Below are 57671 nucleotides of genomic sequence, written 5' to 3'. Positions count from 1 at the left end.
GCGTTCTCGTTGTTGCAGCCCTCAATGGACTCATCGGCTACGTCCAGCACGCGACGAATCTTCCCGAGCCGCTCGTCCTCGCCCACATGTTCGGAGCGGCACTTCTTGTCGCGTCGGTTGCGTATGCGGCAAGTGCCCTCTATCCCCGCACGCGGGCCAGTAGCGGCCCTGCCGTCACTCCGACAACGGCAGCTGCGCGTCGGTAAACTTAACTCCGGGATTCAAGGATTCGGTCAGCCCCGGGCGAGGATGTCAAGGATGATGACGACATCATCTGTGCCCTGTGCCTGACCAGCGGGTACCTGAATGAGGAGACGGGAGCCGACCGTGGATTCTGCGGCGCCCGTGCGCAGTCCCTCGAAGGCTCCGCTCAAACTCAAAAGGATCGGCCCTGATTGCCACGTGCTGTCGAGAAGCTCTCCATCCCGTGCCGTGTAAAGCGAATAGTGGACGTAGATGTCGTCACCGGTGCTGACCTGCGGACCGTCCCCGCGGATAACGGCCTGGCTTGAGAGGCGACTGATCTCCCCCGTGCCGTCAAGAGTTGGCACGCCGCTCCCGTCGACTCCGACAGTGAACGGCCCGCTCACCTCGCGCTGTTCCCCCCTCGCACGAGTGTGGAGAATGTCGACGACAAGGATCTCCGCTCCCGTCGTCTGCGGATTGATGGAAACGAGCCGCGACCCCTCCGTGTGGCCGGTCACGTCAAGCGGTGCCTCGGTTGCTGCAGTGAGAACAGGCGCCTCGGACCCGGCGAGAGTGCGGCCCCGATCGTCGTAGGACATAGCCGTGTACAGCGCCATGGCGTCTGCTGTCAGCTCCTCGCCCGTCCCCTCAATTTCGACCCGGATCTTCCCCTCCGTGGGCGGATCACCGTCGACGTCCATGAGTGTCGGCGCGCCAAGCGGCCCCGCAACCTCGACGATGAGCGGCTCCGGTTCAGCAGGGGGCTGCGAACAGGCCCCCAAAAGGAGCGCGAGCGCGAGGAGGGCGCGTCTCATATGTGAGCCAGGAGCGCGTCCACCCGATCATCGACCGGAGAGAACGGATCTTTGAGGATGACGGACCGTGCACCATCCGCCTCGAGGAGGCGGAGATTCATCCAGTCGACCATGTAGTCCCGCCGTGCCTGCGAGGCGGCCCTGACGAACCTGCCACGCAGGGCGGCGCGAGTCGTCGCGGGCGGGTGTGCCACCGCATGTGCAATCTGCTCGTCGGTCACGACGCGGTCGAGGAGCCCCTGGGCGACCATGCCCTCATAGAGACCCGCGGTTGGCGACAGATCGTGGTAGGCGAACTCGAGTCGGCTCAGCCTGTGATCATCCCAGCCAAGGCCGGAGCGGACGCGGTAACGCTCGAGAAGCTTGAGCTTCGCGATCCAGTCGAGCTTCCCCGCGAGAGGGTCAAGGTCGCCTTCCTCGAGGTGCTCTATCGCGTCGAGCCACAGCTGGGCCAACCTCTGTCGGGTTGGATCCAGTTCGGTGAGATAACCGCGCGAGTCGTAGTGGCGGTGGGCGGCCTCCGCGTACTCCCGCTGGATCTGAAGGGCAGTCAGCCTCCTGCCGTCCGCGATCTCGACGGTGGTTGTAAGGTCGAGATCCCGAGAGATGTCACGAATCGCCCGCATGGGATCGATGAGAGCGAGCTGGGGCAGGATGACGCCGTCATCGAGGAGGACGAGCATCATCTCCGTCATCGCGAACTTCAGCCCCGTCGAAATCTCGGACATGTTCGTGTCGCCGACGATGACGTGGAGGCGCCGATACTTCTCAATGTCGCCGTGCGGCTCGTCACGGGTGTTGACGATGGGGCGGGACCTTGTCGATGCGGAGGAGACGGCGTCCCACATCTGGTCAGCGCGCTGGGAGATCTCATACCCGGATACGCCCGGTTGGCGGCGGATATGACCCGCACCGGTGAGGACCTGACGGGAGATGAAGAAGGGAACGAGGGAGTCAACGCGTGCTCTGAAGTCGCGGCGGCGCCTGATGAGGTAGTTCTCGTGGCAGCCGTATGAGTTGCCTGCCGAGTCGACGTTGTTCTTGATGAGGTGGATTCGCTCCGGAAGCCCCTCCTCCTCCAGCCGCTCGTTCGCGCCGCCTGCCATCGACTCGAAGATCCGGTCCCCCGCCTTATCGGTCGCGACAAGATCATCGATCGAATCGCACTCGGCTGACGCATATTCTGGGTGTGCGCCGACATCCAGGTAGAGCCGTGAGCCGTTCTCGAGGAAGGTGTTCGTTGAGCGCCCCCATTCGACGACGCGGCGGAACAGTCGTTGCGCGGCATCTTCGGGTGTGAGCGTCGATGGCTCGCCGGTCACCGTTGCGGTTGTCAGGCCATACTCGGTCTCAACTCCCATGACCCGCTTCGGGATCACTGGCCGCCCTTTTGGACGAAGCCCTGAACAAAGGCCTCCGCGTTCGTCTCGAGGACAGTGTCGATCTCGTCGAGCAGGGAGTCGATTCCCTCGTGCTGAATCTGCTTCGCGACGGTCTCCTGGGCGGCTTTGACTGCCCGCTGGGACTGCTTCTCAATACGTTCCTGCATATCTAGCCTCTCAATCGTTCAAGGAAGGTCGTGATGTCGGCCGCCTCAAGAGCATCTCCCACACGCTCCCGCGTTCCCGCGTGCGGGTTGAGGAGCGGGATGCGCAGGAGCGACTCTTCGCCGTTGTCGATCGTGATCGAATCCCATGCCGCGGCGTGAACAGCGCCGGGATAGCGGGAGATGAGGGAACCGCGAATGAAGGCGCGAGTGTCCTGCGGCGGAACCGTCGCTGCCCCCGCGACTTCCGCGGGCGAGAACAGGCGGTCAATCCGACCCGCTGCATCCAGTCGGTCGACAATCGACCGTCCGGGGCGTAGGTCATGCCACTGCAAGTCGAAGGCGATGAGCTTCGGGTCATCCCATGCCATGGTGCCGCGCTCGCGCAACCCGTCGAGCAATTGGAGCTTGGCAACCCATTCGACCTTCGCGGCCATCGAGTAGACGTCAGCCCGCAGGCCGGCGATCACCTCATCCCACGTATCCAGAAGGAAGGCCGTTTCATCATCCAACGGCCCGGCCTGCTCCATCGCGCGCCTGCACATCCCCGCGTAGGCCGCCTGGATGTCGAGGGCGGTCATGGACGAACCGTCGCGCAGAGACAGTTCGTGCGTGAGCGTCGTGTCGTAGGAGACTTCTTGGCTCTCCCAGACGGGATCTTCGAGGGCAAGAGCATCACACTCGAGGCCCGCTCCCCCGTTCTCAAGGACCCACAGGACCGCCGCCGTCGTTCCGACCCGGAGGAAGGTGGAGAAATCGAACAGGTTCGCATCCCCTCCGATGACATGGAGGCGACGCCACGTCGGCAGAGCATGCGGCTCGTCACGCGTGTTGATGATCGGGCGATTGAAGGTCGTCTCCAAACCGACGTCGTTCTCGACATAGTCTGCACGCTGGGAGATTTGGAAACCAGGCCGCTCGCTTCGTTGCCCAAGCCCCACTCGTCCCGCGCCACACAGGACTGGCCTCGTGACAAAGAAGGGGATGAGAGCGGTGACGATGTCATCGAAATCGACCGAGCGGTCCACAAGGTAGTTTTCGTGCGCCCCGTACGTTGCACCCTTACCGTCGACGTTGTTCTTGTACGCGATGTACTCGACCTCGGGCCGGTTCGCGAGCGCCATCGCGTCGCGTGCTATGTGTTCGCCGGCCCGGTCGTAGAGAACGGCCGCAAGCGGACCGAGAGCTTCGGGCGCTGAGTATTCGGGGTGGGCGTGGTCGACGTAGAAGCGGGCACCGTTCGACAGGACGGTGTTCGATGCTCGGGGTAACTCCAACTCGATGTCGCTCGGGCGCCGGACGGCTGTCGGACCCGACGGTGCTGCCGCGGCCGGATCGTCCGTCAGCTGGGAGGGGTCAGCAGCCGCCCGCTCGAGGCGGAAGCCACGAGCATCATTGAGCGGGTCCTCCCCGCGGTAGTCCCAGCGGATGGGGCCCTGCGGACTGGCCGCTCCGCGCGCGGCGTAGGCGTCGACGAGATCCGCAGAGAGGCGGATGGGATTGATGGGAGCGGTCGACAGGATGCCGAATTCTGTCTCCGTGCCGATGATCCTCGAAACCGTCACAGCCGCCCCCCAAAGTCCGATCCTGCAAATGTGTTTCTCGGCGTCACCGCGGGTGGACTGGATGTGTCATCGTCGCGTTGTGCCCCCGCGAGCGAGCGGACGAAGGTGACTCTCTTGTTCGTCGACTGACCGTTGATGCGGGCCCAATCGTCGGCGTTTGTTACACCCGCGATGTCGTCGTTTTGACGGATCTCCTGGTCGAGAGCCTCGAGCAGGTGGTCGGTGGTCAGGCCCCGCACGCCTGTCGCAATGAGGTCCTTGATCGCGTACGTCTTCGCCCGGTCGACAAGCCCCGCAATCATGGCGCCCGAAGCGAAGTCGGACAGGTAGAGGATTTCCCGGCCGCCGCCAGCGTACGTGAGTTCGACATACTGGGTGCGCTCATCTTTCGTGAACATCGCGTCGACTGTCACCCTTGCCATCTCGTCAACCGCGGCCGCGACGCTACCGTGGGCGACAACCTCGTCGGCATGGATGGGGAGCGCCGGGGTGAGATACTTCCGAATGATGTCGAGAGCGCCATCCTTGTCGGGGCGTTCGATGCGGATCTTGACGTCGAGCCGGCCCGGTCGAAGAATCGCCGGATCAATCATGTCCTCACGGTTGGAGGCACCGATAACAATAACGTTGTCGAGGGTTTCAACGCCGTCGATCTCGGCGAGCAGCTGCGGGACGATCGTTGTCTCCGCATCGGACGAGACGCCGGAACCGCGGGTTCGGAAGAGGGCCTCCATTTCATCGAAGAAAACGACAACGGGATGGCCGCTCGCGGCACGATCGCGGGCGCGCTCGAAGATCTCCCTGATCTGACGCTCTGTCTCGCCAACATACTTGTTGAGTAGCTCAGGTCCTTTGACGTTGAGGAAGAACGCTCGTTCGTCCCCGCTCGTCTCAGCAAGCGAGGTGGCGACTGCTTTCGCGATAAGGGTTTTGCCGCATCCTGGCGGGCCGTAAAGAAGGACCCCCTTCGGCGGTTTCAGCCCGTGATCGCGGTACAGTCCGGGATGCTGGAACGGTAGCTCGAGCGAGTCCTTGATCTGATCGATCTGGGAACCGAGACCACCAATGTCGCCGTACGACACATCGGGAATCTCTTCGAGGAGGAGCTCCTCAACGTCCGGTCGCTCAAGTAATTCGTAGGCGAAGCCATAGGCTGGTTCAGCCCGCAGGGAGTCTCCCGGACGTACCCCTGACGCAAGGAGAGGGTCGGCAATGCGGACAACTTGTTCGGCCTGGTTCGAGGTGACGAGTACCCGGTCGGTGCCGATGACGAGCTTCGCCGTCACGACCTCTCCGGTCGTGGGAAAGCCGAGGCCTTCGAGGACAACAAGCTGTTCGGACAGGCGGAGGATCTGCCCGGGGCGAAGCGCTCCCGCACCGCGATCGACGGTGACGTTCATGTGCCGCCCTGACAGGAGGATGTCGGCGCTACGGTCCGGGCCCGGCTGGATATAGATGCCGTAGGGGCTCGGCGGGGACGCGAGCTCCGCAAGGCGCTCATCCATCTTTTCCAACTGTTCGCGTGCGCGGACGAGCGCGGCCGACAGCTTTTCATTCTGCCGACTGAGCAAAGCCACCTGGTCGGACAGACTCATTTCAGAGCTCATTGACTTCCTCTCCATCTCCCCCAGTATCTCGCAGGCCTGGGCGCGTGTCGAAGTACCGCCCGCCACATTCAATGACCGCCGCTCGGGGCCGCGAACCTAGCTCGGTCGGCACACGAACGTGTCGGGGCCGACCGATTGAATTCGCACACCCCGGGGTGTCACGACGGATTGTCGTGCTTGTCGACCTGCTCGTCTCCTTCGGACCCATGAGCGGACCCGGTTTGTTCGATGCGGGTACGCTGGCGCACATCGCGCAGGACCTTTCGCAGGCGCTTAGCCGACATCTCCTGCTCACTAATTGGAGCGAGGCTCGGGTCGTCCCAGGGAAATGTGTCGGAATAGGCGAGCTTGGCTGGGCGGCGCTTCTCGAGGAGCGGTTCGCTCATGGGCGCAAGCCGCCGGGCTGTGAGGAGGAATCCCGTGTGCCCGACCATGCGGTGGTCAGGGCGCACGGCGAGGCCTTCGAGGTGCCAGGTACGAACGACGGTTTCAGATGCTTCAACCTCGGTGAAGGAGAACGTGCGGCGAATCTCTTCGGCAGCGCGGGACAGCTGTGTCGTTGTCGCAACGTAGGCGAGAAGGACCCCGCCGGGGCGCAGAATCCGCATCGCACCATCGAGGTTCTCCCATGGGGCGAGCATGTCGAGAAGGACGTGGTCGACGCTGCCGTCCGGCATGTCATCCATGACATCCGTCAGGTCGCCGAGGTGGACTGTCCACGGCGGGATGACGTCTCCGTACCAACTCTCGACGTTCGCGATAGCGATCTCGGCGAAGTCTTCCCTCCGCTCGACCGATGTCACATGTCCTTCATCGCCAACGGCAGCGAGCAGGGACAGTGTGAGCGCACCCGAGCCGAGACCGGCCTCGATCACTCGGGCACCGGGAAAGACGTCGGCGATCGAGATGATGCGGGCCGCATCCTTCGGGTAAATCGGTGTTGCACCACGGGGCATAGACAGGACATAGTCGGTCATGAGGGGACGTAGCGCCAGGAGCCGGTGACCGTCGTCCGTGTCGATGACGGACCCCTCGTGACGCCCGATGATGTCGGTGTGCCGCAATCTGCCGCGGGAGGACTGGAAGTAGCCCTCCGTTGTCAGCATGGTCGTGTACTTGCGGCCTTTCACATCGGTGAGCTGAACGCGTTCACCGGCACGAAACGGTCCGCGGCGCCGATCTGGTCCTGAAGGGTGGATAGTCACAGTCCACTATCCTAGCCGCTGGGCGTGCCCATGCCGTTCGGTAGGGTTGTGGCATGCTCTACCAGCCCGCCCTTTCAGTCTCACGGCTCAACGACTTCACGCAGTGCCCCCTGAAGTTCCGCTACCGGGTCATCGACAGGATCCCCGAACCGCCGTCCTCCGCGGCCGCGAAGGGTACGCTGGTCCACTCCGTCCTCGAGCACCTGTACGACCTCCCTCCCCAGGAACGCACCGCTGGCGCAGCGAGCGACCTTGTCGAGCCCCGCTGGGCGGCGATGCTCGACCGCGACCCGGGATTACAGAGACTCTTCGACGATGAACCGTTCGAGCAGTGGCTGGAATCGGCACGCGGCCTTGTCGGCACATACTTCCGACGCGAGAACCCGACCATGCTCAATCCGACGCGGAGCAACCGAGAGCGGATGATCACTGTCGAGCTGGATTCGGGGATCAGGTTTAGGGGCGTCATCGACCGGATCGACGTGTCCCCGAAGGGCGACTTGCGCGTTGTCGACTACAAGACCGGCAAGATGCCGAACCCGAACTACCAGCACGAAGCGCTCTTCCAGGTCCGAGCCTACGGTCTGCTCCTCACCAAAGCCGACGGCAGGCTCCCCCGCCAGTCCCAGCTCATCTACCTCGGCTCCGACTCGACGCTGACGTACTGGTCTGATGATGCCGATAACGGGATCGTCGAAGAATCGATCATGTCCATCTGGTCACGGATCCTTGAGGCACTCGACACCGGGCGGTTCGAACCGCGTCGCTCACGCCTGTGCGACTGGTGTGCCTTTAAGTCCCTCTGCCCCGCGTTCGACGGCCAACCGCCGGCGATAAACGACGAGGGCGTCGCCAAACTGCGGGCTGTCCAGCTCTAGCCTCTCGCTACCCGTCGCCTGACCTAACGTGTAGACGAGCAAGTTTCTTCACACGGGTGATACGCGCGCAAAACGTCAGCGTTGGGGCGTGCGCCACGTAAGCGCTTCGGCCACCCCGGCACCTGCAACAACGATAAGCGCGGGCCACTGCGTGGCGGAGAGCTCCCATAAACCGCCGCTGTCGAGACTGAGCACGGCAAGCAGAAACAGGCTCATGTTCCGGGTGATCGTCGCTGGGCCTATGGTGTGCGGAGTTCTGCTTAGGCAACGGCACATATGGCCGCGCGACCGCCACACGACGACAAGGTAGGTGCTCGCCAGCAGAAGGAGCCCACTCGTGAAGATCCACGAGTATGGGCGGGGTGCAAGGACGAGTCCAAGAGCGAGGATGACTTGGATGAGCAGATGCGCCCAGGCGACGAACGGCCGCATAAGGGGTGCTGGAAGGTTGAGGTCCCGCATGGCACGGAGCATCGACCCCGGCATACGAGCACCGTTCAACGATGCCGACACACCGAGGATTGCCGCCCACGCCAGCGCGGCAAGACTCACTACAGGTACAGCCCGAGGAGCGTCTTACACATGTCGTTGAACAGCGCTGCGCCGTCGCGGTCGTCATTGTGCTCGTTGACTTCAGCCCACTCGTCAATCGCAGCCAGAGCTCCCGGGGTGTCGAGACTGTCCGCAAGCCGTTGACGGACCGTGGTCAGGAGTTCGTGAGCTCCTGCGCCACCGGTGTGGCGCACCCTGCGCCAGCGAGTGACCCGCCGCTCCGCGAGGTTGAGCTGCTCATCGGTGTACTCCCAGTCGTCATTCCAGCGATGGTTGAGAAGGAGCAGGCGCACCGCCATCGGCTCGAAGCCGCGCTCGATGAGTTTGGAAACAAGGACGAGGTTGCCGAGCGACTTGCTCATCTTCTCGCCCTCGAAGGCGACAAGGCCCGTATTCATCTGACCGAGTGCTTCAACCTGCGGGTTAAAGTCCCGGTGATGGATGCTCGTCATCTCCTGGTGCGGGAACACGAGATCGGCTCCCCCGCCCTGGATGCTGATCGTCGTGCCGAGGTAGTCGTGGCCGATGAGTGCACACTCAAGGTGCCAGCCCGGGCGCCACGCGCCCGGCTTATCCCCTTCGGCCCGAAAATCGTCGCCTTCGACGCCCTTCCAGATCATGGGGTCAAGCGGGTTCTTCTTCCCGGGTCGATCAGGGTCGCCGCCATTTTCGCGGAACACGTCGATGAGATTGATGCCAGCGAGGTGTTCTCCGGAGTAGTCGGCATCGCTCGTTGCCCGGTAATAGTCGGTACGACCGCTGTCGTCAGTCAGACCGTAGGCGCGTCCGTCGGCAATTAACCTCCGAGCATTCTCCTCGAGCTCGTCGAGCATGTCGGAGACGGCAACCCAGCTCGTCGGCGGAACAACCTTGAGCGCATCCATATCGAGCCGGAATAGGTCGATCTGTGCGTCGGCGAGCTCGCGCCACGGCACGCCGATCGCCTCGGCTCTATCGAACAGTGGATCGTCGATGTCCGTGATGTTCTGAACGTAGTTCACATCCATTCCCGCGTCGCGTAGCGCGCGAACAAGAACGTCGAACGTCACATAGGTGAAGGCGTGGCCGAGGTGAGTCGCGTCGTAGGGGGTGATGCCGCAGACATAGAGATTGGCTTGCCCGCCTGGTAGGGCGATGAGCTGGCCGGATCGCGAATCGGCCACACGGGGTCTGGAACCCGTGCCCGGTAGCTCTGGGAGCTGCGGCATCGGCCAAGAACGCATAGAGACCTCTCTGTATGTCACTGCGGAGCCAGGATGCCTGCGGTGAGCAGGGTGACGATCACTGCGGCGAGCAGGAGACGATAGGTAACAAACGGGAGATAAGACTTCGTTGAGATCAGCTTAAGGAACCAAACGATCACTATGTAACCGACAATGAAGGACACCACAGTCGCGACCGTCGTAGCGACAGCGCCCGCTTGAGGTCCAGTTCCATCATCCGTGAACAGCCGATAGAAGCCCGAGCCAAGCACGGCCGGGATCGCAAGCAGGAACGAAACACGCGCGGCTGCTTCCCGCGTGTAGCCGAGCATGAGGCCGACCGTGATCGTCCCGCCAGATCGGGAAACCCCCGGAACTAAAGCCATTGACTGGGCAAAACCCAAGATCAGGCCGTCGCGAAGCGACAGATCGGACACGGACTTCACGTGTGTCGAGAACCGGTCGGCGAGACCAAGAAACACCGCAAACAGGGCGAGCGTGAGCGCCGTCAGATAGAGATTGCGGAAGACAGATTCGATCGCTCCCTCGAGGAATAATCCGAGAACGACAATGGGGATTGTGCCGATTATCACGATCCATCCAAGGCGAGCATCCTGGGGATCCTCAGGGCTGCGATCCTTCCACGGTCCAAACGGTAGCCCGTTGAACCATGCCCTGATGATTCGAATGATGTCGTCGCGGAAATACAGCACGACGGCGAGTTCCGTTCCGATCTGGACGACCGCTGTGAATGTCACGCCCGGGTCTCCGAGAGCAGGAAACAGCTCACCGACGATTCGCAGGTGAGCTGATGATGAGACCGGGAGGAACTCCGTCAATCCTTGGACGAGGCCGAGGATGACCGCTTCAAAAATTCCCATGGGGTCAACCATAGGGGCACCATCTGCGCCATGCAGTAGGCTCACTGTGTGAGAAAACGCAAGCTTGGAACGGCAGGGCCCGCCGTGTCCAACGTTGGACTGGGAACGCTGACGTGGGGTCGTGACACCCCCGCCGATGAAGCGCAGAAGCAACTCGACCTCTTCCTTGACGCTGGTGGCGTCGTCATCGACACCTCCCCTTACTTCGCTGGCGGCACCGCGGAAATGGTCCTCGGCGAGCTTCTCGGCTCGGCCGTCGACAGGTCCTCAGTCCATCTCATCTCACGGGCCGGGCTCAGCGAGGACGGCATCGACGCCTCACGCTCCTCACTCGAGCGGAGTATCCGATCGTCCCTTCTTCAGCTCGGCACCGACTGGATCGATACGCTTATCCTCGCCGCACCAGATCCCGCTACCAATGTCGAAGAAACAGCCGATGCTCTCGGCGCGCTTGCTCAGCGCGGCCTCATTCACTCAGTCGGCCTCGGCAACTGCCCCGGCTGGTACGCGGGTCTCATGAGCGAGCTCCTGCGCGAACGCGGCGTCAAGCTCGCCGCTTTGCATATGGAATACAGCCTGCTCGAGCGCGGCATCGAACGCGAGATCGTTCCCTTCGCCGAATTCGCGGGGGCCGGAGTCATCGCCTGGTCCGCGCTTGGCCGCGGCGTGCTCGCCGGCCGCTACCGGCATTCGATCCCGCCCGACTCCAGGGCAGCCTCCCCTCACTTCGCGAACTTCGTTGAGCCCTACCTCGCGACACCATCCAGGCAGGTCGTCGAGGCGATCGCGACGGCGGCCGACGGACTCGGGGTTGACATCGCGACGGTCTCGCTCGCCTGGCTCCTCTCCCGCCCCACCGTGTCATGCGCGCTGATCGGGCCGCGCACGTCGGCCCAGCTTGCCGCCATCCTCACTGGCCTCGATGAGGAGATTCCAGACGCTGTCCTCGACGCGTTGACCGAGGTAACAGCACCGACCTGGGGTTATCCCGAGCGGTTCTAGCGACTCAGCACGGCGCTGGCGAGGGCGCTGCCTCGCTCGGCACACCCAGCGCTGAGCATTGTGCCCGACATATGAGACGGAACCCTGGCGATCTGTCCGTTTTGCACAGATTCGGCAGGGAACATTCTGCATTCTTCTGCGAATGACCACATGACGGGCTACAGTCCCATGAATCCATACTTGATGAACTGCGTCACAATGTCGTGCGCAGAGTTGAGGAGAATACATGAGCACTCCAGAAATCACGCGCGTCAGCGTCGAACCACCGGGCGAGCAGGAGTCACCGCCATCACCAAAAATCCGAAACATTCGCCGTATCGGGATGGTCAGTGGCCTTCTCGGCGCCATCCTTATCTACTTTCTGTTTCCCGCCGAACTGTCCGCCAGCTTCCAGGAGACGCTCGCCGCAGCGGACATTGAAACCAACAGGGACACGATCGCCACCGTCGCTGCCGTGGCCGTCGTCATGGGCATCTGGTGGATGACAGAGGCCATTCCGCTTGCTGCCACCGCCCTCGTTCCTCTCGTCGCATTCCCCGTCATGGACATCGCACCCATGGCGACGGTGGGCGGCTCATACGGTTCGCCAACAATCTTTCTCTTTCTCGGAGGTTTCCTCCTCGCGCTGACGATGCAGCGATGGAACCTCCACGTTCGCATCGCCCTACGCACCGTGCTCGTTGTCGGGACAAAGCCAAAACGCCTCATTCTTGGCTTCATGGTCGCGACCGGGTTCCTCTCCATGTGGATCTCAAACACGGCAACGGCAGTCATGATGCTCCCCATCGGACTTTCCGTCCTCGCACTTGTCGGCACAATCGACAGGCGTGTCAACCGGGAATCGAAGTTCGGCGCCGCACTCATGCTCGGCATCGCGTACGCAGCGTCGATTGCTTCTCTATCAACCCTGATTGGCACACCGCCGAATGCGCTTCTGCGCGGCTACCTCCAAGACAACCACGACATCACCCTGAACTTCGGCCAGTGGATGCTCTTCGGTGTTCCGCTCGCGTGGAGTTTTCTCCTCATTGCCTGGTGGATACTCACGCGGGTCTACAAGCCTGAGATTGATGACATCCCGGGCGGACGAGAGCTTATCGCTGAGCACCATCGAGAACTCGGCCCCATGTCGCCGCAGGAAAAGCTGACGGCCGTTGTTTTCGTCACCGCCGCGCTGTCCTGGATCTTCATCCCCAGCCTCTTCCCCGATTCCGGCATCACTGACGAGGTGATCGCGATGGTCCTCGCCCTCGTCCTCTTTCTCCTACCTGCAAAGCCGAAGGACGGTATTGGTCTTCTCAACTGGGAGACGGCGAAGGGTGTGCCGTGGGACGTGCTTCTCCTCTTCGGTGGAGGTCTCGCACTCTCTGCCGCGTTTGGCTACTCGGGCTTGTCGCAGTGGATCGGCGAGCAGGCCAGTGGTTTAGCTGGTCTGCCGATCGTTCTCATCGTCCTCGCTGTCACACTTATCGTGCTCGCGCTGACAGAGATGACCTCCAACACGGCCACCGCCGCCGCCTTCCTCCCGATCATGGGCGGCGTCGCCATCGGCATGGGAGTCGATGTCCAGCTTCTCGTCATCCCGGTTGCTCTCGCCGCAACAACGGCATTCATGCTCCCCGTTGCGACACCACCAAATGCCATCGCCTACGGATCCGGGTACATCACGATTGGCCAGATGCTGAAAGCGGGCGTGTGGCTCAACGTCGTCGCTATCATTCTCATCGTGACGTTCACTGTGCTCGTCGGCCCCACGGTCATCGGATATTCGCTCGGCTGAGATTGCAACCTGCCGCCGCTACACCGCAGAGCATCTCCAGTCGCTAGCCGTTTCCGCTACGCTCACGTTCCAGCGATCGAGCGTCTTACGACTCGTGTAGGGACTGCCGTAACTCTGCGGGCGGACGCGAGTTGCGCCGGAGGGTCAACGCCACAGCCATACGGCGTCAGACACACGTGAGGCCGGGCACCTGCCCGGCCTCACCCATGTCAGTCGTCGAGATACTCGATGTCGTCGCCATCATCGTCACTGTCGTCGCCATCGTCACTGTCGTCATCGCTGTCGTCGTCATCATCGTCGACGTAGACGATGTCATCGTCATCATCGTCATCGTCATCGTCATCGCCATAGACGTCGAGGGGCAGCTCGACACCGAAAGATGTGAAGACGGCATCGTCATAAATTGTGTAGGCGTCTGCCAGGTGATCGGTCGCTTCGAGCACTGAATCAGCTTCGGGATCACGAGTGAGTGCCGCCGTATCATGGAATGCTTCAAGGGCACCGATGAGGCGGTCAAGCGCTGTGCGAGGATCGATTTCCATACAGAGAGCCTACCGCGAATCAGGCGCCGAGGCACACCTCGTGGTCACGGCTATAGACCCGGCGGCAGGAGCAGAAAGAGACCCGTCACCGGCCCTCGTGAGCGCGTTATGTAACCTCCCACACCAATGCAGTCGGCGCGGGACTCACCGCCCGATCCGTCCCCAACATGGAATTGCCCACCATTGTCCCCGCACCGTGATCTACACTGTTCACATCTGGATCGACTAGATAGGCCGCGTTGCTGATGGCTCGCCACGCAGCTGACATCGTCCAGATTCCCGGAAGGGAAACTGCGTCGAGCGGGTAAGGTGTGGCCCCTCGTCCTGCTCGTCGCAGTCCCTCTAATGGAGGAGCTGACCCCCGCTCACATCGACGGTCGCGCCCGTCATGTAGGAATTGCGGTCAGAGACCATGAACGCCGCAACCGACGCGATCTGCTCTGCCGATGCAACGTAGCCGATGGGGATGCGGGTCTCATAGAACTCCCGCCTCTTCTCCAGAGCGTCAGCGATCATCGGCGATTCCATCGTTCCGATCGCAAGACAGTTGACGGTTATCCCGTTCGGGCCCATCTCTCGAGCGAGCGAACGCGTCATCGTCACCATGCCGCCTTTCGCCGTCGCGTAGGGCACGTGTCCGGTCGATGAGCCGCGGAATGCCGCCTGAGATGTGATGTTGAGGATCCTGCCCGGCCTGCCGTCTCCCGTGCAGTGCTTGATGAGTTCCTGGGAGAGGAACATAGGAGCCGCGAGGTTTACTTCGATTGACCGGTTCCACACGTCGTCCGTGATCTCGCCGACCTCGGTTGTGAGCCACAGGCCCGCGTTGTTCACGAGAATGTCGAGCCCGCCAAGTGCCTCCACCGATTCTTGAAACAGTCGCTTCGTTTGCTCGCGGTCGGCCAGGTCGGCGTGGATGGGATAAACGTCGCCTCCTGTGGATTCGGCGAGCGCGTTCGCCTCGTCGGCGCGGCTCCGGTAATTGAGGGCCACACGGGCACCCTCGTCGACAAGGATCCGCACAAGAGCCGCACCCATGCCGGATGCTCCTCCTGTGACAAGAACTCGTCGACCGGTGAGGTTGAGATCCACTGTCTCTCCTTTATCTCTCTGTGAGGTGAGCGAGGAGCCGCTCACTCAGCATTCTCGGGGTCTTGACGAACGCGTCGCGCGTCGACCCTGCGAGGTGGGACGTGATGGTGACATTATCGAGCGTCAGCCACTCGGAGTCGGCAGGCAACGGCTCAATATCAAACGTGTCGATCGCCGCGCCGGCGATCTTTCTCTCCCGGAGAGCCTCGAGTAGTGCCTCTTCGTCGACGAGGCCTGAGCGGGCCGTGTTGACGAGCACCGCATGGGGCTGCATGAGAGCCAGCATATCCCGGCTCACAACAAGATGGTTGTCGGGCGTGAGCCGGGAGTGGATCGTGATGATGTCAGACGTCGACATGAGTTCTTCAAGGCTGTCGACCTTGTCGCCGTACTCGCTCGTGTCCTGGTAGGGATCATAGAACCTGCATCGGGCGTCCATCCCCGCCAAGAACTTCATGACGAGCTGGCCAATGGCGCCAGCGCCGACAAGCCCGATTGTGCGGCCCTCCAGCTCCGGAATGGCATCTCCGTTCGGGAAGTCCTTGAGCCACACGTGCTCCCTCATCGCCGCATGGGTGCGTGCGATATTGCGCGTCTCGGCGAGGATGAGCCCGACCGTGAACTCGGCAACCGCTCGTGCGTTGCGGCCAGCAGTATTGAGAACTGTGATGCCAGCCCTCTGCGTAGCCGCGGAGTCCACGTTCTCGGTACCACCGCGAAGCACGCCAATGACCTTGAGGTTCGGGCTCGACTCGATGAGGGCGGCACCGATCGGTGCGAACTGGGTGATGACAATATCGGACTCCCGCACCTTCTCCGCGACCGAGTCGGGTAGTTCGAGGCCGTTGGGTCCCTTCTGTTCGACGAGAAGGTTGACTTCTTGAAGCTTTTCGATCGATTCCGTCTCCCATTCGACATAGGTGACGTCGTGGCCCGCGTCGACAAGGGCTCCCGTGCCATCTCGGAGCATGTCGAGCGGGATGTAGGCATCGGCAATGGCAAGTACTTTCATGTCTCTCTTTCAGTGTCAGCCGCGAAGCGTGTCAACGTGGTTCATGAACCGGGCGAACCGCTCACGGAATAGCGCCGAGAACTCGGGATTGGGGGCGACGGTTGCCCGCGGCGGGGACGTCATCTTCCGCACTGCCGTCGACACGTCCGGGTGAAGACCGGCCGCCACGGCCGAGCAGATCGCGGTACCGAGAGTGCCGGACTCCGCGGCGTCAACAATGTCGAGCGGCATACCGATCCCGTCGGCGAACATCTGCAGCCACATGCTTGAATTCGCGGCCCCGCCAGTGAAACGGACGCTCCCCTCGAGATTGCCATGGGCCCGCAGCTTTTCGATGTGGGAGAGGTGCGAGAAAATGACGCCCTCATAGACGGCACGGACCTGGTGGCGGATGTCGTGATAGTTCGTCAGCCCGACGAAGCCAGCCCGACCATCCGGGAAGACGTCCGTGCCGTTGATGTAAGGCAGGAAGAACGGATCCTCGATATCCGGTGTGAAGCCGTGGATCATCTCTTCGCAGATGCGGAACACCTCAGCGTCGGACACATCCTCGTGGCCGAACGCTTTGAGCGACTTGCGGATGATCGAGTTGATGTACCAGTCGAGGTTCGATACCCCATTCGGGCTGGCCTCGAGAAAGAGGTACGTATCCTCGACGGGGTACGGCACGGTCAGCCACACCTCGCCTGAGCTTTCAACGTTGGCGTCCTTCGACAGCACCTCGTTGATTGACCACGTGCCGGTAATAACGGTGAGCTCGTTCTCCTCCACGAGGCCGGCCGCGAGTGCACCAGCGACGACATCCATAACACCGGCCGCGACCGGCGTTCCCTCCTTGAGTCCTGTTAGCTCGGCAGCCTCAGCCGTGATGTGACCCGCGATCTCGGTGGATCCGACGAAGGGCGGGATCTTTGATCCCCAGCGGGAGATGCCATAGAAGTCGAGGAGGTCGGGATCCGGTTCCTTCGTCACAACGTTGGCCATGCCGACCCCGCACGAGTCCGTCACCTCCATCTTCGCCTCGCCCGTCAGGCGGAAGCGGATGTAGTCCTTCGCTGACAGAACATAGTCAGTCTCATCGAAGACGTCAGGCTCGTGCTCATCGAACCAGGCAAGTAGTGCGGGAGGCTGGCCCGCCCACACGGTCGAACCCGTCTTCGAACGGACCCGCTCGTCGTAGTCAGGGGCGGCAAGCCACCGGTCGACGAAACTCTGCGCCCGAGCATCGGTCGACACGACTCCGGGACGCGGGGCGCTACCGTCGCAGCGGGCGAGATAGATGCCGTTGCCATGGCCGGTCACCGCAAGCGCTGCGATCTCGCCGGGGTCGATTGCCGACTCCTCGAGGACACGCTTGATCGCCGTGACGTTGGCGGTCCAGAACTGATCGATGTCGCGCTCGGTGAAGAGCGGCCTGGGGAACTGGGTCTCGAGGTGGGATTGGGCGATGGCGTAGACGTTGCCATCCGCGTCGTAGAGGCCGGCCTTCGTCACCGTGCCGCCATTATCAATTCCAAGGACGTAGCGAGGTGTCATCATCGACTCCTAAAGTCTGTCAATCAATTCGTATCTGTCATGTGTCGGATCGTGCAGCGAGCTACTGTCGAGATCTCTCGGAGGCGGCGCCGTTGCGACGCAGTCACCTTCGTCGCGGTTCTTTCGCCGGCGGTGGCGAAAGAACGCGGCCTCAGGCCATCTGCCACAGCCCGGGGCTTGAGGCTGTGAGGGCTTGGTAGCCGAGGTTGAAAAGGCTGTCGCATTCTTTCTGGGTGACGATCATTCCGCCAGCGATAAGAGTTGTGTCGCCCTGGAACGGCTCGAACAGCTCCCAATACCGGTGTGCGAGGGCGCCCGGCAGGACCTCGATCCCATCAGGTCTCGCATCCTGAAGGACCTGAAGCCCCTTTTCAAGGGACCGTGAGTCCATGATGAACACCCGAAGGATCCCTGCCATGCCCGCTTTCTGGGCGTAGCTGACCACTTGCGCGCTCTGGGTCAGCACCCCCGTCACACCGAACATATTCTTCAGGAGGCGGATTCCCTCCCGGTCGGGTTTGAACCCACCGATGAGATCGCAGTGGACGAGAACCTTGTGATCGGCGTCGATGCACTTCTTCGCAAGCGGCTCAAGGTTGCCGATGTGGACGTTCGTGAGCAGCACGTAGGGTGACGTGCTGTCGAGGGCCGTCTCGAGTTCCTTGAGGTGGCGGACCGAGGGAATTACCGTCCGCGGCGGGATATCAATCACTGATCTCGTTGTAGATGGTCATGGCCTGGGCCGCGGTCGCGTCTTCGTGAACAAGAGCGCCGAGTGCGGACACCATGGCAAGCGGCTTCGGATCCTGGGTGATGTTACGACCGACAGCGACGCCCTTCGCACCGCAGGCGATGACGTGCTGGACGAACGCGAAGTACGTCTCGTGATCAGACTTTGGGCCGCCGAGCGCGAGAACGGGGACCGTGCAGTTGTCGACGATGATCCGGTCACGGTCGGTGCCCGAGAAGCGGGTCTTGATGATGTCGGCTCCGAGCTCTTCTGAGAATCGGGCTGCGGTGGCAATCTTCTCCGGGTCCGCAGACTCGGGTGTTGTGACCGGGTAACCGTAGGGCAAAGCTTCACACATGAAGGGGACGTTCCAGTCCGCGCTCTGGCGAGTCAGCTTCGCTGCAAACTCGTTCGTCGACCGTTCGTTGTGTGCTCCCGGGAAGTTCATGATGACAACAGCATCGGCACCGAGTTTGAGCGCGTCCATGACGTCGAAGGCGGGCATGTTGTCCGGCACGGTTGCGTCAAAGACTGCGGTCGTCGTGTCGACTCTGAGGGTGAGGCCGACATCTGTGAAATGTTCCGCGAAGTTACGGGCCTGACCATAGGTGACAAGGATGTTGTCGAGTCCGTGCTCGACCATGGCGGGCACCTTGCGGGCGGCGACATCGACACCCGCGGTCTTTTCAGTGAAGCCGAACCCATCGAGGGCAAGGGAAACCGATCTCCCGTCCCCGGCAAAAATCCTGTTCATCCGACGTGTCTTCGACATGTTTTCTCTCCTCTGGCAGAAGATATCCACCAATTAAACGACAAAAAGGCCCGCGCAACCATAGCTGGTGCAACGGACCTTCACGACCATCCCGATGGGAACTATTTTATTTGTGCCCAGCATAGCACCATAGTGGCGAGGAGTGAACGGTGTCCCACCACTACGGTGGGTGAACGCCCCCGACCGTTCGGTCATCGCCGTCCGTGCGCGGCGGCCTATTGAAACGTTCGCGGTTGTCCGGCGAGCGCACCGAAACCGCAGACCAGGTGAGGCGAACTGTTGCCGCGTCCCGAGAGCTACTGCGCGAGGAATCGCGCGAGAACCCTCGTTCCGAATTTAAGGGCGCTGATCGGCACTCGCTCATCGTTCCCGTGGAACATGGCGGAGAAATTGAAGTCGGCAGGAAGAGCCAACGGTACGAAACCGTAGCCTTCGATGCCGAGCGGTAGGAGTTGCTTGTTGTCGGTGCCTGCCGAGAGAAGGTAGGGAGCGACGATCGCGTCCGGATCTTCTGCGAGGAGAGCCTCGGACATACGCTCGACGATAGGGGCGTCGAACGGGACCTCGTAACCGTCGTAGCGAACGAGGGACGAGACATCGACGTCCGGGCCCGCAAGATCGTCAATGATCTTATGAGCCTCGTCCTCCGTGCCGGGGATCGGGCGCATGTCGACAGCGGCGGTCGCTGTTGCAGGAATAACGTTCGCCTTATATCCCCCGTCAAGCTGGGTCGGGTTTGCCTGGGTCTTGAGGGTCGCTCCGACGAAAGGGGCCGCCGGACCAAGGGCGTCGACGAGGGCGGATAGATGAGCCGGGTCCTCGGTGAACGGCAGGCCGGTCAGCTCGGACACCGTCGTGAGGAGCGAGCGCACCGTATCGGTGAGGTGAAGGGGCCACTGTTGCTGGCCGATTCTTGCAACAGCCGCGGCAAGTTTCGTGATCGCGTTGTCCTCGTTGACCTGCGAGCCGTGCCCTGCGCGGCCCCGCGCGGTGAGGGTGAGCCAATCCATTCCCTTCTCGCCAGTCTGGATGAGGTACACGGTCTGCCCCTCGACATCGACCGAGTATCCGCCGACTTCCGATATCGCTGCCGTCGCGCCGTCAAAGAGATCGGGGTGATGCTCCGCCATCCACTGAGCGCCCCACTCACCACCGGCCTCCTCGTCCGCGAAGAAAGCGACAATGAGGTCCCGCTTGGGCCGCCAGTTCCGTTCCTTCATATCGGCAAGCACGGTCAGCATCATCGCGTCCATATTCTTCATGTCAACGGCGCCACGCCCCCACAGGTATCCGTCCTTCATGACGCCGGCGAACGGGTCGACTGTCCAGTCTGCAGCAACGGCAGGAACAACATCGAGGTGGCCGTGAACGACAAGGGCAGGTAGCTCGGGATCCGTTCCAGGAACACGGAGGATGACATTTGCTCGACCGGGCTTCGATTCAATGAGGATGGGATCGTACCCGTACCGATTGAGGAAGTTGACGACGAAGTCAGCCGCTGGCCGTTCAGGCTTCGTTCTCGGATCATCTCCGAAGTTCGAGGTGTCGATGCGAATGAGGTCGGCGCACAACTGTGCAACACCGGACGTATCCAGAGCAGAGGGATCAACAGCCATATCGCTAGCCTAACCTGTCCGCCTAGCGACCGGCCTGTCTAACGATGACTGCACTGACGAACCGCCATGTCCGCAGGCCACATGAGGGAAATATCGTCGTGCGAATTCCGATCAGGAGAACGGCACTTTGTTTCATTCCGCGTTTCTGACCTGCGTAAGCGTGTGGCATCGACCATACTCAGGGCATCTGTGCTGCAACGCTGCAGCCGGAGACCTAGAAGAAAAACTGAGGAGAACACATGACGAGTCATGTTCCGGGCAGAGGAAGGCTACGCTCCTGCGTGGCCTTCTTGGCCGTCGGGGCCGTGAGCATCGGAGCTCTGATCGCTCCCGCTGCCGCTGCCCCAAGCGCCGAACCGCTGATTGAACCAGATAACACACCGCACGTTGGTGCCTCGGCGGCTCAAGCCTCCGTCGCGGGTTCCGCCTTCAGCTCACGCGCCACCGGCGATTGGTTCGTCGAGTTCCGTAGCAAGCCAATCGCCGAGGGCGGGACGCAGGCGCGGGTCAACTCCGATCTGCAACGCCTCGAGGCGGCAGCGGGCGATCTCGACATCGAGGTCACAGCATCTTTTAGCGAGCTGTGGTCGGGTGCCGTTGTCACCGCAGATGAAGCAGAGCTGACCCAGCTGCGAAACGACGTTGATGTCGCAGCAGTCTTCCCTGTTCTGCTTGTTGACGCACCCGAGATGCTCGATAAGGGCGCTGACCCAGAGATGAAGTACGCCAAGGACCTGACGGGCGCGAGCACAATTCTCAATGAGACGGACTTCTCTGGCTACGGGAAGACCATTGCGATCATTGATACCGGTGTCGACATTGACCATCCCGCCTTCGGTGGCGGCGGAACATCCGACATGACGGCCTGGTCACCTGTCACAGGTAATGGCGCACGGATCATCGGCGGCTACGATTTCGTCGGCGATGCATTCAACGCCGACCCGTCATCGGATGCGTACAACCCTGTTCCAGCACCGGATGAGAATCCCGATGACTGCAACGGTCACGGCACCCATGTTGCCGGCATTGCAGCCGGCAACGATCCGTCGGCCGATTTCACGGGCGTCGCACCGGGCGCGAACATCCTCGCCTACCGCGTGTTCGGGTGTGACGGCTCGACGACGTCAGAGGTCATGCTCGACGCCATGGAGCGCTCAGCTGCCGATGGTGCCGACGTCGTCAACATGTCGATCGGCGCATCGTTCATGACGTGGCCGAATTACCCGACCGCTGTCGCGGCCGATAACCTTGTCGACAAGGGCGTCGTCGTCACCGTTTCGCAGGGCAACTCTGGCGAAGACGGCATCTTCTCCGGCGGCGCTCCTGCCTCCGGAAAGAAAGTCATCGCCGTCGGCTCGGCCGACAACTGGCGCATCGAGGCGCCTGCGCTGACCGTCTCTGCATTGGATACTGCGCTTATTGGCTACAGCCCTGCGAGCGGAGCCCCGCTACCGCCGAAGGACAACTCAACATTCGACATCATCGCCTACCCTGAAGGCTCTGAGACGGGAGGGGCTCCGATCGAGGGCGCCGAAGGCAAGGTCGTTCTCGTTCGCCGTGGCGATATCTCCTTCCATTACAAAGCGCTCGCTGCCCAAGAATCCGGCGCGGCTGGTGTCATCATCGACAACAACCAGCCAGGTGCCATCTCTGCCACGGTTGAGGGCGCCACTGCCATCACCATTCCTGTCGTGACGATCTTGCAAACGGACGGCGACGCGATCCGTGCCGCTATCGCAGACGCGGAAGCGCCGACGATGACGTGGACGGACGAGATGGTCGTGTCTGATGTTGATACCGCTGGTCTTGTCTCTGACTTCTCTTCCTACGGCCTTGCAGCCGATCTGTCGATCAAGCCGCAGGTCACCGCTCCCGGCGGACTCATCTATTCGTCATACCCTCTCGATTCGCCGGACAACGATGGGACGGGCTACGCGACATCGTCCGGCACATCCATGGCCGCCCCCCACGTCGCGGGTGCAGCAGCGCTCCTTCTTGAGACCACGCCTGAGCTAACTCCGAGCCAGGTTCTCACCAACCTGCAGAATAATGCAGATCCGATCCCTTGGTCGGTCGCTCCGGAACTTGGCTCCTCTGAGCCGGTCCACCGTCAGGGTGCTGGCATGATCAACATCCCGCGGTCGGTCGTGAATTCCTGGATCGGCACGCAGATCTCCCCTTCGGAAATCAGTCTTGCTGACGCAGACACAGGCCCATCCGAGACGACGACCCTGTCGATCACGAACCGCGGCACGGAGGAGATGACCCTCACCCCGGTCCATGACCCGGCACCGGCCACCTGGGGCATCAACCAATACGCGAAGTTCTACGGCGCGTTCGCCGAGGTCAGCTTCTCTGCTGAAACTGTCACGGTCCCCGCTGGTAGCACGGTCACGGTCAACGCAACGATCACCGAGCCAGACTTTCCTGGCGCGATCTACTCGGGCCATATCTACTTCCTCGATTCAGCCGGTGAGTTCCCCATTAATGTCGTGCCGTACGCGGGCATGGCGGGTAACTACGAAACCGACGTTGCGTTCATGGATCAGTGGACGTGGGCTGACTATGGATGGACGGAAGAGGAGATCGGCGCCGACCCGAACCAGCCCGTCTACCCGACCCCGGTTCTTGGCTTCCTTGACGAGTGCGACAAGCTCGTTGATGAGGAGTGCGTCTCGGGTGGCGTCTACTCGTGGGATTCCGACGAGTTCGTCTTCACGATGGAGGATGGCGACGTACCTTACGCCGTCATCCACTTCGAGAACCCCGTCTCCTACATGAAGATGGAGGCTTTCCACGCGAAGGCTGACGGTACGAAGGGCGCACCTGTGAGCCCCGACTACAACCTCGTTTACGAGTCGTATGGCGAAGGTGCGGCGCCCGGCATTCAGGTCTACCCCTGGGATGGCACATATCGGAAGTCCGCTGAATCGGATCAGCTCCTCAAGGCTCTCGATAGCACGTACATTCTCGAGGTGACCGTCGTTAAGGGTGTTGGTTCCATCGATAACCCTGACGATGTCGAGGTGTGGACGTCCGAGGCGTTCACGATTGACCGTGACGGTGTCCCTGGTACGGGACCTGGCGATGGCTCAATCGACGAGAACGTCAACCACGGCTTCCTCCTCTACAACGACTTCACGACGCCCGCGGACCACTGGTTCACCTTCGGCCGCGCTGGCGACCAGGTCTACGCCGGTGACTGGGACGGCGATGGAGTCGACACGCTCGCGGTCCGCCGCGGCAATACCTTCTACGTCCAGAACCAGCTACTTGGCGGCAACGCCGAGATCCAGTTCAACTACGGTCGCGTGAAAGACGAGGTCCTCGTTGGTGACTGGGACGGTGACGGCAAGGACACGTTCGCGGTCCGCCGCGGCACGACGTTCTACGCCCAGAATGCTCTGACGGGCGGCTATGCCGAGAAGGAGTTCAATTACGGTCGTCTCGGAGATCAGGTCTATTCAGGTGACTGGAATGGTGACGGCATGGACACGTTCGCGGTCCGTCGTGGCAATGCCTTCTTTGTCCGCAACACGCTCACTGGCGGCTACGCCACGACGACGTTCAGCTACGGACGAGCAAACGACGTTGTGCTCGTCGGTGACTGGGATGGCGACGGCAAGGACACCATTACGGTCCGTCGTGGGACGACCTTCTACGTTGCGAACTCGCTCGTCTCGGGTAGCGCACAGAAGTCGCACACCCTCGGCCGGGCACGCGACGAGGTTATCGTCGGTGACTGGAACGCTGATGGGATCGATTCAGTTGGTCTGCGGCGCTAACAGACTCCGTTAGCTCTCGACGACACCGTTGGCCCCTGTAGCACACCGCTGCAGGGGCCACCTCCTTGGCTGGGTCATGACCGCGAGCTCGCGCACCTGGCATGTCCTTGCAGACACGTGCGGCTCACCGCCTCATTGCTTTCCCACCAGTGACATTCGCGGACTCTTGAACTGTCGCGTTCAGCATGAGCTCATCAAATCGCCGAAAGACACGGACACGTCTCTGCACTGTGCGCGAAACGAGCGGCGCCGCGCCCCACGCTCATGGACGCACCCACAGCTCACTCGCCATGAATCGTATATGTCCTTTCCTTTTCGGACGCTCCCAAGCACAGAGAAAGTCCTCTCCTAGCAGGCAAGATGTGTCGAGCAGAGTCGTAGCTTCTGAGCCGACACGCTCTTCATTGCGGCTGTCGCACTGCCCACCGACCACAAGACAGATACAGAATGTCCCAAGTACCATGTGCTTTGTTGCGAAGCACGTCGTCGAGCCTCTCAGCTGTTCCCCCGCTCTAGACACTTCACATGGGCGGAAAGGGTTGCTGGGTAGGAGTTCATCCACCGTACCGACCAAGCATCGAAAAGAACTGAGTCCCAGATACGGTTGAGCATCGTAAGACGAGAAACGGCGAGACACCTTTCATTGGTATCTCGCCGTTTCCTACCGTGCGCGGAGGGGGACTTGAACCCCCACCCACTATCCGTGGACTAGCACCTCAAGCTAGCGCGTCTGCCTATTCCGCCACCCGCGCGTGTCACAACCGAAGCCGTGGCAACAGATAAGAATTTATCACGAGGGAGCCGGTACAGGCCAACTTGGGGCTCGTGCGGTGGTGTGACATCGATCGCTGGATGACCGTGAGTCGACGCCGCTCTGCGATTCCGCGCGCCTGGACATGAGTGCTTCAGACCCATGGAGATCCTTCACCCGTCGAAAGCGATCTGCCACGCTAAGAACACGCCGAGCCGGAACGAACGTCACCCGTCCATGGTTACTCGTGGCGAGTCAACGAATGCCGTGGCTTATGTCGCGTCACACGCTCACGCACTTTGAGTAGGTTCGGAGGAACTCCAACCGAACATCTCATAGAGGTTTGACGTGCTGAGTTGAAACCCCACCGAGCATAGCCGACGAGATTATGTGATGATCGGTGAAATATTGTGTCGCTTTGGCATGGGTGTCAAGCAACCACTGCGGCACTGCATGACCAATGACACTCGTAAATCGAATCGCAGGAGTCACATATCGCCCATAGCTAGCCGGCGAACGACCAAAGCTCCGCTTGGCGATTGACACATGCCTGGCGGAGTTTGGTCGGGAGACGTTTCATCGCAGAGAGGAGCCTCATGTTCACTGCCGTCGTCGTTCTCGTCCTGGGGGTCGGTGGTCTCGTTCTCGGCCTCTCTCTGCTCCACCGAATTGTCACAGTCGGTCAAGGTCCTCGTATCAGCCTTCCTTTCCAGTCCGGCTGGTTGCCGCAGGAGCACGCCCTATCCCGATATCATGTGCGCTGGTATGTTGCGACCCTGGTGTTCCTCGCCTTCGACGTCGAAATGCTGTTCATGTACCCGTGGGCCGTCGTCGTGGCAGACGTTGGATGGTCCGCGGTCATTGAGATGTTCCTCTTCCTCGGAGCGCTATTTGCAGCCGTCGTCTGGGCCTGGCGTGAAGGGGCATTTCGATGGGTTTAAACACAGCGATTGCGCGTCTCGCAGCCCGGCACGCGCACGTGCTACTAGTGGAGATTCCCGGCGAGTGGCGTTTGCGGGTGGAGGCCGAACGCGTCGCGTTGCGCCTGGGCCTACGGCTCGCGGACTCACCTTCAGATGCCGACATTATGATCGTCTGCGGGCGTGTTGGGCAACAGATGGCACAGGCTGTGGATCTGGCGTGGGAGCAGCTACCCGGCCCACGAGCCCGGGTCGACCTCGTTCCAGGTGAGGATGTGCGTTCCCGCATCTCCCAGGCAACGACACTCCTAGCAGACACCACTCACCAGCACCGGGATGCATCCCACCGCGACGAGATCACGGATTTGCTTGAGAAGGCGGAGGATCACGACCATAGCGGCGGGGCCGATGACGCGCATACAGACCACGGGGATATGGACCACGGCGACATGGACCACGGGGACATGGCCCACGGGGACATGGACCACGGGGATATGGACCACGGGGACATGGAGATGGCCCCTGGTGGGCTTGCGCTCGCGGAGGGGGGTCCTGACCGCGACGGTCTAGAAATGGATGTCCTCCATCTAGCGCTGGGCCCAGTGCTCTCGCACTGGGCCGCGGGGTTGGTCGTGCGGTGTTCTTTGCAGGGCGACGTCATTGTCGGTGCTCACGCCGAACTGCTCGACACACGACCTGAGCCCAGAACATCTCCGATGCGGGCGCGACGGCTTGACGATGTTGCCTCCCTGCTCGCACTAGCGGGCTGGGAGGATGCTGTCGCGCGGGCTCGGATGGTTCGTGATGCGCTTCTTGATGATGATCCTGACGCCGACATCAGTTTCGCTCGGCTTGACCGGCAAATACGGCGCTCTCGAATTCTGCGGTGGTCGCTACGCGGACTCGGAACCTCGGCAGGCCTAGATGCTTATGACCGGCTGATCGGCACGCTCCAACGTGCGCACGGCGACGAGGAGGTAGATCTTTTTGGTCCGGCGACGCCGGAAGAGTTGGCGGAGCTCATCACTGGTGTCGACCTCGCTGCGGCACGCCTCATTGTCGCGAGCCTGGACCTGCAGCGGTTGCGTGCCAGCGACACAGAACAGAGGGCGACCCATGCCTGAACAGGTCGCTCCGCTGTGGGCTCTTGCTGCGCTACCGCTTCTTGGCGGGTTCGCGTTCGCCGCCGCAGCCCATGACGGAATTCTCAACTCAGGGGGTGTGGGCAAACACGGGGTCATGCGACCGGCGGGTGAGGCCGCTCGGTTGTTGCGCCAACGCCGCCACACCCTGCTCAAGGCCGACCGTTTGCTGTGGCGAATTGGGGTATCAGGCCTGGTGCTCGCCGCGGTGCTCATGGTGGCCGTCGTGCCGTTGGGCACGTCGGTACTTTTAGACCTCGACGTCGGTGTCGTGTGGTTCAACGCGATGGACGTCGCTGTCTGGGCGTTCGTCTGGCTCGCGGGGTGGGGTGCGAACTCTGCGCTGTCGCTCGTGGGCGGCTACCGTTTTCTCGCCCTCGCACTCGCGTACGAGCTGCCCCTCATGTTCGCGATCGCCACCCCGGCCGTCGCGGCCAGTAGCCTCAACGTCTCCGTCATCGGCTCGCAGGGCGGGCTGTGGTACGGGGTATGGATGCCGGTCGCTTTCGTCATCTACCTCGCGGCCGTCGTCGCGTTCTCGGTTTCCGGCCCGTTCTCCGCCCCGCTGGGTACTGACATAGCCGGCGGGGTCCGTGCCGAGCTTTCCGGAGTCGACCGGCTCATGTTCCAGGGCGGGCAGTATGCATTGTTGGCCGCCGGTGCCGCATTCGCGGTGCCAATGTTCCTCGGGGGAGGGGCGGGACCGTTACTTCCGGGATGGGCGTGGACACTGGTGAAGACGGCCATTGTGCTGGCTGCGCTCGTATGGGCGCGCCGCCGGATCCCGGTGCTGCGGCCGGACGAGTTCATGGAAGTGGGCTGGTTGGTCCTGTTGCCCGCGGCGTTGGTGCAGTTGTTCATTGTTGCCGCAATCGGTGTGGGGAGGGGATGAGCGTGCTGATCGATATCGTGTTCTGGGTGCTGGGAGTGGTGGCAATCCTCAGCGGCGCCGCTGTGTTCTGGGTCGATTCGATGGCGCGAGCGAGTTATGCGCTGGCGTTATCGTTCGTCGCGGTCGGTGTACAGGTCCTGTTCCTGCAACAGAACTACGTCGGGGTGATGACGATCCTCATGATGATCATGGAGATGGCGATCATGGCCGTATACATGGTCATGTTCATGGGGATGAACCCCGCGCTCATGCCGATGAGCATGGTGCACTCCAAGAAGACCGCGCTCGTCATATCCATATCCGTCTTCGCGATGCTCGCGGCTGCGATCTTGCTGACCGATTGGCCCACACGGCGAGGGCAACCTTCGGGGGATGTGACAGCGAGCCTGGGTGAGACGCTCATGGGCACGAAGATGCTCGTCATGGTGGTTATCAGCCCCATCATGATTGCGACGATCGTCTCCGGCATCGTGCTAGCGGCCCACCGCACCCGTTATGACCGCCTGGGCGATGACTTCCGCCGCCGTCCAGCCGATGATCCGCAGGGTGGAGGTGTTGGGCGATGACATTGGAGGCATCCCTGCTTATCGCCGCGGGACTCTTCGCGGTGGGTCTCTACGTTGCGATCTCTCAGCAGGTCGTCGTCATGGTCATGATGGGTCTGGAGCTCATGATCAACGGACTCATCCTCGCCGCCGGAGCGTTCTGGTGGTTCCTCGCGCCCAACCCGGACGGACAGGTGCTGTTGATGGTCATCATCGCCGCGATGACGGTGGAAATGGCGATGGGCTTTGCCGTCGCAACGCACCTGCATAGAACCAAAGAGACGGACATGACCGACATGGCAACGGATCTCTCCCGGTGATGTGCTCATGAGCCAGATCGCCCTCGCCTTGCTCGTGTTGCTACCCGCCGGAGTCGGCTCCGTGCTCGCAGTCTCCCGGGGGGAACGGGCCGTCGTCGCCGTCTCGCTGGCAACGGCGACGGTCACAGCTCTCTTAGCGGTTGTCGTCGCGGTGGATCAGCCCCGGATCGGCTACCCGTTTGTCGCCGGTACGTCATTCGCGCTAGGGGTAGACGGGCTGGCAGCGCTCATGGTGCCGACCATCGCGATCGTCGCCCTCCTCGTGCTCGTCTTCGCCTCGTCGGAGATCCGAGCGGCACGCGGGCGCTTCTACGGATTCATGCTGATTTTTGTTTCTGCAGGACTCATCACCGCGACCGCCGAGACGATCCCAACATTGCTATTCGCATGGGAGATCATGGGAGCAACCTCGTATGCGCTGATCGGGTTCTGGTGGCGCGATAAGGACAGAGTCTCTGCCGGTATGACCGCATTCCTCACGACCCGAACCGCAGACCTGGGGCTCTACGTCGCGGCGGGAGCGGCATTGGCGAGCGGCGCAGGCCTGAGCCTTGACAATCTGACCGCCGGGAGCTCGGGGTGGCGCCATGTCATGGCTGCCGGGTTCCTTCTCGCCGCGCTGGGCAAGGCCGCCCAGCTACCGTTCTCGTACTGGATCTCGCGTGCGATGGAGGGCCCGAGCGCGGTCAGCGCGCTCCTGCATTCGGCAGCGATGGTGGCGTTGGGCGGTTACCTGCTACTGCGGGTTCAGCCGCTCCTGGCCGCGACCGGATGGGCGGGAATGACAGCAGCGTGGATCGGCGCGGCAACGGCCGTGCTGCTGGGACTCGTTGCCCTCGCGCAACGCGACCTCAAGCAACTGCTCGCAGCTTCCACCTCCGCCCAACTCGGGTTCATTGTTCTCGCGGCGGGCGTCGGAGGCGTGACCGGCGGTGCGACTCACCTCATCGGCCACGCCGCAACGAAGGCGGCGTTGTTCCTCGCCGCCGGCATCTGGCTCACCACCGTCGGTAGCAAGAGATTAGCGGACCTTCGCGGCGTGGCTCGGCGATGGCGGATCACCGGTCTCGCAGCGACGACGAGTGCCCTTTCCCTCGCCGGTATTGCGCCATTGGCGCTGTGGGCGACAAAAGACGCCATTCTCGGCGCCGCACTCGATGTCTCGCCGGCGCTGTACGCCACAGGACTGGCCGCCGCGATGCTATCTGCGGCCTATGCGGGCAAGATCCTTCGAATCATCTGGCAGGCGGAAGCGAAGCCGGAGACCGTCGCGCCCAGTGCGTCGGCGCAGGCGCCACTTGTTGTGCTTGCCGTGGGTGCCGCCGGGCTCGGGATGATTGCGCTCCCCCCGTTAAGCGCGACAGTTGCGGGTTTGCTGGGTGAGCCACTAATAAGCCCCACCGCTTGGGAGTTGACGCTCTCTGCCGCGGTCGCGGTGGTCATTCTCGCCCTGGTCTGGTGGCGCGGGACGCCGGAACCGCGCTGGCTGGGCAACTGGCTGGGCCTGGGAACGGCGACGCACCTCCTCGTCGTGAACCCTAACCTTCGGCTCGCCGAACGCCTGGCGCAATTCGACGAGCGAGGTATCGATCGGGCGATCACCGAGACGGCCGCTGGTACGCTCCGATCCTCCGACGGCCTCGCTCGCTTCGACGACCACGGCTTGAGCCGCGGCATCTCAGGGGTCGCAACGACGACAGTACGGGCCGCACATGTCAGCGCATTCGCGGACGACCACGGCTTCGACGGTGTCGTGCGCGGCGTCGCAACAGGGTTTCGCAGGCTCGGACGTTACGCCCGGGAACCGCAGACCGGGCAACTCCATCACTACTACATTGCGTCGATCGCAGTCTTTGCGGTCGGGGTCCTGCTACTTGTATTCGTGAGGTGACGCGTGCTTTCGTTGATCATTCTGTTCCCCTTGGCCGCAGCGCTGTTGCTCGTCGCCGTGCCCGCGATCAGTGACGCTGCGGCACGCTGGGCGTGGGTCGGCGCCGCGGGGCTTGAGGTCATACTTGTCGCGACCGTATGGGGCATGTACACGACGCCCCCACCTGGCGAACGCGCGCTCTCAGAACGCATCGAGTGGATGCCAGGCATCGGTAGCAGCTATCACCTGGGCGTCGATGGGCTTTCGCTGCCGCTCGTGGCTCTCACCGCGGTCATCTTCCTTGCGTGCGCGATCTACGCCCTCCGGGACACCCGCCTCCCCCGGCTCCAAGCCGCCCTATTCCTCTTCTTGCAGTCCGTGAGCACCGGAGTGTTCCTCGCAGCGGATCTCATCCTGTTCTTCGTATTCTTCGACCTGTCGATCGTCGGGATGTATTTCGTCATCGCCGGGTGGGGGCACAAGGATGCGGCACGCTCGGCGCTGAAATTCTTCCTCTACACGTTCCTCGGCTCGCTCGCCCTGTTGCTCGGCTTCATCGGCCTGTATCTCGGGGCAGCCCCGCATACGTTCGACATGGTTGAGCTCACTGCGACTCCGCCTCTGAGTGATAACCCGCTCGTAGGAGGCGCGGTGCTGGCTGCAATCGTCCTGGGATTGGCGATCAAAACCCCCACCGTGCCCTTCCACACGTGGCTACCCCCGGCCCACACCGACGCACCCGCGATCGGCTCCGCCGTGCTTGCCGCGGTGTTACTCAAGATGGGCACGTACGGATTCGTTCGGATCGCAATGCCAATGTTGCCCGACGCGTGGCGGGCCTGGGCGTGGATCATCATCGCCGTGGGCATTATTTCTGCCCTCTACGGCGCGCTTGTCGCCCTCGCCCAAACGAATTTTAAGCGGATGGTCGCCTACACCTCTGTCAACCACATGGGCTACATTCTCGTCGCGCTCGGCGCCGCCGGCCTCGTCACCGCCGATACCGTGGAGGCCAGATCGATCGCGGTCTCGGGGGCTGTGACCCAGATGGTCAGCCATGGCCTCATCACCGGTGCACTATTTCTCCTCGCCGGGATCTTGTGGCAGCGCCGCAGTAGCTACGTCATGTCCGACTACGGCGGCCTCGCTGCGCCAGCCCCACGGTTCGCTGCGCTCCTTGCGATAGGAGCATTCGCCTCGCTCGGACTTCCCGGGTTCTCCGGGTTCATCGCGGAATTCCAGATCTTCACCGGAAGCATCGCCGCCAGCCCAATCACCGCGATCGCCGTTCTCGGTATTCTCCTCACCGCCGCCCTCTTCCTGCGCGCGTTACAGTCGTTACTCACCGGAGAGACCCGCGGTAGCTCCGACGAATTCGCCGATCTGCATCCCAACGAGGCATGGTCGATCGTCCCGCTACTTGCGCTCGTGGTTGTCATCGGGATCCTGCCCGGCCCACTGCTCGAGATGATCGAACCGGCTGCCGCGGCTGCCGTCGAGCTGGTTGGAAGGTAGGTCGGCATGGACATGCGGCCGATGCTGCTGTTGCCTGAAATCTCTATCTTCCTTGGCGGCATGGCGGTGCTCCTCGGCGGCTCATTCCTCCCGCGAACCAGACAATGGGTCAGTCGCTTGATCGCAGCGATCGCCTGCCTCGGGGCAGCCATTGCCGGCGCGGTCAGCCTCTTCGGTCCCGCTCAGCAGGCGATGAGCGGGACTTTCGCGATCGACGACGCCACCGCTATCGCCAGGATCATCGCCCCGCTCGGAACGTTGATCGTTCTTGCGCTCGCGAGCGACGAGATCGCCGGCTCCCCTCGCGAGAGTGACACCTACGCACTGTTGCTCTTCTCCACCGCAGGCACACTCATCCTCGCAGGCGCCAACGACCTACTCATCGTCGCGGTCGGATTCTTACTCTCCAGCATCCCCCTCTATGGCCTCATCGGCGTCAGCTCCACCCCCAACGGGGCCGAGGCCACGATGAAGGCCTACCTCATCGGCGCTCTGTTCGGCATCGTCCTCCTCGGAGGAATAACGGTCCTCTATGGGGTGTCGGGCACGACCCTGTATGGGCCGTTGGCTCGAGAACTCGCGGGGGCTCCCCCGGGTGCCGTGGGGCTGGGTGCGGCCAGCGTCGTCATGGCCTTGATGTTCAAGGTGGGAGGTGTGCCGGGGCACTTCTGGATTCCGGATGCCGCTCAGGGCGCGGGGGGAGCCGTTGCGGCTTTCCTCACTACGGTGCCGAAGGTCGGTGCTCTCATCGCCATCTATCGAGTGCTCGAGATCATGCCCGCCACGTTGGCCTGGCCACTCCTGGTGGCACTGCTCGCAGTCGTCAGCATGACGTTGGGGAACCTTGCCGCATTCTGGCAGTCCGATCCTCGCCGTCTGCTCGGCTGGTCTACCGTCAGCCAGGTGGGTTACCTGCTTGTGCCCCTCGCGGTTGTCACGCGAAGCGACCTCGCCCTCCCTGCGCTACTGTTTTACCTCGCCGCCTACGTCCTTACGAACCTCGGGGCCTTCGCAGTTTCGACCGCCTTCCCCGAGCTGCGGGACCTGGAGGAGTTTCGGGGCCTGGGCCGCGAGCGCCCGTGGCTCGGAGCCGCGTTGGTCGTGCTGTTGCTTTCATTGGTAGGCACCCCACCCACAGCGGTGTTCGTGGGGAAACTCGTGACCGCGGCCGCAGCGTGGGATGGCGGGGTGGCTTGGCTCGCGATCGCCGTGTTCGTCAACAGTGTTGTCAGTCTGTTCTACTACGTGCGATGGATCGCACCTGTGTACCGTAGCGGCGAGGCTCGCGCCTCGCACGGGATGGGTCAATTCCTGCCGACACCATGGTCGTCGGCAACCGCCATTGCCTCTGCCGTGGCGGTGCTTGTGCTCGGAATCGGGGCGGGGATCGCCTGGCCCGCCCTCTCCTGAGGGAGCAAAGCACCGTTTGTTCTCTCTGCCTCTCGCGACGAGGATGACCTTGGCTAGCTCGCGTCCTGGAACTTGACAATCAACGCCATGTCTCCGCTCCGGAGCTCATGGCCCGACCTTCATGTGCGCAACGATCTCTGAGTGGGCATCTAGGGAGACGTCACAAACCCAAGCAAGCCGCGACGAAGGTTCCGCGCGCGAATGGGGGGCCGCTCCTTCTTCTCAGATGCTTGAGGTTGCAGGAGCAACGAGAGCCTTCCGCTATGCGACGTTAGTGCCACACCGTCGCGTGCGCGGGAGCAGTGGCGTGCTTTAGGACTCCCAGGCGGCCCTCTCGCGCCGTGCGAACTCGGCGAAGGTGGTGGCCGGGTGTCCGGTGAGGCGCCTTACGGAGGTATTGGGGAACGCGGACACGTTGAAGCGAACGAGACGGTAGATCATTCGCTGAACGGCAATGTAGTCCTCGGGTTGGCCCTGCTCGCGCAGGTGGGTGAGGTAGTCCTTTTCGCTGGGTCGCCGGTAATGGATGCGGCGGCCGAGCACGTCACTGAGAATATCGGCGACCTTGCGGTAGCTCAGACTGTGTTCACCGGACAGTGTGTACGCCTTGCCGATGTGACGAGGTTCGGTAAGCACAGCGGCAGCGACGCGGCCGATGTCTCGCGCGTCGATAAACGCAGTGAAAGAACGCCCGGCCGGAACGAATACCTCATCCATTTCGCGAATCTCGCCCGCGTGTGTCGTGGAGAGATTTTGCATGAAGAAGTTTGGGCGCAGTGAGGTGAAAGGTACGCGAGAGCTTTTCAGATATTCTTCAACCGCGAAGTGCGGGGTCGTGCGGTTGTACTGAACGCCCTGGAGGGAGAGAAAGACGATCTGTCGGATATCGCGGCGCACGGCGGCATCAATGGTCGGGAACAGGTAGGTGTGCACGTCGGCGATTGCCGGGGGACGCATGAGGAAAAGCCGGTCACATCCGTCGAGGGCTTGATCGAGCTCGGTCGGTGACATCGAGTAGTCGAAGCGCCGCGGCTCAACGCCCGCTTGCAGGCGAAGCGCATCGGCGTCGTTGCGCACAGCACCGACCACGCTGGCTCCGCGGTCGAGCAGGAATTCTGCCACCGCGGCACCAACCGTCCCGGTTGCGCCGGTCACAAGAATGCTCATCATCTGTCCTCTGTCGTAATGCGATTCATCATGTGGGCGAGAGATGCCAGTTCTCCATCGGTGAGGCCGGCGAACCGGGTTTGAAGACGCGCCACGACGGCTGTCTCGAAGCGCTCCACCTCCTGGTGCGCCGAACCGGACAGCACAACAATGCGTGATCGTGCATCTGTACGACTCACCTGGGTCTCAACGTGTCCTTCGGCGCGCAGACCGTCAATGAGCTGAGTCACCGCACCCGGTGTCACATCGAGAAGCTCGGCGAGTCGGCCAGGGGTCAAACCAGCCGGCACGCGCGCAAGAAGAAACAGCGCCAAGAGCTGTGACCTGGACAGGACCTTTCCCTCGAACGGTCGTCGCTGTTCCGTTGACAGGACCTTAGCGAGGGCAGTGACCCCACTGAGGATCTCCCTGATCAGCTCGGCACGGTTGCTGTCGGTCGTCATCGGCCACTCACGAACGGCATGTCCCACACGTACTGACGATCATCGATCTGGGTAAGAATGAAGTCCGCTAAGTCATCCCGGCTGAGCTTTGTCGTGCTGTCCCCGCCGACCCACCCGACCCGGTATGAGCCCGTCCCTGGCTCCTCAGTCAACCGCGGTCCCCGAACGACCGTCCACTCGAGGCCGCTGCGCTTGAGAACGTCCACGTGCGCCTCAGCATCGGCAAGAACTCGGCCCGACAGTACCTTCAACAGTCCCCGGATCATGCGGTCGGCCATCTTCGGCTTGTCCTTGCCCTCGGCTCGGAGCCCACCGCCGGAGAGGGTGATGATTCGGCTGACCCCGTGGCGTTGCATTGCGTTCACAATGAATGTTGTGCCATCGGCCTGCAACGTGGCAGGAGAGCCCTTGACATGGCCGATAACGCTCACGACCGCCTCGGCACCCGCCACCGTCTTATCCACCGACGACGCATCCAGCACATCGCCCTCGATCACCGTGAGCCGGTCATCGGCTAACACAATCTTCGCGGGGTCGCGAGCCAAAACTCGTACGGCCAACCCGTGGGAGAGAGCCCGCTCGACGACTCGACGGCCCGTGCGACCAGTCGCTCCAAAAACTGCGATAGTAGAAACCATGTAACTACTTTAGCAACTAAACTAGATATGGGGCTACCCCGAGCTGGTAATTCCGAAAAGGCGAGCACGCGGGCGTCGATGCAGGAGAATGTGAAGCACGAATCGTGGATGAAGAGAGGCGTGCGTCCGGAGGCTGCCAACGACGAGAACGACCGATTCGGATGGACACGCTATCGCGGCGATGGGCAGTCTCGTCACAGGTCGGGAAGAACGGGAAAACGACCACGACGCCACTCACAAGAACTTGAGCGCCCTCACTAATCCGGGCCTCATTCTTCTGGTTCCTGCTGGGTGTTCTTGACCGAGTACCCTGGACGACATGGAACGAGCCTCCCTTACGACCACACGACTTCGCCTCGAGGTTCCAACGCTGGAGCTGACCGAGGATCTTGCACAGATCTGTCAAGATCCCGAGATTCAGCGCTGGACGACGGTGCCGAGCCAGTATGGAGTTGACGACGCGGCGGAATTCCTCTCATCAATCCCACGCAGATGGAACGAGGACTGCCCGGTGTGGGCAATTTATGCCGATGATCTGTTCGTCGGTCTTGTCGACCTCTATCTCCCCGTTGGACAGGGGCGTCGGACCGAGGTCGGATTCTGGGCGAACCCAGAGGCTCGAGGCCACGGGTACATGACGGAGGCTGTTCGGGCAGTATGCGAATTCGCTTTTGAGCGCGGCTGCTTCGCGATTGGATGGGCATGCGCCGTCGAGGGCAACGACGTGAACTGGGCAAGTGCAAAGGTTGCGTGGCGTAACGGCTTTGTCTTCGAAGGTATTCAGCGGGCTGCTGTCATCGAGAAGGGGAAGATCAGAAACTATTTGCGGGCAACGCTCCTTCCGTGCGATGCTATGGAACCGGCAGAGCCCTGGTTCGGGCCGTCCCCCGGCCGCAGACCAGTATGGAATCCCAAGGACCCCGAGGCGCTCGTCCGCGAGTTCCACGAGACGTATGCGATGCCGATCGCCGATGATGGCCCAAACGTTGACCGGGACCGTACCCACATGCGCATGGCTCTTATCGCAGAGGAGTTCCACGAGCTCGTCGCCGCTGTTTACGGCGAGGCGGCTGGCCGCATCGTCGACGAAGCATACGGTGAGGCGGTGAAGCGAGATGATAACTCGCGTGACACCGTCGAAACGGCCGATGCTCTGGCCGACCTCATCTATGTCATCTACGGCATGGCGCTGGAAACCGGAATACCTCTCGCCGACGTGCTACGGGAAGTCCAAGCCGCCAACCTGTCGAAGCTCGGTGAGGACGGCAAGCCGATCTATCGTCCCGATGGCAAGGTCATGAAGGGGCCGGCGTACTTCCGTCCCAGGGTTGACCGAGTCCTCGGTTTTACGGCCGACTAAGTGCTGAGTTGCTCCCCTACGGGAGGCTAACGTCTCCTCTGATGACCAACCCTTGAGGGAAGGTGTAGTCCCCCGTGACGGTCAGGCTGGTCGCCTCAACCAACGAGGGAACATGGTGCGTGCGTGCGTCGAACTTGTCGACGTGAGCAAAGTGCTCCGGGTCCAGCCAGATCGTAGGAGCTTGATCGATGGTTCTCGTGATGACGCCGCTTGGCGCGACATCGTAGACGTCAGAGCGAATGAGCAGCAGGTCATTCGTCGTCTTAACTGGCAAGAACCGGGATCGATCAACCTCGATGGCGAGTGCGCCGTCGAAGATCTCGATCGCCGCTCCCATCCCTGTTTCCAGCTGATAGACCTCGGCTGATGTCGCGTCGGTCGGGTCGACTGTTTTCGCGTTGAGGATGAGGGGCAGGCCAAGATAACCGCCACGCCTTCCCAGTTCGTCCGCGAGCGCCTCGAGGTCGAGCCACAGCGTATTCGTGTTGAAGTAGGAGTGACGCTCGATGTCCTGGAAGTGGTCGACATCCTCCGGTGCGGTTTGTGCGAGTTCGCGGAGGATGAGCTTGCTGTCGGAGGCTCGGACCGCGAGGTGGCCGCCCTTTCGGTCGTTTGCTTCTCGCCTACAGACCTCCATGGCGAAAGGTGCGCCGCTGTCGGCGAACCACTGGGCGAGGGCTGCATCGGGGAATGCCCCGAGGTTGTCTGAGTTGGAGACGATGGCGTAACGGTATCCGCGGTCGAGGAGCTCCTCCAGGAGGCCGGATTCGGGCAGGGCGGTGTAGAGGTCTCCATGTCCTGGAGGGCACCACTCAAGGTCGGCATTGGGATGCTCGGCGGGCGTCAGGTCGCCTCTCAGAAGTTTCGGAACTCGATTCTGAATGAAGCTGAGGGGCAAATCGTCGACGGCAAGTGAGTCGAAGCGTTCCACGTAGTTTTGTGTGTCGTTTTCGGTGTGGAAGGAGTTCATGAAAACGAGGGGAAGGCGAACCCCCTGCATCTGACGGACAGACATGACCTGGGCGATGATGATGTCGAGGAACGTCCTGTCCGGGGTGACGTTGAGGAGCGACTTCGCCTTGTGCAGTCCCATGGACGTCCCGAGACCGCCGTTGAGTTTAATAACCGCGGTCTGGGCAATCGCATGTGTCTCTGACTCGTTGCTGGCTCGCTCGGCGCTCGTGGATCCTTCCCCGGTGTAGCGGGGGATCTTTGTCAGCGGCCTGATGTCGCTCTCGCGAATGTAGGAGGATTCGCCACGGGCGACCTTCTCGATGTTCTGCTGGAACACGTGGATGGCAAGGTCGCCAATTCCGGCTTCCCTCATCTTCTCAACGGCCGGGGTCCACACAGCATTCATCGTCATCCTTCCTTCAGTGAGCCGCGTACAAGGCCCAAGATGCTGCCGATCAGCAGGGCACCGGCTGCTGCGATGAGGAGCCATACTGCGGCGCCGAAGCTACCACCTTGAGCGATGACTGCGCGGTGGTCGGAGTTGAGCACAAGGTAGGCGGCGACGCCACCAAGCACGGCTCCTGCCACCATACTCAGTATCCCGCCCCAGCGTCCTCGCGTTCGGCTTCCTGTCGAGGCTAGGAGAAGGACAGAGCCGACGGCGCCAACGAGCGCCGCTGCGAGGATTGTGTAGGAGTAGTTGTTGCCCGCCTCAGAACCCCACAGCGAGATTGGCTCGCCGATCGACACGAAGGGAACGAACGGGGCAATAACAGCGAAGACGACGGCGGCGAGGGCGAATCCCCCGCCGACGGCGCCGATGGTGGTCTGGGGTTGGGATGAGGGCACGCTCTTCGACTGCCGAGTGGGGCGCACGAACGCCGCTGGCCACGGCTGGGAAGCTGCCCGATCGTTCTCTAGCCCGCCGCGTGCCACGCCTGCCCGGTCTCGTGTTGGTGGCGGCACGGCTTCTCTGCCCGACTCGCTTGGTGTGTCATCAACGGCGGGCGCTTGGTCGTCCCGATTTCCTGCCTCTATCGGCTCGATTGGAGCGCCATCGACCATCTCGTCCCGTGGACTGCTGGCACGTGTCCAGGCCCCGTCGGCGAGCTCCGTCGGCCGGTCATCTGCTTGTCGTGGCCAGTCCGTCGCAAGACTGGGTTGTCCCGCTGATCGTTTGACCCCGTGGGGGTTGACCCGCGTCCCGCCGGGCAGCGGAGGGACGGGGCGAGGAGTGGGGATCGTGTCGCGCCCATCTGGCTCAGGTTCGGGGGTGTGAGCGGACGGGAGGAGGGTGTTCCCCTCGTCGTTGCCCGGATCATCCGGGGCGATCGTGTTCATGGTCGGTCGTCGTCGAGGACCTCAGCATCTTGAATATCGTCTTCGACAACGGCGGCGAGAATGTCACCGGCGAGGGTGTCGATGCGGGCGTTGATCTCCTTGACCTTTCGCTTCTGCTCTTTCGCGGTCATGACCTCGATGAGGGGAAGTCCTGCGTCAATTTTCGCTAGCTGTTGCTTCCACTCCGTCGCCTGCTCGGCAACGGCAGGAGTGTTGGCCGAGGCGTAGAGATAGGTCACCTGCTCGCGGAGGACCTCAACTCGCTTCGTTGCACCGGGGACGCCCTTCTTCTGACGGGCGTCCTGGTAGGACTTGAGCTTGCCGGACAGCGTCGACACCGCGTCAGGGTTCGAGTCGATCATCTTCTTGATCACCGGCCCGTAGCGCTGAACTGCGTTAACGACGACGGGGCCGGAGAGGATTGCCCATCGGATAAGTGTCGTGAATTTCGCCATGTGTCATCCCTTCTCGCGACCAACTCTATCCCTGCCCGGGCGAGTTCGCTGATCAGGATGCCGAGGGCGAACAGTTCCGGCCAGATAATGACGTGTGACGGGACTGTGTCAGCGGAAGTCCCGTGACCTCACCGGCAGGGCGAGAGGAAGCTGGTCGAACCCGTCGGCGACGAAGTTGACTGTCCCATCACCCCGTTCCACCATGCCCCGGATGATGAGGGCCCGCGAAGGCCTCGCGACGTCCCTGTGGCGGGCCCACAGGCCCGGCGAGCATACGACGTTGAGCAATCCGGTCTCGTCCTCGATCGAGAGGAAAATTGTTCCTTTAGCAGTTTGCGGGCGCTGCCGGTGGGTGACGATCCCGCCGACCTCGAGCCTGGTGCCAAGCGGGGCGGTGAGGATATCGGCGACCCTGAGCACGCCGCGTTGCGTGAGCCTGTCCCTCACAAGCACTGTCGGGTAGACGCTGGAGATCCCGGTCCGCACAACATCAGCGATAACGGTCTCCGCCTGCGTCATCTCAGGAAGCGTTGGCGCCTTCGTGCCGACCTCGGTACCGGGAATGGTGGGCTGGATCCAGCCGTGGACCGCCCGCTCCTCACTGCCGAGAGGGCCCGCGGCCCACATTCCCTCCCGCCGGCTGACGTTGATCGACGTGAGGGCACCCGCCTCGGACAGGATCCGCAGGTCCCGCTCATCGAGCCGGCACCGTCGCGCCAGGTCAGCTATCGACGTGAATGGTCGGTCCTTCCGCGCCGCGCTGATCCGTTCGGCGGCCGCGCCGAGACCTTTGACCGAGTCGAGTCCAAGACGCAGGACAAGATGAGGGTGGGGGCGGACGAGATTATCTTCCGCCGCTACCGGTATGGCATCTTCCCCTGGAACCATTGCGGTACTCCGCTCAAGGCTCGCCTCAACCTCGGAATGGTTGATATCGGGGCGGGCTGTCCGCACGCCGTGACGGCGAGCATCCGCCACGAGGGACTGCGGAGAGTAGAAACCCATCGGTTGAGCGCCGAGTAAGCCCATGTAGAACGCTTCGGGGTGGTGAACTTTGAGCCAGGCGCTCGCATAGACGAGGTAGGCGAAGGAGAACGAGTGGGATTCGGGGAATCCGAAGTCCGCGAACGCCTTGAGGCTGTCATAGATCTTCTCGGCCGTTTCTCCGTCAATGCCCCTTTCGGCCATGCCCGCCACGAGCTTGGTATGGAGGGCCTCCATGCGTTGGCGGGAGCGTTTTGACCCGATGGCCTTGCGCAGCTGGTCCGCCTCATCGGCGCTGAACCCGGCGGCATCCACCGCGATCTGCATGAGCTGCTCTTGGAAGAGCGGAACACCGAGCGTTTTCTCGAGGGCGGGTTTAAGGAGCGGGTGCAGGTAGGTGACCGGTTGCCTGCCCCGCCTACGTTCGATATAGGGATTGATGGCATTGCCTTGGATAGGGCCGGGACGGATGAGGGCGACCTCGACGACAATGTCGTAGAAGACCCGCGGACGCAGTCTCGGCAACGTGCTCATCTGGGCCCGTGACTCTACCTGGAAGACGCCGACCGTGTCGGCGGCGCACAGCAGGTCATAGACGGCAGGGTCCTCCGCGGGAACGGAATGAAGCTCGTAGGGCCTGCCCAACTCATCGACTGCCCCGTAGGTGGCGATCGCGGTGAAGGCCAGTCGCAGGGCGGTGAGCATGCCGAGACCGAGCAGATCAAACTTGACCAGTCCCGCCTCAGCGCAGTCATCCTTGTCCCACTGAAGCACAGTCCGTCCCGGGGCAGTTGCCCAGCCGACCGGGCACACATCGATAACGGGGCCTTCACACATAACCATGCCGCCCGAATGGATGCCGAGATGTCGGGGAAGCTGGAGCATCTGCTCGGCGATCGACAAAACCGTCGGATCGATGCCCTCGGTTGAATCGAGTCCCTCCTGCCCTTCTGCTGGGGCGGTGAGAGACCCCCACCGCTCAACCGACTTCGACCACGCATCGACCTGGCCGAGCTCGAAGCCGAGCGCCAATCCCGCATCCCTGATCGCCATCTTCGGTCGATAGCTGATGACATTGGCAACCTGGGCGGCATGCTCACGACCATGCCGCCCATAGACGTGCTGGATGACCTCTTCGCGGCGCCCCGATTCAATATCAATATCGATATCGGGGGGCCCGCTCCGCCCCGGCGACAGGAAACGTTCGAACAGCATCTTGTGCCGCACCGCATCAACCGCCGTGATCCCGAGCGCGAAGCAGACGGCAGAGTTCGCGGCCGACCCTCTGCCCTGACAGAAGATACCGTTGTCGCGACAGAAGTCGACCAGTTCGTGGACGATAAGAAAGTAGCCGGGGAAGCCGAGCTTCTCAATGGTCGCGAGCTCGTGGTCGATTAACTCCCACGCCCCCGCGGTCGCTCCGCGCGGACCGTAGCGTTGTTCCGCGCCACGATACGTGAGCTCTCGTAACCAGGAGGTCTCTGTATGCCCCTCGGGGACAGGAAAGGGCGGTAGCCGAGGTGCGACAAGGTGGAGGTCGAAGGCGAGCTCGGCACCTAGCTCGCCCGCGGCATCAACTGCCCACTCGTGAGCGGCATGGATCGCCCTCATGTCCTCATCCGACCGCAGATGAGCCCCCGCGGCTGGTAGCCACGCATCCAGCTCTTCGAGTGGGGTGCGGGACCGGATCGCCGCGAGCGTATCGGCCAGGGGACGGTCCTCGGGTCGGGCGTAGTGGACCTGGCCCGTCGCGACTGCCCGCAGCCCGCTCTCCTTCGCTAGGATGGCGAGCGTCCTGTTGCGCTCCCTGTCGTGCGGTCCGCCGAGGTCCGTCAGCTCGACAATGACATTGTCCCTGCCAAACAGCGCGCCCAGCCTGTCAAGTTCGGCTCGGGCGGCCTGCACACCCCCTGTTGAGAGAGCTCTGCGCACGTGACCTTTTCGGCATCCGGTGAGAATCGCCCACTGCCCATCCGCAGCCTCGGCGAGGCTCTCGAGCCGATAGTCAGCACAGCCTTTGACTCCCGTGGCGAGCTGCGCACGACCGATCGCGGATGACAGCCGACGATAGCCTTCGACCCCGCGGGCGAGAACGACGAGATGGTTCGCATCCGGATCCCGCTCCCCTGCCCGCTTGGGGGCGTAGACATGACCATCGAGGGGCAGGGAGATCTCGGTACCGATGACAGTGGGCAGGCCCACCGTGCGAGCCGCTGTCGCGAGCTGGACGACGCCGGGTAGGCCGTCATGGTCGGTGAGCGCAAGAGCAGACAGGTCAAGCTCAACGGCTCGAGAGACAAGGTCTTCCGGGAGGGAGGCCCCATCAAGGAAAGAAAACGCCGAGTGGGCATGAAGTTCCGCATAACGAAAACCCATCAGCTGTAGATCCCTTCGAGGAGCCAGCTGGTACCGCTGCGGTAGATAAGTGCAGCGGGCCCCTCCACCCCAATTTGAAGGTACGCCCGGCGATAAGAATCGGGAGCCCACCAGCGTCCCGAGATGCTCCACGGCCCCGCATAGTTCCAGACCTGGACGGGACGCGAGTAGTAGTACGCCGCATGGGCACGGCTCGAATCAGGCCGCTCCGCATCGGACCGGCTCGGCATCGGGGCAAGAACGAAGCGACCTGGCGTGGGCTCAACACAGTCAACGCAGGCGAGCTGGATGCTCTCGTCAACATAGAGGCTGCCCCCGCAACGGCAGGAAAGCAGGACCCGAGGCGCATGAGGGAACACGATCGACGGCCAGGGCCTCGGCACAGCCCCCACCCACGGCCGGTCCGTCTCAGTTTTCTCCTGGACCGCCTGCCAATTCTCACACTCCGTCGCCGCGTCCGGGCATCGGCCCCCGGTCCACCGCACCGACTGCACAGCCGAATCACCGAGCATGCCTTGAATCCGTAGGACACTGCGCTGCGCCTGCTCTCGGCCTCGCCGGCTATCGCCCCACAGCGTGGCCTGCCTCGTCCCCGCAGGCGTCAGATCAGCGGCGGTCAGTTCAAGGTAGGTGAGCTCACCCAGAGGATGAGTGTGCCGACTGTCGAGCCAGCCGGAGATCTGCCAGCGCACCCTGTCAGTGATATCGCGGGCACTGTTCACCCCGTCGACAGACCATGTGCGGCTACGTTCCCCACCCTCCGCGAAATGAGCCTGGACAACGAGCTGCCCACACACCTGCATCCGCGCCGCCAGCTTCCCTGCCAGCTCATCGGCAAGCTCCTTCGCGAGGAAGGCCGCCTGCTCCTCGTTGGCGATCGCGTCGACGTGTCTGCGCACCGCGACCTCCGCGGCCGGTGCCGTTGTCTGGATAACCGCGTGGTCGGCGCCGTGGCAAAGCCGCCACAGAATCGTTCCTGTCAGCCCGAAACGGGAGGCAATCTGGGAATGGTCGAGGGTAGCAAACTGGCCGATGGTCGTGATCCCGAGCGACCCGAGCACATCGATTGTTTCCTCCCACTCGCGGCGGACCCGCCCATTCGGAGCCACGGTGAGCGTCGCTGTCACGGGGAAGTCTGCAAGGAAGGAGGCGGTCTCTTCAGCGGGGACATTCCTGCCCTCGCGTGCGGCCAGCACACTGGTGAGCAGACCGCACCCGTAGCCCACCTGAGATTCTTCAGCCTGGCTCGCGACAGAGGAGATGAGCGACGCGGCAAGAGCATCGAGGCCGCCTGCGAGGCGGGCGGGTGCGCTGGCGCCGAAGGTGACAAGCCCGGGGCGGAGGATGACAGTCGCGGCGACATGGTCCTCGATCGCATCGAGCACCCCGGCGAAGACCCTGCTGTCACGATCATCATCGCGGGAGATGATCGTGAGATGAGGGACGAGAGACACCGCCTTACGGCGTGTATCCCCCTGCCGCACTCCCTGCCGACGAGCGGCAGGACTTGCCGCCCGGACGCGGCTGTCACAGACTGCGACGGCCTCCTCTGGCGCGGCGAGAGAGGAGGCGATTGCTGCCGCCACCGGCCAGTCAGGCACCCAGAGGGCGCCTCGGAGCGTGCCGAGCATCAGGACACCGCCTGGAGGATCCGCGGCGCTTCGACAAGCCCTTCGGATGTCCATATGCACGAGGTGCGAACAGGACCGGATGAGACGGTGTAGCGGACCGCTGTGAGGTGACCGACGCCCGCGTCATATCCGCTTGGCTCAGCAGTCTCCACCCGCAAAACAACAGAGGCGGTCGGCCAGTCGGCTGCAAGGATGCTTGTGCCTCGCGTGCGTACCCGCTGGGCAAGAGCCCGCTGTTCCCGCATCGTCAGCCCCAGCTCGCCAGCCACAATGATGTCGAATCCGTCCGCGAGCGCAGTGAGAACGTCGGGGGCGCGTGCGCCCGGGTGTGGGATGTGGGCGGTACGGGTGAGGTCAAGACCGTGTTCGACAGCTGCTCCCCACCCGATGAGAGGTAACCCAACGAGGGCGATCCATGCTCCCTGGGAGGAGGCGTGGCCAGCGATGGCGAGGAGGATCGAGGTCGAGCCGGCGATGGCAACGATGCCGGGGGTGAGAGCAGGAAGAACGGGGGCGAGCGCTGGCGGGGGTTGCCAGCCCTGCTTGTCCTCAGTTTTGCTCAGACCGCTGGCTGTCTCTGCTCGTTGAAGGACGTCTCGTGCATGTGCGAGCCGCTGCGCGTGGTTCACGATCCCCCCTTTTTAGAACACTTGTTCGATGGTTCGATCTTCAGTTTACGACCGTGGTCGACAAAAATCGACCCCGCTTTCCCCCGCCCTGTGACGTGTGGCATAGACTGGGGCTATGAATCTTGATCGTCCTGTTGCCCCAGATCCGTATGAGCTACTCCCCCACGTTCCTTCTTTTGTGCTGGAGTCGGATGATCTCGTCGCCGGCCAACCGATGCCGAAGGAGTTCACTTATCAGCATGGGAACGTCTCTCCGCACCTGTCGTGGCGGGATTTTCCGGCCGAGACTCAAAGCTTCGTCGTCTCGTGTTTCGACCCTGATGCGCCAACCCCGTCGGGGTATTGGCACTGGACGATCATCGACCTGGATTCGACTGTGACATTCCTCGAACGCGGCCAGGGCGAATCGGATCTGTTCCTGCCGGGGGCCGCCTCGCATGTTCGAACAGATGGCGGACTGTTTGGCTGGGAGGGCGCTCAGCCCCCGGAGGGGGACCGTCCCCACCGCTACATCTTCGCCGTCCATGCCCTCGATACCGATACTCTCGGGCTCGACCCTGATGACGCATCCCCGGCTGCGGTCGCCTTCACCGGGTTGTTTCACACAATCGCCCGCGCCACGTTGGAAGTGACGTATAAGCAGTAGGTAGTCTTGGCCCGTGTTCGACGTTGTCTTCTACGAGCCCCGCATCGCCTCTAACACTGGCAATGCCATTCGGCTGTCCGCATGCACGGGCATCACTCTTCATCTTGTCGAGCCTCTCGGCTTCAACTTCGGCGACGCTCACCTGCGCCGGGCCGGACTCGACTACCACGACCTGGCCGATATGCTCGTCCATCCCACGTTCGATTCGCTCATCGCGCACCTGGGTGCGGACCGACGGATCTTCACGTTCACGGGAAAGAGCACGGAGTCGTTCGCGGATGTGGCCTACCGGCCTGGCGATGTGCTCCTATTTGGCCCTGAACCGACCGGCTTGCCTGACCACATCCTCGACCACGAGGCTGTGACAATGCAGGTTCGAATCCCCATGCAGCCGCATATCCGCTCCCTCAACCTGGCAAACTCCGCGTCGATCGCCGTCTATGAGGCGTGGCGCCAGAATGGATACGCGGGGGCGGTGTGACAGTCCCCTGATCGGTGTCGACATATGTTCCCCGGGCGTGTGCCCGGGGAACTCTGTTGTCTGCTCGAGATTAGGTCAGATCCGGCGGCGGACGAGCAGAACTCCTGCACCGAGACTGAGGAGCAGGACAGCCACGACAATTCTGCCACCGGTGGCGCCGGTCAGCGGCAACTCCCTGCGGGCCGGAGCAGGTCCGTCGACGTGGACAATGTCCCAGCCGTCGATGTCGTCTTCAATCGACTCGTTCGGCTGGTTCGCGCCCTCCTCGATCGGGTCACTTGGCGAATCAACGTAGGCGATGTTGTGACCCGGCCCCTCAAGGACCGCGGTGGCGTTGAGCGTGACGCACGCACCCGGATCGAGCTCCCCGAGCGTGAACAGACCGGCGTCGTACCTGTCGTCATCTGAATCAATGGAGCGGAGGCCGGGCCCGATGTCGTCAGTCACAGTCACCGCGGCGGCGGGGGCGATGCCGACGTTGCATGTCTCGATCTCAAAACGCGCATTCGTGCCGTCGGTGCTGAGATGGCGCTTGTCAATCCGCAGGTCTGCCGTCGGAACATCAACCTCGACGGTATCGCCTTGGTCGGTATCGGTCTCAAGCGTCGGGTTTGGAAGGAAGCCGCCTCCGTGCGGGTGGTGCTCGGCTTCGACGTAGGCACGGTTGCTCACGTGTGCCGTCGCGGCAGGGACATGCGCCTTGACGTGAACGGTCTCAACCTGTCCCGGTTCCAGGTCGCCCACGAACCACGTCAGCCCATCAATGGTGCCGGTGCTTGGCTCACCGAGCGTCACGTCGCTCAGGCCCTCTCCTGGGAGGTCAACGACCCGCACCCCGCCGACCGTCTGCCCGCCGAGGTTCCCCGCCTCGATGACGAAAGCGATCGTGTCACCGTCGAGGATCTGCAGCTCCTTGTTGATCGCGAGCGTGCCGTCGCGAGACACGGAGACGACATCTGCCTGGTCGGTGTCAGAGTAGACATCATCGTTTGGAATCGCGTCATGCGGGTGAGTGAGCTCGCGAGGTTGAACCGGATTGGTGATCGAGATGGCGTTAACGACTGTCATCGCCTCTGCAGTGAGCAACGCTGTCACCGTCGCCGTCGCCTCCTCGCCAGCTCGGAGCGTGCCGATCGCCCACGAGTTGCCGTCGGTCGTCCCCTTCGAGACGTCGGTGAAGGCGACAGAGTCAATGCCGACACCGGGAAGGTCGACGGCTCGAATGAGGGTCCCGGCCGTCACGACTCCCTCGGCTGGCGTGGCACCGTTGCGCACAGTGATGCTGTATGACGCTTCGCCTTCCTCGAGGGAACCAACGAGTGCCTTATCGATCTGAAGAAGCGGCTCCTCCTCCAGGCGGATAACATCGCACCCGTCCGTGTCCGAATACACGTCGACGTTGGGTTCGCATGTGGGCGGCAGGACCGGTGTGCAACCCGAGCACCCAACCACAACATTCTCAACAGGACCGCCCAGTGCGGTAGCTCGCACAGTGGCAGTGCCGATTTCCCCCTCGGGCAGGTCACCAATCCGCCACGTGTCACCATCGACGCGACCGCGCGTTGCATGGAAGAACTGAACGTCAGTTATGCCGTCAACGGGAATGTCGGTCAGGACAGCGTCACGGACTGTGCCCGGACCGGCGCCGTGGACGGTGATCTCGAAGATGAGCTCATCCCCCGCCTCGAGGACCGCACCCTCTCCAACGAGACGCTTATCGACCTGCAGCGTCGCAGGTGGTCCGATCGTCGTCGTCTGCATCGAGTCGATCATCGTCGTCAGCGCGTTGCTCGTGCGGGTCTGTGCGGAGTTGACGAGCCGGTCGCCATTCGTCGCGCCGCTCGCGACGTAGTCAACCGTATAGTCGACGCTCATCCCCGGCCCAAGCCCCCGGGTAATCCACCGGACTGCCGTGACGTTTGTCTGCCCATCCCAGCGCTCCCACAGTCGAGACGGGGATCCGACCGTGCCATTTGATGCCGCGAGAGGATCGCGGTTGATCGACTGAGGATCAGCGGTCGACACCCAAATCTCGTCACCGCTCAATGCGGTGACCGTCACATCGGCCGACGTGACAGTCGACCTGTCATCCCCCTCAAACGGCAGGATGTCGATCGTGTCGGCAACCGTGACGGGCCACGTGTCGCGATTTTCGAGCGTGACAGTCCAACGGTTGGACCCGTCGAGCGCGAACTCAGCGGACTCCGTCGCCTTGCTCACATGGGTGCCAGCGGACGCGAGCGCGACGACGGCCGCGGTATCGCTGTCCGTGCCGAGCACCGTACTCGTGATGTTGTCAACCCCTACCTGTGCCGTGAGCGTGCCAGTTCCCGTGCGGTAGATGGTCGAGACCGTCTCCTCCGTAAGCGCCCCGACAGCTACACGTGACACCCAGGAGACGACCTGTCGACCACCCTCGGTCGTCACCGTCGCTCCCATGCTCGTATCGGCCACCTCCATGCCCGGCGGCAGAACGAGACGGTGCCGCACCGAGTGGGTTCCTCGGCCCGCGAACGGAGCAGCAGACAGACGCGTGTGGACGGCCCAGTCAACAGCATCGCCAGGCTTGACCGCATCGACCGAGCTCGTGAGCTGGACAGATGTGCGATATGGGACTGCTTCGACCGCGTCCCGATACGTCGTCGTGCTCGTGTAGGTCGGTGCTGCCTGCTGTGCCGGGAGCCTGCTGATCGTCGCCCCCGACATGTCCCACCCGGCTGCAACATTGCTGGAATGGCCGGATGCCATCCACGCCCGCTCACCCTCCTTGAGAGAAGGCGAGGCGAGATAGCCCGCACCGAGGATCGGGCGCGTCACGAAGCGAGCATCCTGTTGCGCCGGATCGAAGAGGACCCTGATGGCGGTGACGTCCTTCGGCTTCTGTGCTGTCCACGCTCCCCGACCGCAGTCCGGTGACATGAACCCACCAGGGATCGCGCCCGTCAGGTACTCGACGCGGTAGTTGCTTAACTCGGTGACAGAGACCTTGCCGTTGAAGGATGTGGATCCGCGCTCGCGGTCGAAGATGAGGCAGTAGCCGTGGGTTGTCCCAGGGGTGAATTGGCCTGGCGACATCCCGACGTAGTGGGATGCGTTGACGATGCCGACGAGCTGGTCCCCCGGGAGGATCGGGCCACGGCCCACCCAGTGGTTCGCGCCAGCCGACAGGGTTCCCGTTCCAAGCTTTGGATCCCACACCTCGCGGTGTACGCGGGGAAGCGTCATCGGATCATCACCTGGTTCAGCGAGGACTCCGCCGGGATCAGGCGCGTGGCCGTTGACAAACTTTCCAGAAACGGAGCCAACATCAACGATCGATGTGTGGGAGCGGTCATTGGTTGTCCTCAGCTGCTCGGTGACTGCGCCGGACGCCGTCGTAGCCGACCATCCGACGACGTGGGTTGACCAGGAGACAGCACTGTTGCGCTGCGCAGCCGAATAAGCCGGGTACCGAAACGCGATCCCGAACGATGCGACGGAGACCGTGTCGAGGATATTGCCGGCGGGGTCAGTGGCGGGTCCAACCGGCCGATCACCCACGGGAACGGTGAACCGTGCGGTGGTCTTGTCAAGCCTTTGCCACGTCACATCCGGCACGGGATACGTCGGCCCGTTTGCCGCGACTCCCGTCACTGTCCGCTCCGCTGGGACGGGAACGATGCTGAGAGCCTCAAACGAGTTAGCGACTGCGGGTCCGACCGTTGTGTCGACTTTGAGGTCGAACGTCACGGATCCCGTGAGCGGCTCGGCCCCGAAAGGAACCGCGATCATGACGGGAACAATGGTGTCGACATGGAGATTCGCGTTAAATCGATAGCCGCCAGAGGTGATCCCGGTCGGTGTTAGCGCGATATCGATGCCCTGATCGGCCGTCATCTCCAGCGCAGGGGTGGGCGCGACATTGCCGTGTTCGTCGGCGGCGATGACCGTGAGACGGTCACCGTTCTTTCCCCACGCGCGCACAGGCACGGAGATGTGCCCGGCGATCCCGTCGTCGTCAGGGGTATCGATGATGCAGTGAATCGAGGTCGGTGTCCACTCTGAGGCGGTTGCACACTGGTCCGGCAGGCCGAGGAAAAGCCCGTTCTGAACGGTGAAGTCAAACGCTGAGCTTTCCGCATGGGTGCTGTCGATGAACCCGTGCGCGTAGTTCGCATCCCATTCCACCCTCGCCACGAGCTCTGTGCCGGATTCCAGCGCTGACGGGGGGCTGTCCCATCCCGCGTTGAGCGACGCCATGAGGTCTGCCGACATCGCCGCCGTGGGAAGGAGTGAGAACGCGGCCGCAGCGGCGAGGAGCCGCTTCATTTCCTTCTCCGCACAGCGAGGGCCATGATCGACCCGATGCAGATGATGACGAGAATGATCGGTATCCAGATGCTATGCACGGGTATCCTCCTTGATCCAAAGACGTTCGATGGTCATGGGTCTGTCCTTCCTATTCGGTCGGGAACAGACTGCCGATCCTGGCGCCGTGCGGAGGGCATAGAGAATGCCCCCTGCGCATGAGGGGGCATATCGGGAGAGTGGTACTCAGAGAGTTTCGGCGAGCTCCCACGCCTCGTCGACCAGGTCGACAAGGGGCAGTCCGAAGCCATCGGCGATGGCGACAAGAGTCTTCGTCGTTGGGTTCGCCAACTCGCCCTTAAAGGTTCGGCCCGCTTCGACAACCTGGTATGTGCTTGGGTCTATACCGATCTCGTGTGCGAACGCTCGCTGGCTGAGCCCCACATCGCTCCGGTAGCGAATACATGTCTGCCCCAATGCCTGGATGAAAGCCGGGTAAGGGACAGAGGATTTCTTCATTCATCTAACCCACCACGGGACAGCGGGACGAGCAACTGGATATAACCAGCCGTCTATGTGACCTTTGCCGTATCGGCGTGGAGCGTCTGCGCGACCGCGTAGACCGCAACAGCTGAAGCCGCCGCGACGTTAAGGGAATCGACCCCGCCCGCCATCGGGATTCGAACGGTCACGCTTGACTTGTCAATCGCACGCCAAGTAAGTCCTTCGCCTTCGGTTCCGAACAGGAGCGCGACGCGTGACGTGGTGTCGAGCCCGGCACAGTAGTCGGGCAGGCTCACCGAGTCATCGGACAGCGCCATCGCCGCCACCTCCCAGCCCTGCTCCCGTAGCGACGTGATCGCGCCAGGCCACGGGCTCACCCGCGTCCACGGGACCTGAAACACGGTGCCCATCGAGACCCTGACGGAGCGCCGATACAGCGGGTCCGCACAGCGCGGCGTTACAAGAACGCAGTCAACGCCGAGAGCCGCACACGACCTGAGGATCGCACCAACATTCGTGTGGTCGACGATATCCTCAATGACGGCGATGAGGCGGGCGTCCCTCACAAGGTCGAACGGATCAGCGAGCTCGGGTCGGTTCATCGCCGCCATCGCACCCCTGTGGAGGTGGAAACCCGTCACCTGCTCGAGGACGTCCTCCTCAGCGAGATAGACGGGCGTCTGCCCACCGTCGGGGGCGCCACATGCAAGCTCCACCCATGGCGACAGCGCATCCAACCACTTCGGTGACGTGAGGAAGGACCGGGGCCGGTGGCCCGCCTGAACGGCACGCATGATGACGTTCGTCGACTCGGCCATGTAGAGCCCGCGCTCGGTCTCTAGCTTCTTGCGCAACGCCACATCGGTCAGCGACGTGTAGTCGGCAAGCCGCTCATCGGCCGCCGTCAATTCGACGTACATCTCATCCTTCGACGGGGACGTTCGATTGCAAGAACCGGCACACTCCTACATTTTGAGGACGTGCCGGACTCACTCCTCGTCACGGATGGGGCGGTTAGGTTCTTGACCCGAGAGGTCGGTCCTGCGCGGGCGACGGCCAGACTGCTCGCCAGCCTCCGAGGCCTCATCGGTCGCCTTCGCAGCCTCGCCCTTCGCGGCGGCTAGAGCGTCATCAATGTCCGGCAAGGACGTGTCGCGCAGTGCGGCCGCGACGTCGTCCGCATCCTCACCGAAGTCGACGATGGGGCGCTCGTCGTCATCCGTCGAGACCGTCGGGCCTCCCGGCTTGCCGCCGAAACCAGCGGTGACCGAGTTGAGTGCCTCAGTGAGCTCTGTCGGGATAATCCACATCTTCGACGACTGCGACTCGGCGATCTTCGGCAGCATCTGGATGTACTCGTATGCGAGAAGCTTCGGATCAGCATTACCGCGGTGAATCGCGTCGAACACCTGGAGGATCGCGCGCGAGTCGCCCTGTGCCTTGAGAATCGTCGACTGTGCGTCGCCTTCAGCGCGAAGGATCGCCGACTGCTTTTCACCTTCGGCTGTGAGGATCGCCGACTGCTTGATGCCCTCCGCGGTGAGGATAGCGGCGCGGCGGTCACGCTCCGCCTTCATCTGCTGTTCCATCGCGGACTGGACAGTCGCTGGCGGGTCGATCGCTTTGAGCTCGACTCGGTTGACGCGGATCCCCCAGCGGCCGGTCGCCTCATCGAGGACCCCGCGAAGCTGGCCGTTGATCTGATCGCGTCCTGTCAGCGCCTGCTCCATGTCCATGGAGCCAATGATGTTCCTCAGCGTCGTCACGGCAAGTTGCTCAATGCCAGCCATGGGGTTCGCGATCTCGTACGTCGCGGACTCCGGGCCGGTCACCTGGTAGTAGATGACGGTGTCGATGTTGACGACGATGTTGTCCGAGGTGATAACGGGCTGAGGAGGAAATGGCACGACCTGTTCGCGAAGGTCGACCCGTTGGCGGATCTGGTCGATGAAAGGAACAAGGAAGTGCATACCGGGTGTCAGGGTCCGGTGGTATTTGCCGAGTCGTTCGACAATCTGCGCCTCACCCTGGGAGACGATCCGGACCGAACGGAACAGCGCGGCCCCGACAAAGACAATAACAACGAGAAGGAGTATCCAGAGGATGATTTGGCCGGGTTCGAGATCTGACATGGTGTTACCTCAGTTCCACGATGGCGTGGGCACCATCTATTCTTGATACGACAACGATGGACCCCTCGGGAATGGGGGCGCCATACGTGCGCGCTGACCAAACCTCCCCATCGAGTTTGACCCGTCCACCTCGCGCGGTCACGTCAGTGAGAGCCTCGGCAACCTGCCCGGGCAGGGAATCGACATTTGTTCTGTTCTCAGGGGACGTCTGGTCGATCATTCTCCGCGCCCACGGGCGGACCGTAAAGAGAAGGATGACGGAAACGAGCGCGAAGACAACGATCTGAAGGACCGCGTTGTCGGTAAACCCACCCGCAATGGCAGCTGCGAGAGCACCACCAGCAAACATGAGGAAGGTGAATTCGATCGTCAGCATCTCGATGATGCCGAGCACGATTGCGATGATGAGCCACGTCATCCAGGTCATGGTCTCTCCCTACCGTTAGGCGATCAGTATACGGGCCAAACCGTCAGTCGACGTGAGCGCGTGCCGCATAGCGGTCGCCGTTCTTCTCAACGTCAAGGTTCACTCCGAAGCATTCGCTGAGACGCTCGCTCGTCAGGACCTCGTCGACAGGTCCCGCGTAGAGAGCCCTGCCTTCCTGCATGAGTATCGCGTGGGTGAAACCTGCCGGAATCTCCTCGACATGGTGGGTGACGAGAATCATTGACGGCGCGGAATCATCGTGAGCCAGTGTCGTCAGCGCGTCGAGCAGCTCCTCGCGACCGCCGAGATCAAGACCGGAAGCAGGCTCGTCGAGAAGGAGGAGTTCCGGGTCGGGCATAAGGGCGCGGGCGACGCCAACACGCTTCTTCTCCCCCGAGGAGATCGACGCGAACGTCCGGTCAGCCAGGTGGGCGACACCGAGTGATGCGAGCAACTGCCGGGCGCGGCGGTCATCCTCTTCGTCGTAGGCCTCCCTCCAGTGGGCGGTGACGCCGTAAGCACCTGTACGCACGACATCGTGGATGCGCTCAGATCCGGGGATCCGAGCGTCGAGAGCCGATGACGTGAGTCCGATGAGGGGATGGAGTTCAGCCGCGTTCGCTTTGCCTACCTTCGTGCCAAGAACCTCCACCTCGCCCTGGGTGGGGAAGAGTCGCGCAGCGGCCAGTTGAATAAGGGATGTCTTACCCGCGCCATTCGGCCCGAGGATCACCCATCGCTCTCCTTCGTCAACCGACCAGTCGACGTGATCAACGATGTGGCGACCCCCGCGCCGCACGGTCACCTGCTTAAGCTGTAGAACATCTCCCATGCTGTAGAGCTTAGCTCCTATGGAAACGGTCAATAACGCGGGTGTAGAAGTCGATCGTCTTTTCCGCGATCGTCTCCCAGGAGAACTGCTCTTCAACCCGCGTGCGGCCGGCAATTCCCATTTGCTTCGCCCGCTCTGGATCAGAGCACACCTCGGCAAGGGCTGATGCGAGATCGGCCTCGAACTTGTCAGGGTCCTTCGGAGTGCCGGTGCCATCATCGAGCTGGTCGATGGGGACAAGCAGACCGGTTTCGCCGTGGACGATGCAATCCGGAATGCCACCGGTATCGGAACCAACGACGGGCAGTCCGCAGGCCATGGCCTCAAGGTTGACGATCCCGAGAGGTTCGTAGATTGACGGCGTCACGAACGTCGTCGACATGACCTGGAGCGCGATGAGTTTCTCTCGCGGCAGGTGCTCGTCGATCCACACGATGCCGTCCCTCTTCTTCTGGAGGTCTGTCACGAGGCCCTTGACCTCCTCAGCGATCTCCTCGGTATCGGGGCGGCCAGCGCAGAGGATGACCTGGATTTCGTCCGGTAGCTGGGCGACAGCACGGAGGAAATGGGGGAGCCCCTTCTGACGGGTGATCCGGCCGACAAAGATGATTGTCGGACGCGCCGGATCAAGCCCATAGGAGCGGAAGTATTCTTCGGCTTCCTCGAGATCGTCAGGGCGCTTCCACCCATCGAGATCAATGCCGTTGTGGATGACCTCAACACGATCCGGATCGACGTTCGGATAGCTGCGGAGGATGTCGTCCCGCATGGCGCGAGAGACGGCGATGATGCCAGCCGCTCCCTCGTATGCGGTGCGTTCCGCGAAGGAGGATAGCTCGTACCCGCCGCCGAGCTGCTCCCGCTTCCACGGCCGCAGGGGCTCAAGAGAATGGGCGGAGACAACATGCGGGATGTTGTGAAGGAGGCCAGCTAGGTGACCGCCGAGGTTTGCGTACCAGGTATGAGAGTGGACAATGTCGGCGCCCTCGGCACCGCTCACCATCTGCAGATCGACCCCAAAGGTGCGGATCGCATCATTGCCCTCGAGACCATCGAGGTAGTCGTAGCCATAGACGGTCACGTCATCGACAACATCGGGGTCCCGAGGTCCGTCGAAGGCGTGGACGCGCACATTGGCATGGGCGGCGAGAACTTTGGAGAGTTCGGCGACATGAACGCCCGCGCCGCCATAGATGTTCGGTGGATATTCACGTGTCAGCAGATCAACCCTCATGGAAACGCCTTTCTGGTCCCTGTCAGTCTCATCCAATCGTACCCGCCTTCCTTTCCAGTTTTCCCAAGACTCGGTGGTCCCGATCACGCATTAGGTATAGTCAGTGTCATGAGATCTAATCCCCGCGTCCTCGCCATCGTCCTCGCCGGTGGGGAAGGCAAGCGCCTCATGCCGCTCACGGCAGACCGCGCCAAGCCGGCTGTCCCCTTCGGCGGTATCTACCGCCTCATCGACTTCGCGCTGTCGAACCTCGTCAACTCCGGCTATCTGAAGATCGTTGTGCTGACCCAGTACAAATCCCACTCCCTCGACAGGCACATCACAAAGACGTGGCGCATGTCGAACCTGCTCGGCAACTATGTCGCGCCAGTTCCCGCCCAGCAGCGCATGGGCAAGAACTGGTTCCTCGGTTCCGCCGACGCCGTTTACCAGTCGCTTCACACGATCGAGGATGAGAAACCGGATATTGTCATCGTGCTCGGTGCCGACAACATCTTCCGCATGGATTTCTCCCAGATGGTCGAGTCTCACATCGACTCCGGTTTCCCGATGACTGTCGCCGGCATCCGCCAGCCACTCGAGCTTGCCGACCAGTTTGGTGTCATCGACGCCGACCCGGACAACCCGGTGAAGATGCGGGCGTTCCTCGAGAAGCCGACAGATGCTGTCGGACTCAAAGATTCGCCGAACGAAGTGCTCGCATCGATGGGCAACTACGTGTTCGATACCGAAGCCCTTCTCGACGTTATTCAGCAGGACGCAGAGGACGATGATTCGTCCCACGACATGGGTGGTTCTATCGTCCCCATGTTCGTTGACGATGGCCGCGCTGGTCTCTACGACTTCACGTACAACGACGTCGCTGGTTCGACCGAGAAGGACCGCGACTACTGGCGCGACGTCGGCACCGTCGATGCCTTCTATGACTCGAACATGGACCTTATCTCGGTTTCGCCCGTGTTCAACCTCTACAACGACAAGTGGCCGCTCTACACGGGTTACACGGGCCTGCCGCCTGCCAAGTTCGTCTACGGCCACCACGAGCGCCTCGGCCACGCCCTCGATTCGCTCGTCTCCCCCGGGGTTATCGTCTCTGGCGGTGAAGTCATCCGTTCGGTTCTGTCCCCTCACGTCCGCGTGAATTCGTGGTCGTCGGTGCGTAGCTCGATCCTCTTCGACAACGTGTGGATTGGCCGTAACGCGACTGTCGCGAACGCCATCCTCGACAAGAACGTGCGCGTTGAGGAGGGGGCCCAGCTCGGTATCGACCCGGACGAGGACCGCGCCCGCGGCTTCCACGTGTCGGAAGGCGGTATCGTCGTCGTCCCGAAGAACGCTATCGTCAAGAAGTGATTATTCCAGCTGTGGGGGGCACGGTCCGGCTCGGACTCGTGTCCCCCAGACCTCTGTCTCCCGCTTACGTTCAGCATGCCCACGACTACCTCTCGGCACGTGCGGCGGACCTCACGTTCACGGAGCTA

At 62.4% G+C, this 57671-nt stretch carries 50 protein-coding genes and 1 tRNA gene (2 of these 51 only partly in view); 18 read left to right on the top strand and 33 right to left on the bottom strand.

Annotated elements, in window-relative coordinates:
* A protein-coding gene (locus H7E91_RS02460) for a COX15/CtaA family protein (protein ID WP_182353510.1) crosses the window boundary here: on the top strand, nucleotides 1-206 show its 3' portion. Its footprint begins 745 nt before the window's first position; 206 of the gene's 951 nt are visible here — the last part of the coding sequence; its start codon lies beyond the left edge, outside the window; it ends in the stop codon at nucleotides 204-206.
* A 27-nt stretch (nucleotides 207-233) separates the two neighbouring features.
* Here the strand turns inward: H7E91_RS02460 and H7E91_RS02455 are convergent, their stop codons facing one another.
* The 6 genes from H7E91_RS02455 to H7E91_RS02430 all read right to left on the bottom strand — a co-directional run bounded on the left by H7E91_RS02455 (nucleotide 234) and on the right by H7E91_RS02430 (nucleotide 6924).
* Nucleotides 234-1001, bottom strand: a complete 768-nt coding sequence (locus tag H7E91_RS02455) for an FKBP-type peptidyl-prolyl cis-trans isomerase (RefSeq protein ID WP_182353509.1) — start codon at nucleotides 999-1001, stop codon at nucleotides 234-236.
* Nucleotides 998-2380 carry a Pup--protein ligase gene (pafA, locus tag H7E91_RS02450; protein WP_338401706.1) on the bottom strand — a complete coding sequence of 461 codons (1383 nt, stop codon included), beginning with the start codon at nucleotides 2378-2380 and terminating at the stop codon, nucleotides 998-1000. Before pafA ends, H7E91_RS02455 begins: the two co-directional genes overlap by 4 nt.
* Nucleotides 2377-2550, bottom strand: coding sequence for a ubiquitin-like protein Pup (locus tag H7E91_RS02445; RefSeq protein ID WP_182353507.1), 174 nt, complete (start codon nucleotides 2548-2550; stop codon nucleotides 2377-2379). Before H7E91_RS02445 ends, pafA begins: the two co-directional genes overlap by 4 nt.
* A gap of 2 nt (nucleotides 2551-2552) precedes the next feature.
* Nucleotides 2553-4112: a depupylase/deamidase Dop gene (gene dop / locus H7E91_RS02440; protein ID WP_182353505.1), complete on the bottom strand. Its 1560-nt coding sequence runs from the start codon at nucleotides 4110-4112 to the stop codon at nucleotides 2553-2555.
* On the bottom strand, nucleotides 4109-5719 hold the full coding sequence (gene arc / locus H7E91_RS02435; protein WP_241698312.1) for a proteasome ATPase: 1611 nt from the start codon (nucleotides 5717-5719) through the stop codon (nucleotides 4109-4111). Before arc ends, dop begins: the two co-directional genes overlap by 4 nt.
* 158 nt (nucleotides 5720-5877) lie before the next feature.
* Entirely contained in the window at nucleotides 5878-6924 is a 1047-nt protein-coding gene (locus tag H7E91_RS02430; protein WP_338401705.1) for a tRNA (adenine-N1)-methyltransferase, read from the bottom strand.
* 53 nt (nucleotides 6925-6977) lie between these two features.
* Between H7E91_RS02430 and H7E91_RS02425 the strand changes: the two genes are divergently transcribed.
* Entirely contained in the window at nucleotides 6978-7802 is an 825-nt protein-coding gene (locus H7E91_RS02425) for a RecB family exonuclease (protein WP_182353487.1), read from the top strand.
* A 75-nt stretch (nucleotides 7803-7877) separates the two neighbouring features.
* Here H7E91_RS02425 and H7E91_RS02420 read toward each other — a convergent pair whose 3' ends face one another.
* From H7E91_RS02420 to H7E91_RS02410, 3 genes are all read right to left on the bottom strand, one after another.
* Nucleotides 7878-8354 (bottom strand): MauE/DoxX family redox-associated membrane protein, encoded by a 477-nt coding sequence (locus tag H7E91_RS02420; protein WP_182353486.1) that lies wholly within the window; start codon nucleotides 8352-8354, stop codon nucleotides 7878-7880.
* Nucleotides 8354-9517 (bottom strand): cysteine--1-D-myo-inosityl 2-amino-2-deoxy-alpha-D-glucopyranoside ligase, encoded by a 1164-nt coding sequence (locus H7E91_RS02415; RefSeq protein WP_182353485.1) that lies wholly within the window; start codon nucleotides 9515-9517, stop codon nucleotides 8354-8356. The genes H7E91_RS02420 and H7E91_RS02415 overlap by 1 nt, the downstream gene beginning before the upstream one ends.
* 77 nt (nucleotides 9518-9594) lie before the next feature.
* Complete coding sequence (locus H7E91_RS02410; RefSeq protein WP_182353484.1) at nucleotides 9595-10437, bottom strand: undecaprenyl-diphosphate phosphatase; 843 nt, start codon at nucleotides 10435-10437, stop codon at nucleotides 9595-9597.
* A gap of 48 nt (nucleotides 10438-10485) precedes the next feature.
* Here H7E91_RS02410 and H7E91_RS02405 point away from each other — a divergent pair, with 48 nt between their 5' ends.
* Both H7E91_RS02405 and H7E91_RS02400 read left to right on the top strand, forming a co-directional pair.
* Nucleotides 10486-11439, top strand: coding sequence for an aldo/keto reductase (locus tag H7E91_RS02405; RefSeq protein WP_182353483.1), 954 nt, complete (start codon nucleotides 10486-10488; stop codon nucleotides 11437-11439).
* Nucleotides 11440-11665: 226 nt separating this feature from the next.
* Nucleotides 11666-13219: an SLC13 family permease gene (locus H7E91_RS02400; RefSeq protein ID WP_182353482.1), complete on the top strand. Its 1554-nt coding sequence runs from the start codon at nucleotides 11666-11668 to the stop codon at nucleotides 13217-13219.
* Between the two features lie 209 nt (nucleotides 13220-13428).
* Here H7E91_RS02400 and H7E91_RS02395 read toward each other — a convergent pair whose 3' ends face one another.
* The 7 genes from H7E91_RS02395 to H7E91_RS02365 form a co-directional block, all read right to left on the bottom strand.
* Nucleotides 13429-13761 carry a hypothetical protein gene (locus tag H7E91_RS02395; protein WP_182353481.1) on the bottom strand — a complete coding sequence of 111 codons (333 nt, stop codon included), beginning with the start codon at nucleotides 13759-13761 and terminating at the stop codon, nucleotides 13429-13431.
* A gap of 342 nt (nucleotides 13762-14103) precedes the next feature.
* Entirely contained in the window at nucleotides 14104-14853 is a 750-nt protein-coding gene (locus tag H7E91_RS02390) for an SDR family oxidoreductase (protein ID WP_182353480.1), read from the bottom strand.
* A gap of 10 nt (nucleotides 14854-14863) precedes the next feature.
* Complete coding sequence (locus H7E91_RS02385) at nucleotides 14864-15865, bottom strand: 2-hydroxyacid dehydrogenase (protein ID WP_182353479.1); 1002 nt, start codon at nucleotides 15863-15865, stop codon at nucleotides 14864-14866.
* A gap of 15 nt (nucleotides 15866-15880) precedes the next feature.
* The gene (locus H7E91_RS02380) at nucleotides 15881-17404 is read right to left on the bottom strand and encodes an FGGY-family carbohydrate kinase (protein ID WP_182353478.1); all 1524 of its coding nucleotides are present in this window, start codon (nucleotides 17402-17404) and stop codon (nucleotides 15881-15883) included.
* 148 nt (nucleotides 17405-17552) lie between these two features.
* Nucleotides 17553-18113, bottom strand: a complete 561-nt coding sequence (locus H7E91_RS02375) for a glycerol-3-phosphate responsive antiterminator (protein ID WP_182353477.1) — start codon at nucleotides 18111-18113, stop codon at nucleotides 17553-17555.
* Entirely contained in the window at nucleotides 18106-18903 is a 798-nt protein-coding gene (locus tag H7E91_RS02370) for a class I fructose-bisphosphate aldolase (RefSeq protein WP_182353476.1), read from the bottom strand. Before H7E91_RS02370 ends, H7E91_RS02375 begins: the two co-directional genes overlap by 8 nt.
* 296 nt (nucleotides 18904-19199) lie before the next feature.
* Nucleotides 19200-20519 carry a M20/M25/M40 family metallo-hydrolase gene (locus tag H7E91_RS02365; RefSeq protein ID WP_182353475.1) on the bottom strand — a complete coding sequence of 440 codons (1320 nt, stop codon included), beginning with the start codon at nucleotides 20517-20519 and terminating at the stop codon, nucleotides 19200-19202.
* A gap of 239 nt (nucleotides 20520-20758) precedes the next feature.
* Here H7E91_RS02365 and H7E91_RS11935 point away from each other — a divergent pair, with 239 nt between their 5' ends.
* Entirely contained in the window at nucleotides 20759-24304 is a 3546-nt protein-coding gene (locus H7E91_RS11935; RefSeq protein WP_182353474.1) for a S8 family serine peptidase, read from the top strand.
* Nucleotides 24305-24971: 667 nt separating this feature from the next.
* On the opposite strand, the gene H7E91_RS02355 is transcribed toward H7E91_RS11935, so the two are convergent.
* A tRNA-Leu gene (locus tag H7E91_RS02355) sits at nucleotides 24972-25056 on the bottom strand.
* 595 nt (nucleotides 25057-25651) lie between these two features.
* Between H7E91_RS02355 and H7E91_RS02350 the strand changes: the two genes are divergently transcribed.
* Genes H7E91_RS02350 through H7E91_RS02315 form a run of 8 tightly spaced genes read left to right on the top strand, consistent with a single transcriptional unit; the run spans nucleotide 25652 to nucleotide 33669 of the window.
* Nucleotides 25652-25996 carry an NADH-quinone oxidoreductase subunit A gene (locus H7E91_RS02350; RefSeq protein WP_182353473.1) on the top strand — a complete coding sequence of 115 codons (345 nt, stop codon included), beginning with the start codon at nucleotides 25652-25654 and terminating at the stop codon, nucleotides 25994-25996.
* The gene (locus tag H7E91_RS02345; protein WP_182353472.1) at nucleotides 25987-27099 is read left to right on the top strand and encodes a hypothetical protein; all 1113 of its coding nucleotides are present in this window, start codon (nucleotides 25987-25989) and stop codon (nucleotides 27097-27099) included. The genes H7E91_RS02350 and H7E91_RS02345 overlap by 10 nt, the downstream gene beginning before the upstream one ends.
* Nucleotides 27092-28009 carry a complex I subunit 1 family protein gene (locus H7E91_RS02340; protein ID WP_182353471.1) on the top strand — a complete coding sequence of 306 codons (918 nt, stop codon included), beginning with the start codon at nucleotides 27092-27094 and terminating at the stop codon, nucleotides 28007-28009. The genes H7E91_RS02345 and H7E91_RS02340 overlap by 8 nt, the downstream gene beginning before the upstream one ends.
* A 2-nt stretch (nucleotides 28010-28011) precedes the next feature.
* Nucleotides 28012-28575 carry an NADH-quinone oxidoreductase subunit J gene (locus H7E91_RS02335; RefSeq protein WP_182353470.1) on the top strand — a complete coding sequence of 188 codons (564 nt, stop codon included), beginning with the start codon at nucleotides 28012-28014 and terminating at the stop codon, nucleotides 28573-28575.
* The gene (locus tag H7E91_RS02330) at nucleotides 28572-28874 is read left to right on the top strand and encodes an NADH-quinone oxidoreductase subunit NuoK (RefSeq protein ID WP_182353469.1); all 303 of its coding nucleotides are present in this window, start codon (nucleotides 28572-28574) and stop codon (nucleotides 28872-28874) included. Before H7E91_RS02335 ends, H7E91_RS02330 begins: the two co-directional genes overlap by 4 nt.
* 7 nt (nucleotides 28875-28881) lie before the next feature.
* Complete coding sequence (locus H7E91_RS02325; protein WP_182353468.1) at nucleotides 28882-30765, top strand: NADH-quinone oxidoreductase subunit 5 family protein; 1884 nt, start codon at nucleotides 28882-28884, stop codon at nucleotides 30763-30765.
* A 3-nt stretch (nucleotides 30766-30768) separates the two neighbouring features.
* On the top strand, nucleotides 30769-32259 hold the full coding sequence (locus tag H7E91_RS02320) for an NADH-quinone oxidoreductase subunit M (RefSeq protein WP_182353467.1): 1491 nt from the start codon (nucleotides 30769-30771) through the stop codon (nucleotides 32257-32259).
* 6 nt (nucleotides 32260-32265) lie between these two features.
* Nucleotides 32266-33669 carry an NADH-quinone oxidoreductase subunit N gene (locus H7E91_RS02315; RefSeq protein ID WP_206680331.1) on the top strand — a complete coding sequence of 468 codons (1404 nt, stop codon included), beginning with the start codon at nucleotides 32266-32268 and terminating at the stop codon, nucleotides 33667-33669.
* 312 nt (nucleotides 33670-33981) lie between these two features.
* Here H7E91_RS02315 and H7E91_RS02310 read toward each other — a convergent pair whose 3' ends face one another.
* Genes H7E91_RS02310 through H7E91_RS02300 form a run of 3 tightly spaced genes read right to left on the bottom strand, consistent with a single transcriptional unit; the run spans nucleotide 33982 to nucleotide 35917 of the window.
* Complete coding sequence (locus tag H7E91_RS02310) at nucleotides 33982-34836, bottom strand: SDR family oxidoreductase (RefSeq protein WP_182353466.1); 855 nt, start codon at nucleotides 34834-34836, stop codon at nucleotides 33982-33984.
* A complete protein-coding gene (locus tag H7E91_RS02305) occupies nucleotides 34836-35279 on the bottom strand; it encodes a MarR family winged helix-turn-helix transcriptional regulator (RefSeq protein ID WP_182353465.1) in 444 nt (147 codons plus the stop codon). The genes H7E91_RS02310 and H7E91_RS02305 overlap by 1 nt, the downstream gene beginning before the upstream one ends.
* The gene (locus tag H7E91_RS02300; protein ID WP_182353464.1) at nucleotides 35276-35917 is read right to left on the bottom strand and encodes an NAD(P)-dependent oxidoreductase; all 642 of its coding nucleotides are present in this window, start codon (nucleotides 35915-35917) and stop codon (nucleotides 35276-35278) included. The genes H7E91_RS02305 and H7E91_RS02300 overlap by 4 nt, the downstream gene beginning before the upstream one ends.
* 319 nt (nucleotides 35918-36236) lie before the next feature.
* Here H7E91_RS02300 and H7E91_RS02295 point away from each other — a divergent pair, with 319 nt between their 5' ends.
* Nucleotides 36237-37277 carry a GNAT family N-acetyltransferase gene (locus H7E91_RS02295; RefSeq protein ID WP_182353463.1) on the top strand — a complete coding sequence of 347 codons (1041 nt, stop codon included), beginning with the start codon at nucleotides 36237-36239 and terminating at the stop codon, nucleotides 37275-37277.
* A gap of 16 nt (nucleotides 37278-37293) precedes the next feature.
* On the opposite strand, the gene H7E91_RS02290 is transcribed toward H7E91_RS02295, so the two are convergent.
* From H7E91_RS02290 to H7E91_RS02265, 6 genes are all read right to left on the bottom strand, one after another.
* Nucleotides 37294-38643, bottom strand: a complete 1350-nt coding sequence (locus H7E91_RS02290; protein WP_182353462.1) for a UTP--glucose-1-phosphate uridylyltransferase — start codon at nucleotides 38641-38643, stop codon at nucleotides 37294-37296.
* The gene (locus H7E91_RS02285) at nucleotides 38640-39572 is read right to left on the bottom strand and encodes a hypothetical protein (RefSeq protein WP_182353461.1); all 933 of its coding nucleotides are present in this window, start codon (nucleotides 39570-39572) and stop codon (nucleotides 38640-38642) included. Before H7E91_RS02285 ends, H7E91_RS02290 begins: the two co-directional genes overlap by 4 nt.
* A complete protein-coding gene (locus H7E91_RS02280; RefSeq protein ID WP_182353460.1) occupies nucleotides 39569-40027 on the bottom strand; it encodes a hypothetical protein in 459 nt (152 codons plus the stop codon). The genes H7E91_RS02285 and H7E91_RS02280 overlap by 4 nt, the downstream gene beginning before the upstream one ends.
* A 108-nt stretch (nucleotides 40028-40135) precedes the next feature.
* Nucleotides 40136-43387: an error-prone DNA polymerase gene (locus H7E91_RS02275; protein ID WP_182353459.1), complete on the bottom strand. Its 3252-nt coding sequence runs from the start codon at nucleotides 43385-43387 to the stop codon at nucleotides 40136-40138.
* The gene (locus H7E91_RS02270; RefSeq protein ID WP_182353458.1) at nucleotides 43387-45018 is read right to left on the bottom strand and encodes a DNA polymerase Y family protein; all 1632 of its coding nucleotides are present in this window, start codon (nucleotides 45016-45018) and stop codon (nucleotides 43387-43389) included. The genes H7E91_RS02275 and H7E91_RS02270 overlap by 1 nt, the downstream gene beginning before the upstream one ends.
* The gene (locus H7E91_RS02265; RefSeq protein WP_182353457.1) at nucleotides 45018-45647 is read right to left on the bottom strand and encodes a hypothetical protein; all 630 of its coding nucleotides are present in this window, start codon (nucleotides 45645-45647) and stop codon (nucleotides 45018-45020) included. Before H7E91_RS02265 ends, H7E91_RS02270 begins: the two co-directional genes overlap by 1 nt.
* Nucleotides 45648-45762: 115 nt before the next feature.
* On the opposite strand from H7E91_RS02265, the gene H7E91_RS02260 reads away from it, so the two are divergent.
* On the top strand, nucleotides 45763-46293 hold the full coding sequence (locus H7E91_RS02260; RefSeq protein WP_182353456.1) for a YbhB/YbcL family Raf kinase inhibitor-like protein: 531 nt from the start codon (nucleotides 45763-45765) through the stop codon (nucleotides 46291-46293).
* Nucleotides 46294-46306: 13 nt separating this feature from the next.
* Nucleotides 46307-46774 carry a tRNA (cytidine(34)-2'-O)-methyltransferase gene (locus tag H7E91_RS02255; RefSeq protein ID WP_182353455.1) on the top strand — a complete coding sequence of 156 codons (468 nt, stop codon included), beginning with the start codon at nucleotides 46307-46309 and terminating at the stop codon, nucleotides 46772-46774.
* 75 nt (nucleotides 46775-46849) lie between these two features.
* Here H7E91_RS02255 and H7E91_RS02250 read toward each other — a convergent pair whose 3' ends face one another.
* The 7 genes from H7E91_RS02250 to glgA all read right to left on the bottom strand — a co-directional run bounded on the left by H7E91_RS02250 (nucleotide 46850) and on the right by glgA (nucleotide 56190).
* Nucleotides 46850-51082, bottom strand: a complete 4233-nt coding sequence (locus H7E91_RS02250) for a COG1361 family protein (protein WP_182353454.1) — start codon at nucleotides 51080-51082, stop codon at nucleotides 46850-46852.
* 225 nt (nucleotides 51083-51307) lie between these two features.
* On the bottom strand, nucleotides 51308-51580 hold the full coding sequence (locus tag H7E91_RS02245) for a helix-turn-helix domain-containing protein (protein WP_182353453.1): 273 nt from the start codon (nucleotides 51578-51580) through the stop codon (nucleotides 51308-51310).
* 53 nt (nucleotides 51581-51633) lie between these two features.
* On the bottom strand, nucleotides 51634-52485 hold the full coding sequence (locus tag H7E91_RS02240) for a TrmH family RNA methyltransferase (protein WP_182353452.1): 852 nt from the start codon (nucleotides 52483-52485) through the stop codon (nucleotides 51634-51636).
* Between the two features lie 69 nt (nucleotides 52486-52554).
* Nucleotides 52555-53697, bottom strand: a complete 1143-nt coding sequence (locus tag H7E91_RS02235; protein WP_182353451.1) for an SPFH domain-containing protein — start codon at nucleotides 53695-53697, stop codon at nucleotides 52555-52557.
* Nucleotides 53698-53701: 4 nt separating this feature from the next.
* Nucleotides 53702-54124, bottom strand: a complete 423-nt coding sequence (locus H7E91_RS02230; protein ID WP_182353450.1) for an NfeD family protein — start codon at nucleotides 54122-54124, stop codon at nucleotides 53702-53704.
* Between the two features lie 43 nt (nucleotides 54125-54167).
* Nucleotides 54168-54956, bottom strand: coding sequence for an ABC transporter ATP-binding protein (locus tag H7E91_RS02225; protein ID WP_182353449.1), 789 nt, complete (start codon nucleotides 54954-54956; stop codon nucleotides 54168-54170).
* Nucleotides 54957-54966: 10 nt separating this feature from the next.
* Nucleotides 54967-56190 (bottom strand): glycogen synthase, encoded by a 1224-nt coding sequence (glgA, locus tag H7E91_RS02220; protein ID WP_182353448.1) that lies wholly within the window; start codon nucleotides 56188-56190, stop codon nucleotides 54967-54969.
* A 108-nt stretch (nucleotides 56191-56298) separates the two neighbouring features.
* On the opposite strand from glgA, the gene glgC reads away from it, so the two are divergent.
* Complete coding sequence (glgC, locus tag H7E91_RS02215; protein WP_182353447.1) at nucleotides 56299-57543, top strand: glucose-1-phosphate adenylyltransferase; 1245 nt, start codon at nucleotides 56299-56301, stop codon at nucleotides 57541-57543.
* A protein-coding gene (gene serB / locus H7E91_RS02210) for a phosphoserine phosphatase SerB (protein ID WP_338401704.1) crosses the window boundary here: on the top strand, nucleotides 57540-57671 show its start. 771 nt of this gene lie beyond the right edge of the window; the window shows 132 of its 903 coding nt (coding positions 1-132); its start codon is at nucleotides 57540-57542; its stop codon lies beyond the right edge, outside the window. Before glgC ends, serB begins: the two co-directional genes overlap by 4 nt.

This window comes from Flaviflexus huanghaiensis (assembly GCF_014118685.1).
Taxonomy (GTDB): domain Bacteria; phylum Actinomycetota; class Actinomycetes; order Actinomycetales; family Actinomycetaceae; genus Flaviflexus; species Flaviflexus huanghaiensis.
The sequence above is the reverse complement of the archived record's forward strand: the minus strand, read 5'-3'. Positions and strand labels throughout refer to the sequence as shown.

What these genes read in the sequence shown, in the direction of transcription:
- H7E91_RS02455 (WP_182353509.1), bottom strand. Translation starts at nt 1,001, where the DNA reads ATGAGACGCGCCCTCCTCGCGCTCGCGCTCCTTTTGGGGGCCTGTTCG.
- H7E91_RS02445 (WP_182353507.1), bottom strand. Translation starts at nt 2,550, where the DNA reads ATGCAGGAACGTATTGAGAAGCAGTCCCAGCGGGCAGTCAAAGCCGCC.
- arc (WP_241698312.1), bottom strand. Translation starts at nt 5,719, where the DNA reads ATGAGCTCTGAAATGAGTCTGTCCGACCAGGTGGCTTTGCTCAGTCGG.
- H7E91_RS02425 (WP_182353487.1), top strand. Translation starts at nt 6,978, where the DNA reads ATGCTCTACCAGCCCGCCCTTTCAGTCTCACGGCTCAACGACTTCACG.
- H7E91_RS02410 (WP_182353484.1), bottom strand. Translation starts at nt 10,437, where the DNA reads ATGGGAATTTTTGAAGCGGTCATCCTCGGCCTCGTCCAAGGATTGACG.
- H7E91_RS02400 (WP_182353482.1), top strand. Translation starts at nt 11,666, where the DNA reads ATGAGCACTCCAGAAATCACGCGCGTCAGCGTCGAACCACCGGGCGAG.
- H7E91_RS02395 (WP_182353481.1), bottom strand. Translation starts at nt 13,761, where the DNA reads ATGGAAATCGATCCTCGCACAGCGCTTGACCGCCTCATCGGTGCCCTT.
- H7E91_RS02385 (WP_182353479.1), bottom strand. Translation starts at nt 15,865, where the DNA reads ATGAAAGTACTTGCCATTGCCGATGCCTACATCCCGCTCGACATGCTC.
- H7E91_RS02380 (WP_182353478.1), bottom strand. Translation starts at nt 17,404, where the DNA reads ATGATGACACCTCGCTACGTCCTTGGAATTGATAATGGCGGCACGGTG.
- H7E91_RS02370 (WP_182353476.1), bottom strand. Translation starts at nt 18,903, where the DNA reads ATGTCGAAGACACGTCGGATGAACAGGATTTTTGCCGGGGACGGGAGA.
- H7E91_RS02365 (WP_182353475.1), bottom strand. Translation starts at nt 20,519, where the DNA reads ATGGCTGTTGATCCCTCTGCTCTGGATACGTCCGGTGTTGCACAGTTG.
- H7E91_RS11935 (WP_182353474.1), top strand. Translation starts at nt 20,759, where the DNA reads ATGACGAGTCATGTTCCGGGCAGAGGAAGGCTACGCTCCTGCGTGGCC.
- H7E91_RS02350 (WP_182353473.1), top strand. Translation starts at nt 25,652, where the DNA reads ATGTTCACTGCCGTCGTCGTTCTCGTCCTGGGGGTCGGTGGTCTCGTT.
- H7E91_RS02345 (WP_182353472.1), top strand. Translation starts at nt 25,987, where the DNA reads ATGGGTTTAAACACAGCGATTGCGCGTCTCGCAGCCCGGCACGCGCAC.
- H7E91_RS02340 (WP_182353471.1), top strand. Translation starts at nt 27,092, where the DNA reads ATGCCTGAACAGGTCGCTCCGCTGTGGGCTCTTGCTGCGCTACCGCTT.
- H7E91_RS02330 (WP_182353469.1), top strand. Translation starts at nt 28,572, where the DNA reads ATGACATTGGAGGCATCCCTGCTTATCGCCGCGGGACTCTTCGCGGTG.
- H7E91_RS02325 (WP_182353468.1), top strand. Translation starts at nt 28,882, where the DNA reads ATGAGCCAGATCGCCCTCGCCTTGCTCGTGTTGCTACCCGCCGGAGTC.
- H7E91_RS02315 (WP_206680331.1), top strand. Translation starts at nt 32,266, where the DNA reads ATGGACATGCGGCCGATGCTGCTGTTGCCTGAAATCTCTATCTTCCTT.
- H7E91_RS02310 (WP_182353466.1), bottom strand. Translation starts at nt 34,836, where the DNA reads ATGAGCATTCTTGTGACCGGCGCAACCGGGACGGTTGGTGCCGCGGTG.
- H7E91_RS02305 (WP_182353465.1), bottom strand. Translation starts at nt 35,279, where the DNA reads ATGACGACCGACAGCAACCGTGCCGAGCTGATCAGGGAGATCCTCAGT.
- H7E91_RS02300 (WP_182353464.1), bottom strand. Translation starts at nt 35,917, where the DNA reads ATGGTTTCTACTATCGCAGTTTTTGGAGCGACTGGTCGCACGGGCCGT.
- H7E91_RS02295 (WP_182353463.1), top strand. Translation starts at nt 36,237, where the DNA reads ATGGAACGAGCCTCCCTTACGACCACACGACTTCGCCTCGAGGTTCCA.
- H7E91_RS02290 (WP_182353462.1), bottom strand. Translation starts at nt 38,643, where the DNA reads ATGACGATGAATGCTGTGTGGACCCCGGCCGTTGAGAAGATGAGGGAA.
- H7E91_RS02285 (WP_182353461.1), bottom strand. Translation starts at nt 39,572, where the DNA reads ATGAACACGATCGCCCCGGATGATCCGGGCAACGACGAGGGGAACACC.
- H7E91_RS02280 (WP_182353460.1), bottom strand. Translation starts at nt 40,027, where the DNA reads ATGGCGAAATTCACGACACTTATCCGATGGGCAATCCTCTCCGGCCCC.
- H7E91_RS02275 (WP_182353459.1), bottom strand. Translation starts at nt 43,387, where the DNA reads ATGGGTTTTCGTTATGCGGAACTTCATGCCCACTCGGCGTTTTCTTTC.
- H7E91_RS02270 (WP_182353458.1), bottom strand. Translation starts at nt 45,018, where the DNA reads ATGCTCGGCACGCTCCGAGGCGCCCTCTGGGTGCCTGACTGGCCGGTG.
- H7E91_RS02260 (WP_182353456.1), top strand. Translation starts at nt 45,763, where the DNA reads ATGAATCTTGATCGTCCTGTTGCCCCAGATCCGTATGAGCTACTCCCC.
- H7E91_RS02250 (WP_182353454.1), bottom strand. Translation starts at nt 51,082, where the DNA reads ATGAAGCGGCTCCTCGCCGCTGCGGCCGCGTTCTCACTCCTTCCCACG.
- H7E91_RS02245 (WP_182353453.1), bottom strand. Translation starts at nt 51,580, where the DNA reads ATGAAGAAATCCTCTGTCCCTTACCCGGCTTTCATCCAGGCATTGGGG.
- H7E91_RS02240 (WP_182353452.1), bottom strand. Translation starts at nt 52,485, where the DNA reads ATGTACGTCGAATTGACGGCGGCCGATGAGCGGCTTGCCGACTACACG.
- H7E91_RS02235 (WP_182353451.1), bottom strand. Translation starts at nt 53,697, where the DNA reads ATGTCAGATCTCGAACCCGGCCAAATCATCCTCTGGATACTCCTTCTC.
- H7E91_RS02230 (WP_182353450.1), bottom strand. Translation starts at nt 54,124, where the DNA reads ATGACCTGGATGACGTGGCTCATCATCGCAATCGTGCTCGGCATCATC.
- H7E91_RS02225 (WP_182353449.1), bottom strand. Translation starts at nt 54,956, where the DNA reads ATGGGAGATGTTCTACAGCTTAAGCAGGTGACCGTGCGGCGCGGGGGT.
- glgA (WP_182353448.1), bottom strand. Translation starts at nt 56,190, where the DNA reads ATGAGGGTTGATCTGCTGACACGTGAATATCCACCGAACATCTATGGC.
- glgC (WP_182353447.1), top strand. Translation starts at nt 56,299, where the DNA reads ATGAGATCTAATCCCCGCGTCCTCGCCATCGTCCTCGCCGGTGGGGAA.